Annotated in this window: 55 protein-coding genes (1 of these 55 running past the window's edge); 20 read left to right on the forward strand and 35 right to left on the reverse strand. The window is 50.6% G+C overall.

Annotation, left to right across the window (positions count from 1 at the left end):
* Positions 1 to 210: 210 nt before the first annotated feature.
* The 7 genes from CWE21_RS02980 to CWE21_RS03010 form a co-directional block, all read right to left on the reverse strand.
* Positions 211 to 2037 (reverse strand): DUF1302 domain-containing protein, encoded by a 1827-nt coding sequence (locus CWE21_RS02980; RefSeq protein WP_126832992.1) that lies wholly within the window; start codon positions 2035 to 2037, stop codon positions 211 to 213.
* Between the two features lie 199 nt (positions 2038 to 2236).
* Positions 2237 to 3055 (reverse strand): hypothetical protein, encoded by an 819-nt coding sequence (locus CWE21_RS02985; RefSeq protein WP_126832993.1) that lies wholly within the window; start codon positions 3053 to 3055, stop codon positions 2237 to 2239.
* A gap of 141 nt (positions 3056 to 3196) precedes the next feature.
* Positions 3197 to 4282: a hypothetical protein gene (locus CWE21_RS02990; protein ID WP_126832994.1), complete on the reverse strand. Its 1086-nt coding sequence runs from the start codon at positions 4280 to 4282 to the stop codon at positions 3197 to 3199.
* A gap of 164 nt (positions 4283 to 4446) precedes the next feature.
* Complete coding sequence (locus tag CWE21_RS02995; RefSeq protein ID WP_126832995.1) at positions 4447 to 5352, reverse strand: hypothetical protein; 906 nt, start codon at positions 5350 to 5352, stop codon at positions 4447 to 4449.
* A 206-nt stretch (positions 5353 to 5558) separates the two neighbouring features.
* The gene (locus CWE21_RS03000) at positions 5559 to 6539 is read right to left on the reverse strand and encodes a hypothetical protein (RefSeq protein ID WP_126832996.1); all 981 of its coding nucleotides are present in this window, start codon (positions 6537 to 6539) and stop codon (positions 5559 to 5561) included.
* A gap of 163 nt (positions 6540 to 6702) precedes the next feature.
* Positions 6703 to 7632 (reverse strand): electron transfer flavoprotein subunit alpha/FixB family protein, encoded by a 930-nt coding sequence (locus tag CWE21_RS03005; RefSeq protein WP_126832997.1) that lies wholly within the window; start codon positions 7630 to 7632, stop codon positions 6703 to 6705.
* Positions 7629 to 8378, reverse strand: coding sequence for an electron transfer flavoprotein subunit beta/FixA family protein (locus CWE21_RS03010; protein WP_126832998.1), 750 nt, complete (start codon positions 8376 to 8378; stop codon positions 7629 to 7631). Before CWE21_RS03010 ends, CWE21_RS03005 begins: the two co-directional genes overlap by 4 nt.
* Positions 8379 to 8511: 133 nt before the next feature.
* Between CWE21_RS03010 and CWE21_RS03015 the strand changes: the two genes are divergently transcribed.
* On the forward strand, positions 8512 to 8916 hold the full coding sequence (locus CWE21_RS03015) for a SufE family protein (protein WP_157982721.1): 405 nt from the start codon (positions 8512 to 8514) through the stop codon (positions 8914 to 8916).
* On the opposite strand, the gene CWE21_RS03020 is transcribed toward CWE21_RS03015, so the two are convergent.
* From CWE21_RS03020 to rppH, 11 genes are all read right to left on the reverse strand, one after another.
* Complete coding sequence (locus CWE21_RS03020) at positions 8913 to 9413, reverse strand: DUF1543 domain-containing protein (RefSeq protein ID WP_126833000.1); 501 nt, start codon at positions 9411 to 9413, stop codon at positions 8913 to 8915. The two genes, CWE21_RS03015 and CWE21_RS03020, sit on opposite strands and share 4 nt — an antisense overlap.
* 71 nt (positions 9414 to 9484) lie before the next feature.
* The gene (tcdA, locus tag CWE21_RS03025) at positions 9485 to 10267 is read right to left on the reverse strand and encodes a tRNA cyclic N6-threonylcarbamoyladenosine(37) synthase TcdA (protein ID WP_126833001.1); all 783 of its coding nucleotides are present in this window, start codon (positions 10265 to 10267) and stop codon (positions 9485 to 9487) included.
* Positions 10268 to 10287: 20 nt separating this feature from the next.
* Positions 10288 to 10605 carry a CcdB family protein gene (locus CWE21_RS03030; RefSeq protein ID WP_126833002.1) on the reverse strand — a complete coding sequence of 106 codons (318 nt, stop codon included), beginning with the start codon at positions 10603 to 10605 and terminating at the stop codon, positions 10288 to 10290.
* Positions 10605 to 10838 carry a type II toxin-antitoxin system CcdA family antitoxin gene (locus tag CWE21_RS03035; protein WP_126833003.1) on the reverse strand — a complete coding sequence of 78 codons (234 nt, stop codon included), beginning with the start codon at positions 10836 to 10838 and terminating at the stop codon, positions 10605 to 10607. The genes CWE21_RS03030 and CWE21_RS03035 overlap by 1 nt, the downstream gene beginning before the upstream one ends.
* Positions 10839 to 10889: 51 nt before the next feature.
* Positions 10890 to 12200 (reverse strand): type II toxin-antitoxin system HipA family toxin, encoded by a 1311-nt coding sequence (locus CWE21_RS03040; RefSeq protein ID WP_338068205.1) that lies wholly within the window; start codon positions 12198 to 12200, stop codon positions 10890 to 10892.
* Positions 12200 to 12544, reverse strand: coding sequence for a helix-turn-helix transcriptional regulator (locus CWE21_RS03045; protein ID WP_126833005.1), 345 nt, complete (start codon positions 12542 to 12544; stop codon positions 12200 to 12202). The genes CWE21_RS03040 and CWE21_RS03045 overlap by 1 nt, the downstream gene beginning before the upstream one ends.
* A gap of 441 nt (positions 12545 to 12985) precedes the next feature.
* Entirely contained in the window at positions 12986 to 13837 is an 852-nt protein-coding gene (locus CWE21_RS03050; RefSeq protein WP_126833006.1) for a thymidylate synthase, read from the reverse strand.
* A complete protein-coding gene (lgt, locus tag CWE21_RS03055; RefSeq protein ID WP_126833007.1) occupies positions 13834 to 14655 on the reverse strand; it encodes a prolipoprotein diacylglyceryl transferase in 822 nt (273 codons plus the stop codon). The genes CWE21_RS03050 and lgt overlap by 4 nt, the downstream gene beginning before the upstream one ends.
* Positions 14656 to 14658: 3 nt before the next feature.
* Positions 14659 to 15450: a sulfite exporter TauE/SafE family protein gene (locus tag CWE21_RS03060; protein WP_126833008.1), complete on the reverse strand. Its 792-nt coding sequence runs from the start codon at positions 15448 to 15450 to the stop codon at positions 14659 to 14661.
* A 34-nt stretch (positions 15451 to 15484) separates the two neighbouring features.
* Positions 15485 to 17758, reverse strand: coding sequence for a phosphoenolpyruvate--protein phosphotransferase (gene ptsP, locus CWE21_RS03065; RefSeq protein ID WP_126833009.1), 2274 nt, complete (start codon positions 17756 to 17758; stop codon positions 15485 to 15487).
* A 1-nt stretch (position 17759) separates the two neighbouring features.
* Positions 17760 to 18293 carry an RNA pyrophosphohydrolase gene (gene rppH / locus CWE21_RS03070; RefSeq protein ID WP_126833010.1) on the reverse strand — a complete coding sequence of 178 codons (534 nt, stop codon included), beginning with the start codon at positions 18291 to 18293 and terminating at the stop codon, positions 17760 to 17762.
* Positions 18294 to 18382: 89 nt separating this feature from the next.
* Between rppH and mutH the strand changes: the two genes are divergently transcribed.
* The 8 genes from mutH to CWE21_RS03110 all read left to right on the forward strand — a co-directional run bounded on the left by mutH (position 18383) and on the right by CWE21_RS03110 (position 25823).
* On the forward strand, positions 18383 to 19039 hold the full coding sequence (gene mutH / locus CWE21_RS03075; protein ID WP_126833011.1) for a DNA mismatch repair endonuclease MutH: 657 nt from the start codon (positions 18383 to 18385) through the stop codon (positions 19037 to 19039).
* Positions 19040 to 19154: 115 nt separating this feature from the next.
* Complete coding sequence (locus CWE21_RS03080) at positions 19155 to 19847, forward strand: DUF2982 domain-containing protein (RefSeq protein ID WP_126833012.1); 693 nt, start codon at positions 19155 to 19157, stop codon at positions 19845 to 19847.
* Between the two features lie 74 nt (positions 19848 to 19921).
* Complete coding sequence (locus CWE21_RS03085; protein WP_126833013.1) at positions 19922 to 20344, forward strand: ATP-dependent zinc protease family protein; 423 nt, start codon at positions 19922 to 19924, stop codon at positions 20342 to 20344.
* Positions 20341 to 21246 (forward strand): 30S ribosomal protein S6--L-glutamate ligase, encoded by a 906-nt coding sequence (rimK, locus tag CWE21_RS03090; protein ID WP_126833014.1) that lies wholly within the window; start codon positions 20341 to 20343, stop codon positions 21244 to 21246. Before CWE21_RS03085 ends, rimK begins: the two co-directional genes overlap by 4 nt.
* 3 nt (positions 21247 to 21249) lie before the next feature.
* Entirely contained in the window at positions 21250 to 22275 is a 1026-nt protein-coding gene (locus CWE21_RS03095; RefSeq protein WP_198675050.1) for a succinylglutamate desuccinylase/aspartoacylase family protein, read from the forward strand.
* Positions 22276 to 23343 carry a class I SAM-dependent methyltransferase gene (locus tag CWE21_RS03100; RefSeq protein ID WP_126833015.1) on the forward strand — a complete coding sequence of 356 codons (1068 nt, stop codon included), beginning with the start codon at positions 22276 to 22278 and terminating at the stop codon, positions 23341 to 23343.
* Positions 23340 to 24950 carry a sensor histidine kinase gene (locus CWE21_RS03105; protein WP_126833016.1) on the forward strand — a complete coding sequence of 537 codons (1611 nt, stop codon included), beginning with the start codon at positions 23340 to 23342 and terminating at the stop codon, positions 24948 to 24950. Before CWE21_RS03100 ends, CWE21_RS03105 begins: the two co-directional genes overlap by 4 nt.
* A gap of 117 nt (positions 24951 to 25067) precedes the next feature.
* Positions 25068 to 25823, forward strand: coding sequence for a response regulator (locus tag CWE21_RS03110; protein ID WP_420821122.1), 756 nt, complete (start codon positions 25068 to 25070; stop codon positions 25821 to 25823).
* Here CWE21_RS03110 and CWE21_RS03115 read toward each other — a convergent pair.
* Entirely contained in the window at positions 25803 to 26141 is a 339-nt protein-coding gene (locus tag CWE21_RS03115; RefSeq protein WP_126833018.1) for an Hpt domain-containing protein, read from the reverse strand. The genes CWE21_RS03110 and CWE21_RS03115 overlap by 21 nt on opposite strands.
* A 171-nt stretch (positions 26142 to 26312) precedes the next feature.
* On the opposite strand from CWE21_RS03115, the gene folE2 reads away from it, so the two are divergent.
* From folE2 to CWE21_RS03140, 5 genes are all read left to right on the forward strand, one after another.
* Positions 26313 to 27251, forward strand: coding sequence for a GTP cyclohydrolase FolE2 (folE2, locus tag CWE21_RS03120; RefSeq protein ID WP_241970208.1), 939 nt, complete (start codon positions 26313 to 26315; stop codon positions 27249 to 27251).
* A 76-nt stretch (positions 27252 to 27327) separates the two neighbouring features.
* Complete coding sequence (locus CWE21_RS03125; RefSeq protein ID WP_126833019.1) at positions 27328 to 28341, forward strand: adenosine kinase; 1014 nt, start codon at positions 27328 to 27330, stop codon at positions 28339 to 28341.
* A 115-nt stretch (positions 28342 to 28456) separates the two neighbouring features.
* On the forward strand, positions 28457 to 29821 hold the full coding sequence (gene ahcY / locus CWE21_RS03130; protein ID WP_126833020.1) for an adenosylhomocysteinase: 1365 nt from the start codon (positions 28457 to 28459) through the stop codon (positions 29819 to 29821).
* A gap of 17 nt (positions 29822 to 29838) precedes the next feature.
* The gene (locus CWE21_RS03135) at positions 29839 to 30420 is read left to right on the forward strand and encodes a GNAT family N-acetyltransferase (RefSeq protein WP_126833021.1); all 582 of its coding nucleotides are present in this window, start codon (positions 29839 to 29841) and stop codon (positions 30418 to 30420) included.
* Between the two features lie 12 nt (positions 30421 to 30432).
* On the forward strand, positions 30433 to 31773 hold the full coding sequence (locus CWE21_RS03140; RefSeq protein WP_126833022.1) for an NAD(P)/FAD-dependent oxidoreductase: 1341 nt from the start codon (positions 30433 to 30435) through the stop codon (positions 31771 to 31773).
* 7 nt (positions 31774 to 31780) lie between these two features.
* Here the strand turns inward: CWE21_RS03140 and CWE21_RS03145 are convergent, their stop codons facing one another.
* The 11 genes from CWE21_RS03145 to mdh form a co-directional block, all read right to left on the reverse strand.
* Positions 31781 to 32929, reverse strand: a complete 1149-nt coding sequence (locus CWE21_RS03145; protein ID WP_126833023.1) for an ABC transporter permease — start codon at positions 32927 to 32929, stop codon at positions 31781 to 31783.
* Positions 32926 to 33660, reverse strand: coding sequence for an ABC transporter ATP-binding protein (locus CWE21_RS03150; RefSeq protein ID WP_126833024.1), 735 nt, complete (start codon positions 33658 to 33660; stop codon positions 32926 to 32928). The genes CWE21_RS03145 and CWE21_RS03150 overlap by 4 nt, the downstream gene beginning before the upstream one ends.
* Positions 33661 to 33670: 10 nt before the next feature.
* On the reverse strand, positions 33671 to 35146 hold the full coding sequence (locus CWE21_RS03155; RefSeq protein ID WP_126833025.1) for an alpha/beta hydrolase: 1476 nt from the start codon (positions 35144 to 35146) through the stop codon (positions 33671 to 33673).
* Between the two features lie 101 nt (positions 35147 to 35247).
* The gene (locus CWE21_RS03160) at positions 35248 to 35649 is read right to left on the reverse strand and encodes a DUF3718 domain-containing protein (protein WP_126833026.1); all 402 of its coding nucleotides are present in this window, start codon (positions 35647 to 35649) and stop codon (positions 35248 to 35250) included.
* 123 nt (positions 35650 to 35772) lie between these two features.
* Positions 35773 to 36282 (reverse strand): type 3 dihydrofolate reductase, encoded by a 510-nt coding sequence (gene folA, locus CWE21_RS03165; protein WP_126833027.1) that lies wholly within the window; start codon positions 36280 to 36282, stop codon positions 35773 to 35775.
* A 101-nt stretch (positions 36283 to 36383) separates the two neighbouring features.
* Entirely contained in the window at positions 36384 to 37550 is a 1167-nt protein-coding gene (gene cgtA, locus CWE21_RS03170; protein ID WP_126833028.1) for an Obg family GTPase CgtA, read from the reverse strand.
* Between the two features lie 81 nt (positions 37551 to 37631).
* Entirely contained in the window at positions 37632 to 37889 is a 258-nt protein-coding gene (gene rpmA / locus CWE21_RS03175; protein WP_126771528.1) for a 50S ribosomal protein L27, read from the reverse strand.
* A 17-nt stretch (positions 37890 to 37906) separates the two neighbouring features.
* Positions 37907 to 38218, reverse strand: a complete 312-nt coding sequence (rplU, locus tag CWE21_RS03180) for a 50S ribosomal protein L21 (RefSeq protein WP_126833029.1) — start codon at positions 38216 to 38218, stop codon at positions 37907 to 37909.
* Between the two features lie 179 nt (positions 38219 to 38397).
* Complete coding sequence (gene ispB, locus CWE21_RS03185; RefSeq protein WP_126833030.1) at positions 38398 to 39369, reverse strand: octaprenyl diphosphate synthase; 972 nt, start codon at positions 39367 to 39369, stop codon at positions 38398 to 38400.
* Positions 39370 to 39378: 9 nt separating this feature from the next.
* Positions 39379 to 39960 (reverse strand): rhombosortase, encoded by a 582-nt coding sequence (rrtA, locus tag CWE21_RS03190; protein ID WP_126833031.1) that lies wholly within the window; start codon positions 39958 to 39960, stop codon positions 39379 to 39381.
* Between the two features lie 104 nt (positions 39961 to 40064).
* Positions 40065 to 40997 carry a malate dehydrogenase gene (gene mdh / locus CWE21_RS03195; RefSeq protein ID WP_126833032.1) on the reverse strand — a complete coding sequence of 311 codons (933 nt, stop codon included), beginning with the start codon at positions 40995 to 40997 and terminating at the stop codon, positions 40065 to 40067.
* Between the two features lie 167 nt (positions 40998 to 41164).
* Here mdh and argR point away from each other — a divergent pair, with 167 nt between their 5' ends.
* Positions 41165 to 41632 (forward strand): transcriptional regulator ArgR, encoded by a 468-nt coding sequence (gene argR, locus CWE21_RS03200; RefSeq protein ID WP_126833033.1) that lies wholly within the window; start codon positions 41165 to 41167, stop codon positions 41630 to 41632.
* Between the two features lie 80 nt (positions 41633 to 41712).
* Here the strand turns inward: argR and CWE21_RS03205 are convergent, their stop codons facing one another.
* Positions 41713 to 42630 carry a Dyp-type peroxidase gene (locus CWE21_RS03205; protein ID WP_126833034.1) on the reverse strand — a complete coding sequence of 306 codons (918 nt, stop codon included), beginning with the start codon at positions 42628 to 42630 and terminating at the stop codon, positions 41713 to 41715.
* A 164-nt stretch (positions 42631 to 42794) separates the two neighbouring features.
* Between CWE21_RS03205 and CWE21_RS03210 the strand changes: the two genes are divergently transcribed.
* Complete coding sequence (locus tag CWE21_RS03210; RefSeq protein WP_241970209.1) at positions 42795 to 44582, forward strand: DUF885 domain-containing protein; 1788 nt, start codon at positions 42795 to 42797, stop codon at positions 44580 to 44582.
* 103 nt (positions 44583 to 44685) lie between these two features.
* Here the strand turns inward: CWE21_RS03210 and CWE21_RS03215 are convergent, their stop codons facing one another.
* Positions 44686 to 45063, reverse strand: a complete 378-nt coding sequence (locus CWE21_RS03215) for a DUF4870 domain-containing protein (RefSeq protein WP_126833035.1) — start codon at positions 45061 to 45063, stop codon at positions 44686 to 44688.
* Positions 45064 to 45181: 118 nt separating this feature from the next.
* Here CWE21_RS03215 and CWE21_RS03220 point away from each other — a divergent pair, with 118 nt between their 5' ends.
* On the forward strand, positions 45182 to 46096 hold the full coding sequence (locus tag CWE21_RS03220) for an ATP-grasp domain-containing protein (protein ID WP_126833036.1): 915 nt from the start codon (positions 45182 to 45184) through the stop codon (positions 46094 to 46096).
* 156 nt (positions 46097 to 46252) lie between these two features.
* On the opposite strand, the gene acnB is transcribed toward CWE21_RS03220, so the two are convergent.
* On the reverse strand, positions 46253 to 48841 hold the full coding sequence (acnB, locus tag CWE21_RS03225) for a bifunctional aconitate hydratase 2/2-methylisocitrate dehydratase (RefSeq protein WP_126833037.1): 2589 nt from the start codon (positions 48839 to 48841) through the stop codon (positions 46253 to 46255).
* Positions 48842 to 49171: 330 nt separating this feature from the next.
* Here acnB and CWE21_RS03230 point away from each other — a divergent pair, with 330 nt between their 5' ends.
* Positions 49172 to 49567, forward strand: coding sequence for a hypothetical protein (locus CWE21_RS03230; RefSeq protein ID WP_126833038.1), 396 nt, complete (start codon positions 49172 to 49174; stop codon positions 49565 to 49567).
* Here CWE21_RS03230 and CWE21_RS03235 read toward each other — a convergent pair.
* Positions 49545 to 50453 carry a LysR family transcriptional regulator gene (locus tag CWE21_RS03235; protein WP_126833039.1) on the reverse strand — a complete coding sequence of 303 codons (909 nt, stop codon included), beginning with the start codon at positions 50451 to 50453 and terminating at the stop codon, positions 49545 to 49547. The two genes, CWE21_RS03230 and CWE21_RS03235, sit on opposite strands and share 23 nt — an antisense overlap.
* 208 nt (positions 50454 to 50661) lie before the next feature.
* Here CWE21_RS03235 and CWE21_RS03240 point away from each other — a divergent pair, with 208 nt between their 5' ends.
* Together CWE21_RS03240 and CWE21_RS03245 are read left to right on the forward strand one after the other, a co-directional pair.
* Positions 50662 to 51741, forward strand: a complete 1080-nt coding sequence (locus tag CWE21_RS03240) for an efflux RND transporter periplasmic adaptor subunit (RefSeq protein WP_126833040.1) — start codon at positions 50662 to 50664, stop codon at positions 51739 to 51741.
* Positions 51741 to 54824, forward strand: coding sequence for an efflux RND transporter permease subunit (locus CWE21_RS03245; protein ID WP_126833041.1), 3084 nt, complete (start codon positions 51741 to 51743; stop codon positions 54822 to 54824). The genes CWE21_RS03240 and CWE21_RS03245 overlap by 1 nt, the downstream gene beginning before the upstream one ends.
* Here the strand turns inward: CWE21_RS03245 and CWE21_RS03250 are convergent.
* Positions 54821 to 57671, reverse strand: partial view of an efflux RND transporter permease subunit gene (locus tag CWE21_RS03250; RefSeq protein WP_126833042.1) — the 3' portion only. The gene runs 269 nt beyond the window's last position; the window shows 2851 of its 3120 coding nt (coding positions 270-3120); the start codon falls outside the window, past its right edge; its stop codon occupies positions 54821 to 54823. The two genes, CWE21_RS03245 and CWE21_RS03250, sit on opposite strands and share 4 nt — an antisense overlap.

The following is a 57671-nucleotide window of genomic DNA, read 5'->3' on the forward strand; positions in this document are numbered from 1 at the left end:
ATCTTTTGCCAAATCTAGTCCGATTCTGGTTACAATACTCACCTGTGTCTCCTCCAGCATGTAAATGATCACGTATCATTTTGGCACATTGCGATGCCGTATTGTTGGAGGAGACCATTACATCGGGCTACGCGCTTTTTACGCAAGTCATGTTCGGTGAATGGCATAAAAAAACCCGCCGAAGCGGGTTTTTACAGGTCTTTGTCAAATTTAGAAGCTGTAGCTGAAACTTACAGCAGCAAAATCGCGGTCACTTGCTGGCTCGAAATCACCGCCAGTGTTGATGTTGTAACCTACGCCAATTTTGTAAGTTGACAGGTAGTTGAAATCAACATTCAAACCGATGGTTTTACGGCCTTCAATGAAGTTACTGTTAGCTGAGTAACCTTTCACATCATGACCAAATGCCAAAGTTGGAACCATGTTCCAGCCTGAGAAGATGTTGTTGTACTCTGCCACTAAACGGGTACGGTAACCCCAAGATGACGAAGTCACGAAACCTTCACAGTTAATGTCGCCCGCAGGTGCTGGGTTACCAAGCTGCTGCTGGTCAGCAACAGTTAAGCATTTTCCGTACACCGGGTTACGGCCATAACGCTGTTCGTCGAGTCCCACCAACGAATGTACTTTGCTCGCGGCGATTTCACCGATGAACGTCACGCGACTCGCGCCTAATACGTTATCGAAGAAACGAATACCGGTTAACTGGTATTGACTGACATCGTAACGATCATAACCTTCTTGCAACTCACCTAGGTTAGTGAAGTTACCTTCACCGTCCGTCTCTAAGCGGTCACCAAAGGTGCTCGGCACGCCGGCACGAAGACCCGCAGTCAATATTTCAGTGGTGTTGATTTGCACTGGCATGTCGTTGCGGAAGCTGTATTCACCACCTACTGACCAGAGGCCGAAGTTAGTACTGAAGCTTGCCCCCATGATTTCAATATCTTCAGGGTATTGCAGCACATAGTTTGGACCGGCAATTGGATAGCCATCTGGATGACTCAATGCTGGGCTTGGCTGTTGCTGCCAGTTATACGCTGAAATAATAGGTGTTTGGCTATGATTATTCATGTAGTACAAGCCAAACTCAACGTCGAGGTCCATGTCGTAATGGCGTAACGCGAAACCGTACTGGCCGCCATCATCAGGTTCGATGTTAGGTGAACGGTCAAGATATGCACCGAACGCTACTGACTCCTGATCACTCAAGCTGCTCGATGGGTCACCAGCAACGAGCGTCGGGTTCAAAGTAATTTTGTTACAGCCAGGTCCGCCAAGAATATCAACGGTTGAGAAGAAGGTGCCACAACCATCAAGTTTGTAGCTGTCCCACTCGTATTGATAGAACATGTCGAGACTGGTTGCGTCGGTCAAACCTAAGTTGATGTTGACCATGCCTACTGGCAATAACGCTTCTTTAATTTCAACACCCGGTCGGCGAATCGCATTCACATCGACAGGGTTGATTGCGTTAATACCGTTGAAGATAAAGGTACTCTCACCCCAGCTCAGCACTTGGCGACCTACGCGCAAGTTGACTGGCATGTCACCTAAATCGAAATAGGCATAAGCGAAAGCATCAAGTAACTCAAAGCCTGAACCAGTCGAGAAATCGTCAAGACCATCGTTGTCGAGGGTTACATTTGGATAGTAGTTGGTTGCGGTATGGCCGTGTGCCACTTCTTGATTCTTGATGACATCGTCGTACCAATATTTGAAACGTACGAAGGCACCGTAGTCGCCACCGTCGATGCTCAGGTCATGAACGCCTTTGACTACTGACGATACCATATCGCCTTTGTCATAGTTCAGGTTACCGTCATCGGCAACGCCTGATTGACCTTGGCCACCGGCCATGTTGCCTGGGTGAATGACGCGAAGATCTTGGTCTTCCATCCGCCACGCGGCACCGTATGAAATAATGGAGTCAAACTTAACGCGGAAATCACCCACTTCAAATTCTGCGGCGTGAGCCCCGGCACTTCCTGCGAATGCAAGCGCTACCGCGGTAGCGAGAGGTAATTTTTTAAGCATAGTTGTTCTTCTTTTCATGTTAGCCACCTAATCCCATTAGGATGTTATAGGGTCAATCATGTCCGATGAGTTACAAATATGCAAGTGCTCTCTAACGAAAAATCCACTCGTTAATCGGGAGCTCTCGCAATGCAAAGCTCAGAAAAGAGAGGTTAAATAAAAAAGCGAGGCCATCGCCCCGCTTCTTCTACTTACGAATTCACTTACTTGCTTGAAAGGCTTGGCGTAAAGCGTTCGCTTCATGAACCGAAATGCTGCCCTGTTTTCGCCACTGCTGAATAAGCTTCATTGCGCAGCTACTTGAGGTGTCGCACGCAGCTTGCACTGCTTCAAGGCTAAAGTCCTCGACACCATAGGACACACTTGTCGCATATCCCTGAACGATGCCTTGGTAGCCCTCGCCGGTTTGATTGTTCACCGATTGGTCATAGTACAAGAACGCATAGTTATAAGAACCCGTTGCTAACACCGGATAACCGCTGGTATCTGCGAATAAGTTTGCGATTGACGCTGCAGCGCCCATGCCGACGCCACGAGAGACCAAATCGGCACCAAGACTGATCTCGCGGTCAACAAAGCGGTCTTCGCCACCGGAAATAAGAGCCCAGAAAGCGGTGCCGCTTGGATAATTATTTGCCGAAGCTCCATAAGCGAAAACAGAGTACAGTTCTAAATAACTCGCAAGTGCGAATTCGTCCGCTGTGACACTTTCACTGTAAAGCACTTCACCCGCTGCTGTTGAGATTTGCATAGTCAGCGCACGGGTTGCGTTCAAATACTCCTCTGCGACACCAAAAACGACGGTCGACTCTGCCAATGATGCGTCCTCAACCACCGTGGCCTCAAAAACAAGCGGCTCAGCGAGCGGACCTTGGAACTCTCCTAACTGAGGGAGGCTTGAAAATAGCAGCTCACCTTTAATTGTAATGGTTTCTTCGGCAGCTGCGCTTACCGATAACGTGAGCAAAGAAGTAACGCATAGCGTTTGCAGTACGCTAGTTAAAAATGAGCGATTCATGAAATGTTCCCTTTGTTGTTCCCCAAGCAATCGATAACGAATGCACTTTCAACATAAGAGATAATTTTGAAATTCACAATACAACATTAAAAAAAAGGGAGCCGAAGCCCCCTTTTCAGGAATTGTCTCACTCTTGAGAACTCAGTTATCACCCTCATAAAGCGGATTTTCACCGCCCACTGAGCCCTCTTTATACAGTGGGTTGTCGGCAACTGAAGTAGCTGCTCGATAGAGTGCATCACGTAACATACGCGCCTCAGCATAGCTAATAATGCCATCAGCTACGAGTTCATATGAGACGGCTTTTTCGCAGCTAGATGGGCCGCGACGCACAGAGCGAATACCTCGTACCGGCTCCTCTTCCACATGGCAAGCTGCATAGCGATCCATGATGCTACAGCCGGATTCATCAACGATATTCGGAACGCCCGTATCAATCGAGGCAAACTCAACACTTTCATTTAGAATCGTTGGTGAACACACATCAAGCGCGTCAGGAACCCCGTCGCCGTCAGCGTCAAGGTCAATGTACTGAATGAAAGTTGCTATACCGTAGAAGCCACTTTCTTGCTGTTCTTGCTCCTCCTCACTAAAGGGCGAGAATAGCAGGTATTGGAACGGATAAAATGTCTCACCTTCAATGAGTAGTGGATAACCACTTAAGTCGGCAAACAATTCTCCAGTAAACTCTTCTGGCGCCTCTTCAGGCATTGGAAAGTCCGGCTCCATACCACCGAACAACGCTGACAGAATGCCTAAACTTACGACGCGACCATAATCCATAGATTCTTGTGGCGGTGCCGCTATCCACATCATATTGTCGAAGTCGAAGAAAATCTCGCTTTCCCCAGGGATGGCATAGGTTGCAGAACCGCCCTCTAAACCCGTACTACCGGTTACCGGAGGATTAAACGAATCCGTGAAGAGCAAAGTCTCATTGCCGTCATAAATCTCAAAAGTAATCGAGAGGACGCTATCGATATACACGCCGCCGCCAACCGGACCTTCATTGCTATCAGGTTCTGCGTCAGTGTTCTCGACCACCACCGCGCGGAACATAAGTGGGAACGAAGGCTCATCCTCAAGGCCTTGCCAAAACGGCATATGATCGACATCCATGATCTCACCCGTTATTTCAACCGCTTGCTCCTGCGCATTGACTTGATATGGCAGCAACATCGTCAGAGCGACAAGCAGCCCTGTAACCCCAAGATTTTTAAAACTCATACACACCCCTCTTTTAAAAATAATTATTTTGTTGTGTCATTTAAGTTAGCGCAATTCCACACGATTGCTAGTTAACAAAGCTCATAATTACTTGTTATGAGCAGCTTTTTTGTTGGACAAATAAAAAAGCCCGCACAAGGCGGGCTTAGAAACATCCGAAAAGATTAGCGAAGACCGCTACTGGTAGATGATTCATAAAGCGCTTCACGTAAAGCGCGCGCTTCAGCGTAGCTAATCACCCCATCGGCAACTAGGTCATACGACACCGCTTTTTCACAGCTTGATGGGCCGCTGCGCACTGAGCGAATACCGCGACGTGGAGCTTCCTGCTCTTCAGCTTCACATGCAGCATAATGATCGGTGATGGAGCAACCACTGTCGTCCATATGGTTGGTTACACCCGAATCGTACCAACCGTCAAACAACACTGTCTCATCCATGATCGATACTGGGCAGGCGTCAACATTGTTCGGATAACCATCTTCATCGTCGTCTGGATAGATGGTGTTCACACTTAAGAGAGAACCATACGCATCATCATGCGCATAAGGTGAGTAAAGGTCTAAATGACTAGAAAATTGCGCTTGCGTTGGCTCTGCTAGAAGCATTGGCTCTGGTGAAAACGAGCTGAATAAACCTCCTACAGGCGCACTGAACGAAATACTGAAGTGACCATCGCCACCTGCAATCTCAAAGTTAAAAGAAATATACTCATTATTCGTGTCTGCATAGTAAGTAAGAGATGAATAAGGGGCACTTTCATAAGAACTGTCAAATGGCTGCTCGACTTCAACACCTTGAGAATCGAAAAAGACTAAATCTAATGTTTGCAGATAACCATTACTCGAGTGATTGATTGAAGTGCTCGATGAAGATGACGGTGTAACTGTGTCGTCAACGCCTAGGGTAATTTGAAATTCAGTAATATCTTTACCGCTTAGAGCTTCATACACACCACTAACTTGACCCGAAAATTCAATAGTACGAGTCACCTCTTGAGCTTCTGCGGTGCTGGACAGTGCCAACATACTCAAAACCGCAGATGCGTAAGCTATATTTTTTTTAATCATTGTTGTTCTCCATAATTCGTTTGTTGCAGCAAACCTAAGGCGATTAACACGTTATTAATGCGCCAACTATGACTATAGCCTTGCTCGTAATTTTGACAATAAAAATGTGACGAAACATAACAAATTAATGAATACCTCAATAACTTATTGTTAGTTCTCGCACAAAAACGCCCGCACGAGGCGGGCTTGGTATTACACTAAGTTTTTTATTGTGGACCACTGCTGGTCGATGATTCATATAAGGCGTTGCGCAACATACGTGCTTCTGAATAACTGAGCACACCATCAGCAACCAAGTCATACGACACCGCTTTTTCACAGCTCGATGGACCACTACGAACTGAGCGAATACCGCGACGTGGTGCTTCCTGCTCTTCTGCCGCACACGCTGCATAGTGATCCATCACCGAACAGCCGCTGTCGTCTACATAATTGGTTACGCCAGAATCGTACCAACCGTCAAACAATACTGTTTCGTCAAGAATTGATGCCTCGCAAGCATCAACTTCATTAGCAATGCCATCACCGTCATCATCTACGCCAATATATCTTACGTTTAATGCGACACCTTCAAAGGTAAACGGAGTCCAATTCAGGTCACCTGCATACTGGAATGGATAAGAAGTAATGCCTGTATCGACAAAGTGGTAAGGAGTCGTTGTTGCGAAAAGGGGGCCACTTATTGACGGTAGTTGGCTCGTTCGGCTTCGAAAGTAGTTCTGGCCGAGTACATATTCGGAGCGGAGTTGATCCATAGTTTGAGTTTCAGTATCAATGATTCCCCAAATCGCAGACTCAATTGGCTGGTTGCTTGCGCTATCAAAAAATAGTGCAACTGTATCGTTGATCATGTGGTCAGGTGACGATGTGCTTTGCGAATCACTGAAAATGAGACCACCCTGCGCGTCGTATAACTCGAAAGTTAGGGTAATGGTGACATTTTCATAAGCAATCCCGTCGTTCCAGAACCCTGCATAGGGTGATGGCGACGTGATATCTTCGGTTATCGATGCGACAAAATCCAAGGGCTCCTGCAGTGGGCCTTCAAACTGCTCCAACATTGGGTGTTGAATATAGTTCAGCTCGCCCTCGATAATTAAGGTATGTTCTTGCGTTTGTTGAGCTATTGCTGTGCCGCAACTACTCAGCAATATAAGTCCAGACACAAGTGGAATTATAGTTTTCATCTGACGTCATCCTTTAGTTGTTTTTTTAAGCAACTAAAGCGTAGCAGGCAGTTCATCATTGCCTATATGTATAATCATCGGCGGTCTTGTTATTATTTTGTATCTGCCACAAAAAAGCCCGCAACAAAGTGCGGGCTTTCAGAAGAGCATTTAGTTACGAAAATTACAGCGCTTGCTCTAACTCCGGCAGCACATCAAACAAGTCAGCGACTAAGCCATAGTCAGCAACTTGGAAGATAGGCGCTTCTTCGTCTTTGTTGATAGCAACAATGACTTTTGAGTCTTTCATACCGGCCAAGTGTTGGATGGCACCGCTGATGCCCACTGCGATGTACAGTTCAGGCGCAACGATTTTACCGGTTTGACCTACTTGCATGTCGTTCGGGACAAAGCCAGCGTCGACTGCGGCGCGCGATGCACCTACGGCAGCGCCAAGTTTGTCTGCAACTTTTTCAAGCAAGTGGAAGTTCTCGCCGTTTTGCATACCACGACCACCCGAGATAACAACGCTCGCAGCAGTCAAATCAGGACGCTCAGACTCGGCCAGCTCTTCACCGACGAACTCTGATTTGTCGTTATCGATGACAGTATCAACTGCTTCAACCGACGCGTTACCACCTTCGGCAGCAACCGCATCAAAAGCTGTTGCACGCACAGTAATAACTTTAATTGCGTCTTCCGACTGCACGGTCGCAATGGCGTTACCGGCATAAATCGGACGCTTGAAAGTGTCTGCACTCTCGACAGCGATGATGTCTGACACTTGCGCGACGTCTAACAGGGCCGCGACGCGTGGCATAAAGTTCTTACCAGTCGTGGTCGCGGGAGCCAAGATGTGACCGTAGTCTTTACCTAGCTCAGCAACTAGGGTGCCGAGATTCTCCGCCAAGAAGTGCCCGTAAGCAGCATTATCCGCCAGACGTACTTTGTTCACGCCTTCCGCTTTAGCGACTTCGTCCGCTACTGCTTGGCAGCCTTCGCCGGCCACCAATACATCAATGTCACCACCAATGGCTTTGGCAGCAGCTAAGGTCTTCAGCGTAGCTGGGTTTAATTCTTTGTTGTCGTGTTCGGCAATGACTAAAATACTCATAGGACTTTTGCCTCGTTTTTCAATTTGTCGACCAATTCCGCAACGTCTGCAACCTTCACACCTGCGCTGCGTTCCGCTGGTGGCTCAACTTTCAATAACTTCACCGTGCGGCTTACGTTCACACCCAATTCATCTGCGGTGGTCACGTCGAGCGGCTTACGCTTAGCTTTCATGATGTTTGGCAATGATGCATAGCGCGGCTCGTTCAAACGCAAGTCGGTGGTGACGATAGCTGGTAATTGTAGCTTCACGGTTTGCAAACCGCCGTCAACTTCACGGGTAACGTTGACGCTGCCTTCAGCCATATCGACTTTTGAAGCGAACGTACCTTGCGGCATACCCGTTAAGGCGCCCAGCATCTGACCCGTTTGGTTGTTGTCCGAGTCGATGGCTTGCTTACCAAGAATCACCAATTGCGGCTCTTCTTTTTCGACCACGCCTTTTAAGATCTTGGCTACCGCCAATGAGTCTGGCATGTCGTCGGTTTCGACTTGAATCGCTCGATCGGCACCCAGGGCCAAAGCGGTACGTAGTTGCTCTTGAACCGCCTTCGGACCAATGGACACTACGACGACTTCGTCGGCAATACCTTTTTCTTTCAGTCGGACTGCTTCCTCAACTGCGATTTCACAGAACGGGTTCAGGGCCATTTTTACGTTGGCCAGATCAACGTCAGATTGGTCAGCTTTAACGCGTACCTTTACGTTGTAATCAATGACGCGTTTGACCGCCACTAATATCTTCATGTTGTCGTTCCTGTTACGTTATTTGAATTCAGGTTTAAGCTTAGACCGCCCAAGATTAACATTTTTCACTGCAGAAATGGTACTATTGCCCGCTCTTTTCCGCTGATCTCGAGCATTTTCATTGGAGTTTTTTGTGTACGGCAAACTTAGCGAAAGCGATCTCGCGCAGTTACAATTGCTGGCGCAGCAACAGCCGCAACGGCTTAAGTTTCTGATCCAGCTGGCGGCCACCTTGCCAATCATGCCGCACGCGTTGAAAACATCTGAAAATGAAGTTCACGGCTGCGAAGCGCAGGTTTGGTTAGTTGCAGAGTGGCGCGAGGATTTGCTTGAGCTACAACTCGACTCTGCCTCGCGCGTTGTGAAAGGACTACTCGCACTCATTTATCAAGCGCTTAATGGTGCGACGCCTGCGCAAGTTGCAGCCTTTCAGCTCGACGCACTGCTTGCTGCGTTAGGTCTCGATGACATGGTCAGCACGTCGCGTCGCAACGGCCTGCGCGCCGTGGTTACAGCGATTCAGAGCAAGCGCTTTTAAGCGATGACCTCGTAACCCGACCAGTCGGGTACCAACGGCTGTTCTATGCCGTCTTTCACTAGGTGCACGTGCCAGCCTTCAAGTAAATCGACATTCAAGCAATTGTCAACGTCGTATAAATCATCTTTGTGTTGCTCGACGCTGTCGGTCAGCAGACGCTGGTAGCCGACACGTTTGGCTTCGTCGGCAGACTTTGCGACAACCAACGTGAAGTCATGAAATTCGGCGAGGCGCCCTGGATAATAACCACCGAAATTCACGAACCAGAGTTTTTCGGCTTGGGTGCTGGGCTCTTGCTTGAGTTCAATCCGATAACCGTCAACATGATGCAGGTGTACGTAGCTATCGAGGTGGAGGCCCTTGAGTGTGCCATACCAGTATTTGCGCAGCGCTGGATAGCAGGCTTCAACATTCTCGCCGGCAACAAAGCGCACGTCGTGAACTTCGATGTTGGCGTGCGGTGCGGACCCACCGATGTAGAACATATACAGTTTCATATAAACCTCGTAGCCCGTAGTTCTACTACGGGTTTGATCTGACGTTTCCGCCATGGTTGTAGTGTTGGCGCTCACCCCGCAGTAGAACTGCGGGCTACTTTTTCGAGTAGCAAGGCGACGGCGTGCATGGCGAAGGTGCAGGTGACCGGCATCGCCGCACCAAAACCTGTGGCACAATCCATGCGCATGCTTCCAGCGCCGGGCTTCGCGTGCGACCACTCGCCGTCACTTTGTGGATAGCGCAATTGCTCCGTCGAGTACACCGCTTTAATGCCAAAGCTCCGTGCAGGGTTGCGCGAAAAATTATAGTCGCGACGCAGCATGGAACGAACTTTTGCAAGCAGTGGATCTTGTGTTGCCTTGGCTAAGTCTGTCGACGTCACTTTACCTGGGTCGACTTGGCCTCCAGCACCACCGCAGGTAACAAGAGGAACTTTGCGACGTTTACACCAGGCAATCAGCGCGGCTTTTACTTGCACACTATCGATGGCATCCAAGACCGCCGTTACCGGTTCACCTAAATACTCATCCAAATTCTCACGCGCTAAGAAGTCGTCAATCACACGGACTTGGCAATCGGGGTTAATGTCACGCACCCGCTGAGCTAAAACTTCAGTCTTCAACTGCCCTACGGTACTGGTCATGGCCGGTAATTGTCGGTTGATATTGGTTACACAAACGTCATCCAAATCGATAAGCGTGAGACCGCCAACACCGGAACGCGCCAGCGCCTCAACCGCCCACGAACCTACGCCACCAAGACCAACCACGGCAACATGATGCTGATTGAACTGCGTTGCGGCCTTGCCGCCGTACACCCGTTCTATTCCTGAAAATCGTTCTTTAGTTGTCATACCGTGAATTTTACCACGCTCTAGCAACCTGTAATAAGAAAATCGAGCGCATTCAGCAGCTCATATCGCTGCTCTTGCAGTGACGCAATAGATGACAGGTTAGTCTGCATCGGAATACTCGCCAGTTGATGCGTCATCAATACATACCGCTCACCGTTGACGTCGACTTCTGGGCAAAGTACTTGCAACGGCGCATGATGCAGCTCGTCTCGAGCAACGAGGGGCGCTACTACTCGAGTCGACAAATCGGCAATTATTTCGGCTTGTAGATCGACAAAATAAGGATAGCTTTTATTGGTATTAGGATCGGGGTTCGCGTAGACGTCAAACTGTGCCATTAAAATACTCTATACTTCGTCGCAAAAAGGCCATTACGCTCGGCAAATGCGTTGGCCTCACGCACGGCTTCTTGGTTTTCTTGCTGCCAACGCAACTGCTTTTGTTTACGAACCTCTACTTCCAACGCCGCCTCAAAGGTTGCAGACAAATTAATCTTCAATGCTTTTGCCTCATGCAATAAAGGTTCGCTCACACTCAAATTGGTTGGCTTTTTTGGGGGGGAATAGTTCATAACGACACCTAGTAATTTATACGCATTGATTATGCGCATAAGTTGAGAAAACTACAAGTCGAGGCGTTGCTGTTTGCGAATGAGCTCAATGAGCATTGGCGGTACGTCGTGTTCGGCTGCGAGGTGTGGCCACTGACTCACCGCTTCCAAAGTTTCATCAATCATGTTGTCGAGCTTATGACGACTAAAAAGTGGACTCACACGCTCAAGAGTATAGATATCCTCGCGGGTAAAGTTCTCGCGTTTACCATTAAGCTGCATCCAATGCTGATTGACCCACTTGCTATCCGGTTTGTAGCTGTAAGCAACATCGTAAGCGGGGGCCAACTGCCAACGGTTTTCACGCAACTGGAAGGCAAAGTTTTTGGCATGGTCATCGTGGTTGCGCGCAACGATATTAAAAATCATACGGCGCATAATTTGTTCAGCCTCAGGAGCCTTCAATCCCAACTGACGTGCGACCGCAAAGAGTTCACTGTAAGAAAAGCTACCGCGCTGTTTGTAATCAACGTGGGCGAGGCCGTTTAATGTTTGCGTATGGATTTTGCTATTACCATCACGGTCAAAGCGCTGGGTGAGAAAGTGCCGACGCTCACCTTCCGGTAGTAAAAAGCATGGCATCATGTCGATACCACATTGCTGCGCCAGCAAGTAGTAGACATACTCCATCGCGCCATAACCCTGCGGGTCACCAAAGGTTTCGTGGCCGCTACTGCGCTCCACAACACCATCAAACTTCATCAAAAAATGAGTGAATCCCTCCGGCACATCCGTTTGCCCCGAACAGACCTCGGTAAAGTCATCATTAAACGCCAATACTGCTTTAGGCCGCGCGCCACCGGCACTGGTGCCAACCGACAATAGCGCCAACATTGCTTCACGGTCGGAACTGCCATCTACTGGGAGTTCTTGGTGGAAATCAGCACGTTGATCGAGTACTTCCTGCGCGATGGCTGTCAACTCACTGATATTGACCTGCTGCAACGCTTCAAAGCCGCGCACCCGCGCGGCTGGTCGGTATTCTAACGCCCCCATACCACGTTTACCGGTATACTGCAGTCGTTGTAACGGCGAAATATCACTTGGCTGCATCCCGCGATTAGCAACCCATGCGTTGAGCACGGCGTTGCCAAAATCATCGGGTAGCGAGTCGGCCACTAAACCAGGGAGGCCATGAAAGGTCTTAGGGTTCAACTCCGGAAAGCTGTAAATTCGTTGAGCAAGCGGCATGGTTAGCGGCGCTAATTCAATTCCAGAGCGGCGGAACTCGGGCGTATACTCAAAAGCGCCCACGCCCTGTTCGCTGTCGAAACTTAATGCGCCGACTTCGTGGTCGTCATACCAGACACTAATGACTTCCATCACCATTCGTCATCTTCCTCACGCTGCGTGTCATGCTCAGAACTGCCGCGACTGCCGGTCGCGCGTTCTCGCTTTTTGCCTTCCAGCTTGCGTAGCTGCAGAGGCGACAATTGTGGCTTAGGTAAAAAGCTATTCAGTTGCTCAGCAAGTCCCAGCGCCAATAACAAGGCGACAAAATTTTCGAGCTGCGCCTGCCCCTTCTCAGCGTTCATCACAATAGTACGGCTCACGCCGGCCTGTTTTGCTAACTCGGCTTGCGTGATGTTGGCGTTCAATCGAGCTTGCTTGAGGCGTTGGCCTAGTTCTTCCGCAAGCGCCGCTGGAGATAAATGATTTAGCTGCATGTTCGATGTTCGCTATTTGATGTTCGCTGTTCGATGTTCGATGTTCGATGTTCGACGTTCGATGTTCGATGTTCGATGTTCGATGTTCGATGTTCGATGTTCGATGTTCGATGTTCGATGTTCGATGTTCGATGTTCGATGTTCGATGTTCGACAAAGTTAGTGTAAACAATATATAACTTTATGAACACTTTACGCCATTAAGTTTGCTTTATCTGACTTTAAATTTAGCCTATAAGACAGATAAGTCAATAAATTTAAAGTTTAATATATTTAACCTTAAGCATATACAGCATTTTTAAGTATTAAAAATAAGACATTATCATCTATGGCGAAAAAATCTGTTTTTTAACAAACAGCGAACAGCGAATAGCAAACAACGCCTTTCATTTTATCGAACAGCGAATAGCGAACAGCAAACAACGCTTTTCGCTTTTCTCCGTTACACGCTGAAGGGGTAGTTGATTGGATCGTGATGTCGGTAATTGTGCACCTTGAAGTCATCCAACGTCACCCATGTTTCTAAATCTTCTAGCGACTTAATATCTGGATTGATTTCAAGCTGTGGTGCAGGAAAGGGCTCGCGCTTCAACTGAACGTCACGCATGAGTTCTAGCTGATCTTCGTAAATGTGAGCGTTCACTATCTTGTGGTAGGCCTTGCCAGGCTTGTGGCCCGTAATTTGTGCCATCAGCGCCAAAAACGCAAAGACTTGCACTTGGTTGAAGTTCAACCCTAGGGGTACGTCACAGGAGCGCTGGTAACTGGTCAAATACAAGGTGTCACCCAGTAACGAGAAGTTGTGCGTATGCATGCAGGGGCGCAAACATCCCATGTGGAATTCGCCAGGATTATAGAAACTCATGATTTCGCCGCGGTCATCGATGCCACGACTCAAGTTATCGACAATTTTCCGTAGTTGGTCAACAAAGCCTCCGTCAGGTTTGGCCCAGCTTCGTCCTTGCACACCATAGACGCGGCCCATGTCGTCTTCACCTTTGCGGTGGGGATTTGCGAGCCAAGCTTCGTTCAGATTGGCGTTGGCGTCCCAAGTTTTGGCCCCAAGTTTACGAAAGTCTGCGGCGCTGTCGTAACCGCGGATGTAGCCAAGAAATTCAGCGATGGCAGCCTTCCAAAAGCTTTTACGTGTGGTAATCAAAGGAAATTGATTACCGGCGACGTCGTATTCAAGATCAGCATTAATGACGGTAAGGCAACGCTTGCCAGTTCGTTCGTTTGCAACCCACACACCTTCATCGACAATGCGCTGACAGAGTTCGAGGTACTGCTTCATGCTTTGTCTCCTGCGGATACTTTGTTAAACCGATAGGCCCAGGCCATTAATACAACGCCCAGCAGAATCATCGGTGCTGAGAGCCACTGCCCCATCGACCACCCGAAGTACAGCAGCCCCAAGTGCGCGTCAGGCTCGCGGAAGTATTCGATGAAGAATCGCGCAGCGCCATAGCCAATTAAGAATAAACCGCTTATCGCACCCATCGGGCGCGATCTACGACTGAATAATGCCAGCACGACGAATAACAATAAGCCTTCGAGTGCGGCTTGATAAAGCTGCGAGGGATGGCGTGGATCTGGCCCGACAGCAGGAAAGATCATTGCCCAAGGCACGTCCGTAGTACGCCCCCACAATTCACCATTGATAAAATTACCGATACGTCCAAAACCGAGGCCCATCGGCACCAACGGCGCAACGAAATCACCAATTTGCAAGAATCTTAGCTGCGTACGCCAAGCAAAAATGGCGAGCACAGTAATAACGCCAAGCAGGCCGCCGTGGAACGACATACCGCCGCTACTCATGTCAAATAAGTACAGTGGATTCGCAATAAAATACTCGAACTGATAAAACAACACATAGCCGATACGGCCACCGAGAATCACGCCCATGAAAGACCAAAACAGCAAGTCGCTAAAACGCTTTTCGGTCCAGCCTTGTTGCGCATAATGTGGCATATTGGTTTGGCGCTTGCCCCAGTAATAGGCAAAGGCGAGTCCAAGCAGGTACATTAAGCCATACCAACGCAGTGCCAACGGACCAATACTAAAAATAACCGGGTCGATGCTCGGGTGCATCATGAACTCAGTTTGCATGCTTTATCCTATAAATAATTCGAGAGACACCAGCACCAAAAACGCGGCAAAGCCTTGTTGCAGACGCTTCACTGGAATGCGTTGGGTGAGCGCAGCGCCCAACGGCGCACAGAGCACCGAGGCAATCGAAATGCCAAGCCATGCGGGCCCGTGCACATAACCTAATAAGCCTTCGTTCGATTCCATTTGCTGACCGAGCACAATAAAGGCCAAAACGGCGCTCACGCCAATACTTAAACTTCCTACAGAAGATACCGCAATCGCTTGCCGAATGGGAACCCTTAAGCGTTGTAAAAGTGGTACGGTTAACGACCCACCGCCAATACCGACAAGCGCCGATAGGCTGCCGACCATGGCGCTGATCAGTGCCATTAAACGCTTCGAAACACCGGTGATCGGTTCACCGGTACGTTGTGGCACCAACATCCGTATCGACAGCGCTAACAGCACAAGTGAAAAGATACGTTGCAGCCATTCAGGCTTTAACTGGGTCGCGAGCCAGGCGCCGAAAATAGCGCCCACCATCAAACCGGGAATTAACCGGCGTACCCAAAACCAACTGATTTGACCATGGCGATAATGAGAGCGGGCGGAGCTGAAGGTGGTCATGACAATGGTTGCCAAACTCGTCGCTACCGCCATTTGCACCACAAGTTCAGGGGGAACGCCGAGCACCGGCAGTAAATAAATCAATAAGGGAACAATGACCAGACCGCCACCAATGCCCAGCATGCCGGCCAATAGACCCGCAATCACGCCTCCGGCTAAACACCATAACCAGCCTGTGATGAGCACTGTGACTCCTTATGTGGGAAAAGTTGCGTACGTTCTAACCGCCAGCTCGGACAAAGCCGCCTAGTCCGGCTTCTTCTAAGGTCATTGTCACGATTTGACGAACTTCTTGGGCTGAGCGCGCCTGCAGTGCGCGCTCCAACATCGTCGTTAGATCTGCCGCCTTGATGTGACGAATTATCCAACGAATTCTATCAATATTGTAGCTGTTCATGCTCAGGGTGCGATAGCCCATTGCAATCAACAATAGCGCACCGCCTGGCTCACCTGCTAGCTCACCACACACCGAAACGGGCTTATCTAACTCATTGGCGCGCTCGATAATTTGCTTCAATGCGTGCAAGACCGCTGGATGAAAGGCATCGTACAAACTTGCGACACGCTGGTTATTGCGATCCACGGCCAACAAATATTGCGTCAGGTCATTGGTACCGACCGAGAAGAAGTCTACTTTATCAACAATGGTGTGCAGGTGATACACCATCGCCGGCACCTCGATCATGACGCCTAGCTTCGGTGGCACCAGCTGCTGGCGATCATGGCCATTCGATTCTTCACTGACTTCATGGTAGGCCTGTTTAACCATGCGAGCGGCGTCATCGACTTCTTCCGCACTGGTGATCATCGGTAGCAAAATGTGTAGATTGTTGCGCCCTACTGCGGCTCGCATCATGGCGCGGATTTGCACCAAGAAAATCTCGGGATGGTCGAGCGTCATGCGGATCCCACGCCAGCCTAAAAACGGATTCTCTTCGTCCATTGGTAAATAAGGCAAGGGCTTGTCGCCACCGACATCGAGGGTACGCATGACCACGGTACCGGCTTTAAATTGCTCTAATACCTGACTGTAAAGTTCCACCTGCTCGTCTTCGGTCGGCAACCGCTCGTGCATCATGAACGGGATTTCAGTGCGATACAGCCCAACACTAGCGATATCCAACTCTTTCAACCAATCACGTTCGGTATTCAGGCCAACATTGAGCTGCAAAGTAACACGCTCACCGTCCTCGGTTTCTACCGGCTTACCACGCGCTTGCTCAACTTTTTGCCGCAGTTCGAGCTCTTCTTCAGCTAATTGCCGGTACTCATTTTCGACTTGCAGCGGTGGATTGATAAACAAATCACCATTGTAGCCGTCGACGATCAGCGTCTCGCCATCGAGTTCGTTCAATTCGATATCATCGGCACCCAACACCGCGGGTATGCCCATGCTGCGGGCCATAATCGCAGCATGCGAATTACCTGAGCCGCGCACGGAGACAATGCCTAAAATTTCGGTATGCGGCAGCTCGGCCAGCATCGTCGCAGTAACCTCGTGCGCTACCAGCACACATTCTGGTGGCGGCTCATGCTGCTGACGGGCACGTTCTTTTAAATGCGAAAGAATACGCTGACCGAGGTCACGTACATCACTGGCTCGCTCTCGTATGTATTCGTCGTCAAGATTTTCAAATTGGTTGACGAGATCTTCGACCACCAGTTTCAATGCAGTTTGCGCACGCCAACCATCATTGATGGTCTGCTCCACTTGTTGGCCCAAACTGGTCGAGTCGAGCATGGCATGATAGACCTCAAATATCGCCAAAGTTTCGTCGGCCACTTGGCCTTTCATACTCTCGCTTAGGTCATTTAATTCTTGCCGCGTGCGTGCTACTGCCGAACGAAAACGCCGAACTTCGTGCTCGGGCATGTCGGTCTTTTTCGGCGTTACTTCGCTCAGTCGAGCGCGCGGCTTCACCACATAGGCAGGCCCAATGGCTACCCCTGGCGCAGCCGCCAGTCCTTTAATGGTTTGTAGCCAAGGAGATTGCTTCGCCGTACGCAAAAAACCTTTCGCTTCTGCATGGGCAATGACCACCGCAAGCTGCGCGGCCAACGTCACCACAAAGGCTTCTTCGTCACGGGTAAACGCACGGTCATGCTCTTGTTGCACCGCCAACACGCCCAGCACTCGACGGCGATGGATCACCGGCGCCGCCAACATGGCGTTATAACGCTCTTCGTCGACCTCTTCGAGGCGTAAAAACTTAGGGTGCTCGCCGGCGTTGGCGATGTTCAGAGGCTCTTCACGCTGGGCGGCAAGAGATATCACACCTTCGCCAAAGGGCACATGAATGGGTTGGTCGGAGTTAACTTGTAAGCCATCGGTCGCGGCTAAATAAAACTGTTGCTGTTCGTGGTCAGCAAGATAAACAGTACAGGAGTCGGTGTGCAACGCTTCTTTCACTTGTCGCACCATGGTTTGCAGCGCCAGCTCAAAATCTGGCGCCTGATTCACAGCCTCGACAATGCGTTGCAACACTCGCAGCATACTAGCGTTTCCGTCTTGGTCCGCGCTGCTTACGTCCGCCTGATTTGCTTTGGGGTTGCGGTGTCGGCATGACTATCGGCGCAAACTCTTTCATTACGCGCCGATAAACATCCTTTTTAAACGACACGACTTGTCGCACCGGATACCAATAACTAACCCATCGCCAGTTATCAAACTCCGGATGCGAGGAGCAGTGGACGTCAACGTCCTGCTCTTGACACTTTAAGCGCAGCAAAAACCATTTCTGTTTTTGGCCAATACAAGTGGGTCGCTGTTCGCGTCGAATGAGACGTTTCGGCAAGCGGTAGCGAAACCAGTTACGACTGGTATACACAATTTCCACTTGTTCGGGTTTTAACCCTACCTCTTCGTACAGTTCCCGATACATGGCTTGCTCTGGCGTCTCGCCATCGTCAATGCCTCCTTGTGGAAACTGCCAACTATGTTGCCCAAACCGACGCGCCCAAAACACTTGTCCCTGCTCATTACAGATAATGATTCCAACGTTTGCGCGGAATCCTTCTGCGTCTATCACGCGGGCATCCTCTAAAATTCGACTTCTGGCATTGATTTTTCCATAATCGGGCCCTGAAAGAAAGTGCCATACCACGAATAAGAGGCCCAATGAGCGACTTACGCACCTTATTTAACGCCGCCAGCGACTTAGCTGGCTTGAGTTTTGCCGACTTGGCAGCACGTCATAAGATGACCGTGCCAGCTGATCTTCGCCGCCACAAAGGTTGGGTGGGGCAACTCCTCGAAACCGCATTGGGCGCGAGCGCTGGCTCGCAGGCACTGCAAGACTTTCCTGAGCTCGGTGTTGAATTGAAAACAATTCCGCTTGATGCCAATGGCAAGCCCCTCGAGACGACCTTCGTCTGCACAACCCCACTTATCGATATCGCCGGAGTGAACTGGGAAGCCAGCAACGTACGTAACAAACTACAATGTGTCTTATGGATACCGATTGACGGTCGTCGCGAAATCCCGCTGGCCGAGCGTTCGGTGGGTACTGCTTTTTTGTGGCAACCTTCGCTCGAGGAAGAAGCGCAATTGCGCCACGACTGGCAAGAACACATGGACAAGATCGCCATGGGGGAAGTCGAGAGCATCACCGCTCATCAGGGGGAGGTGTTGCAATTACGGCCCAAGGCTGCGAATAGCAGAGTGCTGACGGATGCGATAGGTCCGAACGGTCAGATGATTCAGACATTGCCGCGGGGCTTCTATTTAAAGACGTCGTTCACCGGTGCTATTATCCGCAAAACGTTCAACCTCTGAAAAAACGTTGTTTGATATTCGCTATTTGCTGTTTGTTTAAACCAAAAACATTAAACATGCGACGCTTTAAACGAACAACGAACAGCGAATATCAAACAACGCTCTTAAGGCTTTTATGAGTGAAATCCAGGTACAACCGGCGGCGCGCAAAGATGCCATCAGCTTCTGCATCGCAGGCGTAGCTATTTTCGCCGTCACTATGTTTCTTTATTTGGCGGGCTTTGCGCTGCCGAAAGCGGCGTGGGCGCTGCTTTATATCGCCAGCGCTGCGGTGTTTTTGCTGGGCATCGCTAAAATCGTTGAGCCACCCGTCAGTCTGATGATCACACCGCTGGTGATCCGTTATGAACACCGCCGCGGCAGCTGGGAGTTGAGCTGGGACAATTTACTTCGCTTCGATGTGCCTCGGACGCACCGCGGGATGGAGCTTGAGGAGTTGCCCTATATCGGCTTTCGCGTGCATGACATGGAGCCAGTGCTCGACAGTATCTCGCCACGCCTAGCAGTTTATTTGGTTAGTGAACAACGCCATTTACTGGCTGCTGCGCTACTGCGCGAGAAGCCAGAGCTCAACGATTACACGCCCTATTACGATATCCCGAATAGCTACAAAGCACCGAGCGGTAAGATGTACCGCGGGGTACAAGCTTTGTTTGCGGTACGCTGTGAGCAACTGCGTGAACTACTCGGTTATGATTTATATGTCCCCGCCAGCGCACTAGACCGGCCACTGGATGAATTTTGTCAGTGGATGCAGCAGGTTAAGCAACAACGTCCGCAGTCGGAAAGTAACAACCTCGAGCGCTGAAGCTTGCTGTTTCAGCGCTGCGCCTATATTCTTTGCACATATTTATTTCTTTTTCGCTTGGAGTGAAATAGCGCATGCAAACATTGGGTTGGCGCGAATGGGGAGCTCTCCCCGAACTCGGCATTAATGCCATTAAAATGAAAGTCGACACTGGCGCACGCACCTCGTGCTTGCACGCTTTTAAGCTTGAACCATTCAACAAAGATGGCGAAGACTGGTTGCGCATTTGGGTGCATCCAGAGCAAAACTCTGACCGTGAGCATGTCTGCGAAGCGAAAATTTATGACCAACGTGAAGTCACCGATTCTGGTGGTCACACTGAGCTGCGTTATGTCATTAAAACAAAGCTAACGATTGGCGACTTTGCTGACGCCGTCGAACTTACGTTAACCAACCGTGACAGTATGAAGTTTCGCATGTTGCTTGGCCGTCAAGCCATGCGCGGTGAGTTTTTAGTAGATCCTGACGCATCCTACCTACAAGGAGTTCTCTCATGAGGATTGCGATTCTTTCGCGCAATGCCAAGCTTTACTCTACCCGCCGTTTGGTCGAAGCCTGTGAGTCGCGCGGCCACACAGTTGATGTGCTCGACCCGCTACGTTGTTACATGAATATCAACGCACGCGAGTCTTCCATGCACATGAAAGGCCGGATTTTACCCCAATACGATGCCGTCATTCCGCGTATTGGTGCATCCATTACCTTCTTCGGTACGGCGGTGTTACGTCAATTCGAAATGATGGGCACCTACCCACTCAATGAGTCAGTCGCGATTTCACGTAGCCGCGACAAATTGCGTTCGCTGCAATTGCTGAGTCGTAAAGGTATTGGTCTGCCTATCACTGGCTTTGCTAGCCAACCGCAGGATGTTCCTGATTTGATTGATATGGTCGGTGGCGCGCCACTGGTCATAAAATTGCTCGAAGGAACCCAGGGCATTGGCGTTGTACTCGCTGAAACTCGCCAAGCGGCGGAAAGCGTGATCGAGGCCTTCATGGGGCTCAAGTCGCACATCATGGTGCAGGAATACATTAAAGAAGCAGGCGGTGCCGATATTCGCTGCTTAGTCATCGGCGACAAAGTCATTGCCGCCATGAAACGCCAAGCGAAAGCCGGCGAATTCCGCTCTAATCTACACCGCGGTGGCTCTGCGAGCTTAGTTAAACTTACTCCGGCGGAGCGAGCAACTGCGGTCAAAGCAGCCAAAACCATGGGACTGAATGTGGCCGGGGTGGATATCTTGCGCTCGAATCACGGCCCTCTCGTGATGGAAGTCAACTCATCACCGGGTCTTGAAGGCATTGAAGCCGCTACCGAGAAAGATGTGGCGAGCCAAATTGTCAGCTTTATCGAAAAAACTGCAAAAGCGCATAAAACACGCACAAAAGGGAAAGGTTAATACGTGAAAAAACCGGTTGCTTTTAAGCTTGCGGGACAGAAAATCGCGCCAGGCTCGCGGCATAGTATTAAAATCCCTGCCGCGCGCCTGTATAACGATACCCCGATGGATTTACATGCGGAGGTGTTTCACGGCACGAAGCCGGGTCCGGTACTGCTGGTATGCGCGGCGATTCACGGCGATGAACTCAATGGCATTGAAATTTGCCGCCGCTTGATCAGTCAAACCGAGCCACAAGAATTAAGCGGTACCCTTATCGTGGTGCCGGTAGTGAATGTCTTTGGCTTTATCCAACAATCGCGTTATTTACCCGATCGCCGCGACCTTAATCGCTGCTTTCCTGGGTCAGAGCGCGGGGCTTTGGGGAGTCGCCTCGCCTTTTTGTTCAATGAAACATTGGTGCAAAATGCAACGCACATTATTGACTTGCACACCGGGGCTATCCATCGCAGCAACTTACCGCAGATCCGCGTCGATACTGACAACACCGAAGCGCTCGAGATGGCGCACGCGTTTAACACGCCGGTCATTTTACATTCCAAAGAGCGCGACGGCTCGCTGCGTTCGGTTTCCTCTGAGCTCGGCATCCCACTGATTTTATACGAGGCTGGCGAAGCCTTACGTTTCGACTATGCAGCAATAAAAGCCGGCGTTATCGGCGTACAAAACGTGATGAAGAGCCTGAAAATGCTTAAAGGCCGTCGCACACGGAAAAAAGTAAAGCCGGTGGTCGCGCATCGCAGCGCATGGATCCGCAACGAACATGATGGTCTGGTGGTCCCGCAAGTCCAGCTTGGACAAACGATTCAGAAGGGCCAAGTTATCGCGCAAACGGTCAACCCCCACGGTGATGATATGCACCCACTGCGTAGCCCCTACAATGGCATCGTCATTGGCATCAGTAATATCCCGGTGGCGAATGAAGGCGAAGCCCTGTTTAACGTTGCGCAGTTCGACGAAGACGTGTTTGAGGAAGCCTCCTCAAGCGTGGATGTGTTTAGCGAAGCCTACGATGGTAAACCGATTTAAATGAGTCACTCGAAACCCCTGAGCCCGCCGTCGCAGTTATTACTCCGCCAAGCCTCGCACATCGACGGCCAGGCACTCTTAGCTGTCAACCCGCCTGATGCCGGCTGTGCTGACGAACTGGCGATCGCGAATAGCTGGCATTTACACGCGGGCTGGGCGCAACATTGGCCGACCCGCCACCATTTTGGGGCCTCTGCACCGCAAGGTGAATTCGACGGCGCCATCCTTTGGTTACCGAAAGAAAAGAAGCTCACTGAATATCTGCTAGCCAGCTTGGCTGCGCTGCTCCCCAGCGGCGCACCGGTCTGGCTGGTAGGCGAGAAACGTAGCGGTATCAAGAGTATTCACAAGACAATTGCAGCACCGTGGGGCGCGGTACAAAAAGTGGCCGACGGTAATCACTCTAGCTTGTTAGTGATGCGTTTGACTGCGCAGCAAGCCGCCATCGACTTGACCGATTTTTTAGTCACCAAAGCCTTGCCACAGCCGCCATTGGAACCACTGCAACTGGCCAGCTATCCCGGCGTTTTTGCCTACCCCGGCATTGATGCGGGCAGTGCCATGCTACTAGACCACCTGCCCCAGTTTAAAGCGGGTACACTGCTCGATTTTGCCTGTGGCCATGGCGTGCTCGGCGCCTGGCTGCAACGTCAGCAACCCGACCTCAAGGTTAGCTACCTCGATGTCAGCGCCATGGCACTTGCTGCGTGCGCTAAAACCCTAGAGTTAAACCAGTTACAAGGCGAACTGATTGCCGCCGACCGACTGTCTGCGGAGCTACCCAGCTACGATATCATCGTCAGCCATCCACCTTTCCACACTGGCCAAGCCACCGACTACAGCATTGGCCAGCAGTTCCTGCGAAACGCGCGACAGCATTTAAAGCCCAATGGTGAGTTGTGGCTTGTGGCGAATCGCTTTTTACCATGGCCTGAGTTGATTGAAGAAAGCTTTGGTCACTGTGAACGCATTGCCCAAGACAACAAGTTTGCGGTTTACTTGGCAACTCATAAAGTCACCGCCAACAAAATCACAGGCCGCAAGGCACCACGCCGGAGTCGACGATGATCACCAGTGGCTCGATTCGGCAAAGCATCACCTGGCTGGTTGTCAGCATCAGTACGTTGGTCAGTGCCTTCGCGCTACTCGCGCTGAGCTTACTGCACGTAAACGAAGTCGCCAATGCGAGTGAGCGCCGTGCGCAAGACATCGCCCAAGTGATTGCCGATGTGAGTAGTCGCTACCTGCTATTTGAGGATGCTGAAGGACTCACCTCGTATTTGCGGTTTTTCCGCTCTAGCTCCGTGGTGCAGCACATTCATATCTATCAACGGCCAAGTATCGAGAACGATCAGGAGTTACGCTACTTCACCAGTTACAATCGCGAGGGACTTGCGCCGATTCCCGTGCGCAGCGCTGAGCGAATTCGCAACTTCAATGTGGTGACCAAAGAAAACTATATCGAGGTGACGGCTCCTATTGATATTGATACTGAGCGTTTAGGTACGGTCTACATTCGTATTAGTCGCGAATTTGCGCAGCAAACGGCGTGGCGCACTTTCGCGACTTCGAGTGCGGCGCTGATTGTGGTCGCCCTATTAGCTTGGCTGTTTAGCCTCAGAGCTCGTTCAACGTTACTCCGCCCTATCGAGCAAGCGGTCGGCACCATTCAGCGCATCAGCCGCAACCGTGACTATTCAATACGTCTTCCCGAGTCGGGTCTGATTGAACTGCAGCAACTCAGTCTGTCGTTCAATACGCTTTTAGCGCGCGTCGAGCAACACCTCGAGCGTCAGCAACAAGCGGAGCGCCATGCTAATGATCTGAACGCGGAACTTGAACGACAAGTGCAGCAACGTACCAACGCCTTGCGTGACTCGAATCAAGAGTTAATGGAAACGCTCGAAAAACTACACCAGTTCCAAAAACAGTTGATTGAGAATCAAAAGATGCAGTCACTCGGTGACCTGATTGCAGGTGTTGCCCATGAAATTAATACCCCAGTTGGCTTAGTGATCACCTCGACGTCGATCTTGCAAGACAAACTCGAATTGATGCAGCAAAAGTTTGCCAGCAATACCATCACTCGCGAAGACTTTGAGCGCTTCATGGAAGCCAGTGATGACAACCTAAGTTTGATTCGCCGCAATATCGAGCGCACGGCAGACCTCATTAATCAGTTCCGCCAACTCGCTATGGATCAGTTTGTGGAAGAGACGCAAACCACGCCAGCACTTGAACTCTTGCAAACAGTTCTGCATGCGGCACGTCAACGATTCCCTAAGCTCAATGACCTTGATATTACCCTCGATTGTCCTGCAAACTTACAAATAACAACGCGGGTCGGCCCCCTCCAACATGTGCTGAAGCAACTGTTTGAAAACTCGGCATTACACGGTTTTGCCGAACGCGAAAGTGGGCAAATCGAAGTGCAAGTCGAACGCATCGACGGCAGTCACGTACAGATTCGCTATCGCGACAATGGGCATGGTATTCCAGACTCGGTTGGCCGACGCGCCTTTGACCCGTTTGTCACGAGTCGACGCCGACAGGGCTCCACTGGATTGGGGCTGCATTTGGTTTATAACCTTGTCACGCGGGCGTTAGAGGGCACTATCGAAGTGCAATCACAAGCTGGGCAATACACCGAATTTATGATTACTATTAAAGCGTAATGTAAAAACTTGTGCAGAAGCTTGCAGTAAATATACGCACTTATTAGAATCTCGTGCTACACTTCACGGTGTACACCATATTTCAACATATGTTAACGACGAACGGATCAACCCATTATGAGCGCTAGATTATTAATCGTAGAAGATGAAGTCGTCACCCGAAACACATTGACGCGCCTTTTCCAGCAAGAAGGCTATGACGTCTACGATGCTGCCGACGGCATGCAAATGCAACGTATTATGGCGCGTCAGCAAGTGGATTTAGTGATCATGGATGTCAATCTTCCAGGTAAAAGTGGTATCGAACTGGCAGAAAATTTTCGTGAAAACGAAAACGTCGGTTTAATCTTTTTAACCGGAAGAGATGCGGAAGAAGACCGCTTATTAGCCTTGGAACTCGGCGCTGACGATTACATTATCAAACCTTACAACCCGAAAGAGTTGTTGATGCGCGTACGCAACTTGTATCGCCGCATTGAAGCGCTGAAAAGCCAACAGAAAACCGTTGGCCATGACAGCGTGGTTTATGAGTTTAATGGCTGGCGTTTAGAAAGCGACAGTCGTTGCATGTTCTCGCCTGAAGGCAAAATGTTCCGCTTACCGAAAAGCGAATACCGCGCGATGGAGTTATTCCTGAGTAATCCTGGAAAAATCCTTGACCGCGAGACCTTAGTGAAGAAGATGCTCGACCGCGAGTTGCGTCCAAATGACCGTACGGTCGATGTGGCCATCCGTCGCATTCGTCGTCACTTTGAAGCGGATAGCACGTCACCGAATTTGATCACCACGATTCACGGTGAAGGCTATCGCTTTGTTGGCGAAGTGACCATCCGTCACCTCGACCAACCGTCGTTAAATTCTCCGGGCCTTTAACCAGGCCTCGATTTGGTGCTGGTGCGCGGGTAAATCTTTTTCCCATTGCACCAGCTCCTCTTCTGCTTCTTCCCAGCTCCACTGCTGTCGCTCTAACTTCTCCATGACTCGAGCGAGTTCGACCAGCCCCATAGAACGACACGCACCCTTAACGCGATGTGCCTGATTGCGCACCTCTTGTTCTTTGCGTTCTTTTACTAACCACTGCAGATGGTCCAGGTAACCACCAATATTATCGGCGAAGGTAGCATACATGTCTTGCATCCCCTCATCGCCCATGAGATCTGCGTATTGCTCAAGAAGATCTGTGTCTAGCATGATTCGCTTTCCTTGTACTGAGCCGATAAGGCCTATCGAAATTCTTTTCCCTAAAAACTGAACCTGATATGGCAAACTACCGTAATCAGGTTAAATCTTGTATACTATCGCCCCTTTTTCGGGATCTATTGTACTTTTTGTACTCAATGCAATGTTTGGAGCCGTAAACGCATGCCGACAGCTACACCAACAATGATGCCAGATATCGCCAATCAAACCAAAGCACAAACTGAAGGTGCGTTGGACTGGGTTGGCATGAGTAACATCGAAATGCCCTTGGTCGTTGGTGCGGCCAACGAACCGGAGCGCCCGGTAAGCGCGCTGGTCGACGCTTTTGTGAATCTGAAAGATCCAAAAGCAAAAGGCATCCACATGTCACGCTTGTATTTGCTGTTAGAAGACCTTTCTAACAACAACGTGCTCTCGCATCAGTCACTGAGCAAGCTACTACACGACTTTATTGATAGTCATGAAGGGCTCGCTGATCAAGCTTATGTGAAGTTTAGCTTTGATTACCACTTGCGCCGTAAAGCGCTGATCAGCAAAAAGCCTGGTTGGAAAGCCTATCCGGTCACCGTGATTGGCCGCTATGACCACGGTAAACTGTATTTACAGCTGGGTGTCGATGTCCCTTACTCGTCAACCTGTCCGTGTTCAGCAGCACTCGCGCGTCAATTGATTCAAGACGCATTCGCGGACCAGTTTGGTACCGACGCCGACGTCGATGCTGAAATGGTGCATCGCTGGTTAGGTACCACCCAAGGCATCGTGGCAACGCCTCATAGTCAGCGCTCCATCGCTGAAGTGAAAGTGGTGATGGGCGAAGAAATTTCTGAATTGCCAATTATTGCCTTAGTCGACGCCATTGAAGAAGCGCTGCAAACGCCAGTGCAAGCAGCAGTGAAACGTGAAGACGAACAAGAGTTCGCGCGCTTGAACGGCCAGAATCTTATGTTCTGCGAAGATGCCGCGCGACGCTTGCAACATGCGTTAAACCAGCACAAAGAATTTTCTGATTTCTGGGTACGTGTGAATCACTACGAGTCATTGCATGCGCACGATGCCGTAAGTATCACAACCAAAGGTGTACCTGGCGGCTTCAAGTCCTAATTTATCGACCTTCAAATCCGGCTGCTGTATACTAAGCGGCCGGATTTTTTTGTTTTAAAACCAACCCGAGTATCACATGGATTCAATTGATATCGTCGGCATCGGCAATGCGCTGGTCGACCAAGAGTTTGAAGTTACCGACCAGTTTTTAAGCCAGCATAAAATCGAGAAAGGCATGATGACCTTAATCGAAGACGCCGAGCAGGAAAAGCTCATTGCCGAACTTGCAAAGCGTGGCGAATTAAAGAAGCAATCAGGTGGCGGCTCAGCCGCTAACTCTCTCGTCGGCTTTAGCCAATTTGGTGGTAAAGCTTTTTACTGCTGTAAAGTCGCTGATGATCAAGCCGGTCAGTTTTATTGTGAAGACCTCGAAGAGGTTGGCATCACAACCAACACTGGTAACCAAAAGCATGAAGGTAAAACCGGTCGCTGCTTAGTTATGGTCACACCTGACGCCGAGCGCACCATGCGTACCTATTTAGGGATCACCGCGGACCTAAGCACCGCAGAGCTTGATGAAGATGCCATCGCACGCGCCGAATACCTTTATATTGAAGGTTATTTAGTGACTTCACCGATCGCCCGTGAAGCCATTGCACGCGCCAAAGAAGTCGCGCGCGCTAACGGGACCAAAATTGCCATGACCTGCAGTGACCCGGCGATGGTTAAGTATTTCCGCGACGGTATTGATGAAATCTTAAGTGGTGGTGTTGACGTTATGTTCTGTAACCATGAAGAGGCACGGATGTTAACGGGCACCGATGACGTACAAGCAGCGATGCAACAATTGCAACGCCACGCCAAACTGGTCGCCATCACGCTTGGCAAAGATGGTGCTCTGTTGGGCGACGGCACGCGTCAAGTCGCGGTACCAGGAATTCCGGTCAAAGCTGTCGACACCAATGGCGCAGGAGATATGTTTGCCGGCGCAATGATGTTTGGTTTAGTGCGCCGCTATCCATTATCGGCGTGTGGGTTGCTCGCGAGTCATGCGGCAGCGGCAGTGGTATCAAGTTTTGGTCCGCGTTTAAGTTTGGATCAACAGCAGCAGTTGCTCATTAAGCTCCAACACGAACCCGAATTCAGTTAAAAGACGTTGTTCGTGATTCGTACACTACGTTGTTCGTCCGCTGCGCTATTCGAAGAGTGAAACGGACGAAAAGCGAAGCGCACGAAGAGCGAAGCGCACGAAACACGAGGTTTTTATGTCAGATTACAAAGTTGCCGATATCAGTCTTGCCGACTGGGGTCGTAAAGAAATTTCCATCGCCGAATCAGAAATGCCGGCGCTCATGACCATTCGCCGCAAATACGCCGCACAGAAACCATTACAGGGTGCGCGAATCATCGGCTGTATTCACATGACCATCCAGACCGCAGTGTTGATCGAAACATTGATTGAGCTTGGCGCTGAAGTGCGTTGGTCATCGTGCAATATCTTCTCGACCCAGGATCATGCTGCGGCAGCGATGGCTGCGGCTGGCGTGCCGGTGTTTGCATGGAAAGGCGAAACTGAAGAAGAATACGAATGGTGCCTTGAGCAAACCTGTCACAAAGACGGCGAGTTGTGGGATGCCAACATGATTTTGGATGACGGCGGTGATTTGACCCTGTTGATTCATGACAAGTATCCGCAAATGCTCGACAAGGTTCACGGTATCACTGAAGAAACCACCACTGGGGTGCACCGTCTATTGGAAATGTTGAAGCACGGTACTTTGAAAGTTCCAGCTATCAACGTTAATGACTCAGTAACCAAGTCGAAGAACGACAACAAATACGGTTGCCGTCATTCACTTAACGACGCCATTAAACGTGCGACCGACCACTTACTTTCAGGTAAGAAAGCTTTGGTGATTGGCTATGGTGACGTGGGTAAAGGCTCTGCGGCAAGCTTACGCCAAGAAGGCATGATCGTACGTGTAGCCGAAATCGATCCTATCTGTGCGATGCAAGCATGCATGGACGGCTATGAAGTGGTCTCACCTTACCTCAACGGCGTGAACACCGGCGATGCAAGCGGCATCAACACAGAATTGCTGCAGATGATCGACTTGATCGTGACCACTACAGGCAACGTCAATGTCTGCGACCGCCACATGTTGGCAGCGTTAAAGTCAACGGCGGTGGTTTGTAACATCGGTCACTTTGACAACGAAATCGACACGGCTTACATGCGTAAAAACTGGCGTTGGGATGAGGTGAAGCCGCAGGTTCACAAAATCTACCGCAGCGATGACGACAACGACTATTTGTTGCTCTTGTCTGAAGGTCGCCTGGTTAACTTGGGTAACGCAACAGGCCATCCTAGCCGCATCATGGACGGTTCGTTTGCGAACCAAGTCCTAGCGCAGATTCATCTGTTTGAAGAGAAGTTTGCCGACTTGCCAGCTGACGCTAAAGCTGACAAACTGCGCGTTGAAGTTTTACCTAAACAGCTTGACGAAGAAGTCGCGCGCTATATGGTGCAGGGCTTCGGCGGTGTCATGACCCAATTGACACAAGAGCAGGCTGATTACATTCACGTAAATGTAGAAGGTCCGTTCAAGACCGACGAGTACCGCTACTAAAACGAATGGTTTAAACAATGACGCAAAAACAACCGGTAGTTACCTACCGTGAATTAACGGCCGCCGATCACGCGGCCGTTATTGAATTAGGCAACCGTGTCCACGGTGATAATTATCTCACCGAAGAGAACTTGGCAGATTATGTTGAGCGCGGCCAGTTGAATGGCGTCAACCTCAATTGGTTGGCGTTTGTCGATGGCGAGTTAGCGGGTATCCGTTTGACTTTTGCGCCAGGTAAGTGGGATATCGACGACTACTGCACACCGTCAAAGTGGCCCGTTGCCCCCGAGCAAATGTGTTATTTCAAGTGTGCCGCCGTTGCCGAAATCAGTCGTGGTTTAGGCGTCGGTCGCGGCCTTCTTGAGCGCTCTACCGCGGCTGCACAAGAGTTGGGCTGTAAAGCAGGCCTAGCGCATATTTGGATGCAAAGTCCAAATAATAGTGCATACTCTTATTTTACTCGCTGTGGCGGCGAGATGATCAACGAACATCCTGATCGTTGGTACGAGCTCTCTGTCCATGGCGGCTACCACTGCCCGGTCTGTGATGGTATTTGCCATTGCACCGCCGGCGAGATGATTTTACGTTTTGATACCTAAGAGCTAAGCCCCATGTACGACCCGCTTGTCGATGACTTTCCTGGCCCTGCACAACCGCATGTAAGAAGTTATTGGCAAGCGCAACATGGTGCGCAACTCGCGCAACTCCCGCCCACCCAAGCAGCGCTCCCCGAACATGCTGATATCATTGTCATTGGCGCGGGATACACGGGCTTAAATGCGGCTTTAGAACTCGCTGAACGCTATCAACAACATGTGGTTCTCGTCGAAGCGAATAAGCTTGGCTGGGGCTGTTCTACCCGTAACGCAGGCTTTGCGATGCCGGGCACCGGTCGACTTGGTTATGGTGATTGGGAAAAGCGCGTCGGTAGCGACGTTACGCGGGCAATTAAAGTCGAGTACGAGCGTGCTTTCGAGCGTTTAGAGCGCCATGTGGCAGCCTGCCCTGTAGGTTTACAAGCGCAACGCGGTGGCTATCTTAAGATCGCCCACAACCCGCAAGCGATTGATGGCCTACGCAGTAGTTATGAGATTCTCAAGCGATACGAACCCGCTACAAAATGGCTTGATGCGCCTGGCATTCAAGCCCGTGTTCACAGCCCACAAGCACACGCTGCCATTCACTATCCGCAAAGCTTTGGGCTCAATCCGCTGCTGCTCTTGGCGAGTGTGGCGCGGCAAGCTGCAAACGCAGGCGTTACGATTATTGAAGACGCACCAGTTAAGAAGTGGGACCAAGTTGAGCAGCTGCAACGTTTGCATACTGCCAAAGGTCGTATTTGCGCGCCCAAGGTCATTATCGCCACCAATGGTTATACCCCCAATCATTTGCACCCGAGTATCCATGGTCGCAGTCTACCAGTGCTCTCCAGTGTCATTGTCACACGCCCACTCAGTGCCGATGAAAAGATAGCTATCGGCCTGCATAGCACTGAATTGGTCATGGATACGCGAACGCTGAAATATTACTACCGCCTTTTACCAGATGGCCGTCTGCTATTTGGTGGCCGCGGTGCGATACGAGGCAAGGATGCGCATCATCCGCGCTATGCGCGTCATTTGTTAGAAGCGTTACAAGGGACTTTCCCTGCGTTAAAAGAACTCAGTCGTGAGCCGGTAGATTACTACTGGAGTGGTTGGGTTAATGTGGCGCTTGATAACTATCCGCGCATCTATAGTCCCGCCGAGGGCATCTATACCAGCATGGGTTACTGTGGTGCCGGTGTCACCTTTACCCAGCTCGCCGGCCAGCGTTTGGCAGAGCTAGCGATGGGAGAAGCGCTGCCAGCTCTGCCGTTTTACCAATCGGCTCTACCTAAATTTCCATTACCGCACTTGCGCCGTCTCGGCCAGTGGGGATTCTATCAGCTCGCGCGTTGGCGTAGCCTGTAACGCTCGATTACAGGCCAAACACCACTTTCTCGCTACTGAGCATCCGGCTAATCAGCTTCAGCAGTAGAATCGAGACCACGAAAGTTGCAAGTGCGCTCACGCCCATTGCCATCCACTGCAGGGGCTCACCTTTGATGATATCCAACAAGGCCTGGTGTTGCCCCGTTAGCGGTAGGTAGTAAAGGATTTGATGCTTAACCTTGGCAAACTCTACACCAAACACAACGAGCATCGGCGCCATCAGCAGCAACGAAATATAAGTCTGTGCTTCTTTGAAACTTTTCGCACGAAACGACACAAACAATTGCAATGCAGTGGCCAACAGCGCTAACGGTACGAGCAATAAAATAATCAGTAGGATCATCGGCCAAGCGAGAGAAATACTCATACCGATTTCGTGCAGTGGTAAAAACTTAAAGATGATCGGAATCAGAACTGCACTCAACAAGCCGCCGAACATGGCGAAGGCCGAAGCGGCAAGCGCTTTACCCCACACCAGTTGATTCGTCGTCAGCGGCTGCGATAACAGCAGCTCAAGTGAGTTGCGCTCACGCTCACCAGCACTGATGTCAATCGCCACGTTCATGCCTGAGAAAAAGACCGAAAGCAAAATAAAGATGAGTACACTCCCCATCAGAATCGCCGCTTTGGATTCTTTCGTTGCCGTATCATGCTTAACTAAATCAACGCCCTGGGTGATCCGTGGATCGATGCCACGCATCTGCAAACGTATGTAGCTTAATTGCTGGCTGTAATTTTCAACTGCCGACTCGACACGACGAATATCAGTACGCTGCTTCTGCGACGAAAAGTCAGCGGTCAAAGTGACTTTGGCTGGTTGCGCCGTGGCGATACTCTCGTCCCAGCCTTCAGCGATGGCCAAGACAATTGGCTGCTGTCCTGCCGGCCATGCTTCGTCACGCTGCACCACACCATTGCGTTCTAGATGCGCGACAAATGCTGGGGCAAATTCACTCCCTTCAATATCAATTTTGACATTACTGGTATCAGTTAACTGACTGATAAGAACATAAAACGCTACCGCCATAAGCAATGGCCCAAAGAAGGCGTACGACATCGCCGCCATCACCGAACGCTTGTCGCGTAGTGCGTCTTTAAGCTCTTTGCCGAAGACAATTTTTATGGGTGACTTCATGCCGCAATGCCCTCGTCCGTACCAATAATTTTTACAAAAGCTTCTTCCAACGCGCTTTCACCAGTTTGTTCGCAGAGTTCTGTTGGTGTGCCTTGCGCAGCAACCTTACCAGCTGCCACCACGACCACTTGATCACAGAGCGCGGCAACCTCTTGCATGACATGGCTTGAGAACAAGATGCTGGTGCCTTGGTCACGTAACTCGCGCAATAAGTCGCGTAAGATGCGCGTACTCATGACATCGAGACCACGACTTGGCTCATCCAAAATCAAATGCTTAGGACGGTGAACGATGGCCTGTGCCAGCGCAACTTTCATGCGCTGACCTTGCGAGAAACCCGTCGCGCGGCGATCGGCAATTGCATTCATGTCGAGACGCGCCAGTACTTCACTCACCGCCGCAGCACCGGCATCGCCATCGAGGCCGTGCAGCGTGGCAAAGTAGCTAATCTGTTCACGAGCGGTCAAACGCTCATAAAGACCAAATTTGTCTGGAAAGATACCTATTTTACGGCGCACTGCCAGAGGGTCTTTGTTGGCATCGACACCGTCGATAAGCGCTTCGCCACTGTCGGCTTTCAGCAGCCCATAGATGGTTCGTAAACAGGTGGTTTTACCCGCACCATTCGGTCCCAACAAACCTGTGATTTGTCCTTCCGGCGCACTAAATGTGAGGCCATCTAGAGCAGTCACTTTACCGAAGGCTTTTTGTAATGATTTTACTTCGATCATGGTGGCTCTCTTATAGTCCTTTACCGTTACTATTTAGAATGAATGGTTGTGCGCGCTGTTCGAGTAAACAGCTATCATCGAGCGCGGCAAGATCGAGATCTTTAATAAACTGCGCAGCTAAGCGATTGGCGCAGGTATGACCCACGATCGTGTGGGCACCGTTCGGTGCGATCAGATGGCGACTTTGGCTTAACGTTTCTGCCGCTAATTCGCCCCATGCAGGCGGTGTTACAGGATCAAGCTCGCCTGACAGAAGTAAAGTTGGCACCGCACTCGAAATCGGCTCAAACCAATCACTCGGGCGTTCTGCTTTAGGCCACACCGAACACATTTCGATAAAGGCATCAGCCGTGCGACTGCCGATAAAGGTGTTATTACCATCTTCAGCCAATAGCTCATCGCTCGCACGCGGCAAATCCTCGCTACACAACACGCTTAACGTTAACCCCATATAGAGTTCCGATTGCGCCATCGTCGTACCGAGTAAACCAGTCAAGGGGGTGTAATCGCCGTTCGCAGTTTGCTGAATAACATACGGCAGCATTTGGCGTGTAGTCGGGTGATAAAGCCCAACCCGCATGACTGAACTGAATCGTCCAGCGGTAATGAGAATATCTACCGGATCGTTGGTTAACGGATCACGCACCGTAAGCGGCACTGGCTCGCTTTCAAGCATGGTCATCAGCTCGGTATAAGTGCTATCGAGCTGCGGAAAAGTTTCGCTACAGGCCGCAGAGGCCGCGCAGTTGTCGAGTAACTTGGCGAACGAGCTCGCACCGTGACGACCGAATGGCCCTACCACCACCTGTACCGGTGCGAGGGCATCGAGTACCGCCGCGCGTACCGACTGAGGCGCCTCACGCAAATACACGAGGCCCGCTCGCGAACCATACGAACCACCGTATAAATTAACTTGTTCGTAACCCAGCGCCGCACGTACCGCTTCAAAATCACGGATGGCATTAACGGTATGATACTGCGTGAGATCACGATCCTGATAGTTCGCTAAGCAATCACTGGCGACCTTGGCAAGGTCAATGGCATCATCGGCTTTCACCAATTCTTCGACATGATTCAAGTCACACGCCAGAGGTGCCGACTGCCCAGTGCCACGCTGGTCAATCAAGAGAATGTCGCGCTGTTGGCGAACACTTTGGAAAATACGGTTGATCATGGCGGCAAGCTCGGTTGCTGCTTGCCCTGGGCCACCCGCTAAAATGAGTAAAGGGTCGGCCTTTTTGTTTTCACTTATCGCCGGTAAAACAGCAAAGTTAATTGCGAGCTTACGCCCTTCTGGCGCAGCATAGTTCTCCGGTACGGTTAGCGTACCGCATTCAACCCTCTCGGAAATATTTTCGAGATAGCATTGCTCACGTTGTAGCTCATACGTGCTCTGTGCCGCAGCGGCTGAAGCTTGCTCTTGCGCCAACAGTGAGGGAGAGAAGAGTCCTGCGAGGAGGAGCCAAGGCACCATGACTGTTTTCATGCATTGTTATCCATTTGTAATCAATGCATGCAGTCTAACGCTTTGCTTACCTTTTAAAAAGCCTAGAAACTGTAAATAAGTATGGCAAGAACTTTAGCGGATTAATTCTTAGCGGCGATACGTTCCTTCAGCGCCTGACCAATCGCAGTGTTGGTGTAGCCTTCGCTTGACGCCCATTCGAAATCACCTGCTTCTCGCAAGTCCTTAAGCGTGACACTACGTACAATAAACGAACCGACGTCTTGGGAATCTGTCTTCAACGCAAATTGAACCAATGATGCACCATTGCAGCGAATGCTTGTATACACATCGCGCATACGAATGCGTAACTCGCGCATCTTGTTTTGCAGACGCGTCGTGTCATTGTCGCGCACATACGCACAAAACACTAAGGCGATATCTTCAGATGCGAAGCGATACTGCACAGGTGCGGCGTTTGCAGGTAACGTTAGCATCGAAACTACCATTGCAGTGGCAAGTCCGTATGAAACGATTTTCAACATCAGAACGACCTTTATTTCCCCAAAAACAAAGTTATCCTACCCCGCCATTTCAGGGGTTACAACGGAATAAATTGTTAATGCGAGCGCTTCCATTTACCAATTCTTTACATGAAATCTGCGTAACTAACGGTCAGATAGTACCCGATCGTAAACTAACGTGCTGAAGCTATGTTCATTTTTCGCATCACTCGGGTGCTCGACTTGCTCCCTAAGCTGCCACTCGCCCGTTGCTTTGTAGTCAGGAAACCAAGTATCACCCGCAACACTCAGGTCGATCTCGGTGAGGTATAAACGCTGTGCATGCGGTAAAAATTCGTTATAAACATGCCCACCACCTATGATCATTAGCTCATCTGTTTCACCCGCAGCAGCAACCGCTTGCTCAGGACTGCTCACCCAAATCACGCCTTGTTCGTCGGTATGAGGTTGTTGATAGCGACGACTCAGCACAATGTTAAGGCGTCCAGGCAATGGGCGACCAATCGATTCGTAGGTAGCTCGCCCCATAACGACAGGCTTGCCAAGCGTGATGCGTTTGAAATGTTGAAGTTCGGCTGGTAGGTGCCAAGGCATGGCGCCACTCTTTCCGATGACACGGTCCTTGGCCATAGCTGCAATCAAAGCAATCCGCATAACACCCCCAAGTGCGTTGTTGGCTATTCGCTGTTTGCTGTTTGTTTAAACAAATAGCGAACGCAGTGAGCGTGCGAATAGCGAACAGCAAACAACGGTTTTTATTTTTGGTAAATGACTTCTACGTCGTAATCGTCGTCGTCAAAGTCATCATCATCGTCATCATCGTCGTAGCCGTCAAGCTGCTCTTGATGATACGTGTCCCATTTAAACTCAGTCGTTTGCTGCGCTTGCTCTGCTTCTTCTTCAGCACTCGGCTTCGGCAAGTGCTCAAGATAGGTCATGATCTCTTTGCACAATTGTTCCGTGCCCTTTTTGCTCAGCGCTGAGATTTTGTATACTGGGCCGTCCCAGTCCAGGGCTTCTTTGAGCTCTGCCAGACGCTCTTCAGCTTCTTCGTCCGTGAGCAAATCAACTTTATTGACAACCAACCAGCGTGGTTTTTCGGCCAATTTAGGGCTGTATTTTTCCAACTCGTTGACGATGGTAACCGCTTGCGTACTTGGATCGGTGCCGTCATACGGTGCGAGATCAACCAAGTGCAATAAGAGACCACAGCGCTCAAGGTGCTTAAGGAATTGAATACCCAAGCCAGCTCCCTCGGCGGCGCCTTCAATCAAACCAGGGATATCGGCGATAACGAAACTGGCATGTGGTACCGGACGCACGACACCAAGGTTCGGCACGAGTGTGGTAAACGGATAGTCGGCGACCTTCGGTTTCGCAGCTGAAACAGAGCGTATAAAAGTCGACTTACCGGCGTTGGGCATACCCAGCAGGCCAACATCAGCCAACAGCATCAATTCGAGTTTAAGAGTACGAACTTCCCCAGGCGTGCCATTGGTTTTTTGGCGCGGCGCACGGTTGGTGCTGCTTTTGAAGCGCGCGTTGCCAAGACCGTGAAAGCCACCTTTAGCGACCATACGGCGCATGCCATGCTTGGTTAAATCACCAAGGGTTTCTCCGGTTTCTTGATCCGTTGCGCGGGTACCTACTGGCACCTTGAGAATAATATCTTCGCCACGTTTACCGGTACAGTTTTTACCCATACCGTTCTGGCCACGCTGGGCCTTGTGGATATGTTCAAATTGGTAATCGAGCAAGGTATTTAGGTTTTCATCGGCTTCTAGATAAACGTCACCGCCATCACCACCGTCACCACCATCGGGGCCACCTTTTGGGATGTATTTTTCACGACGAAAACTGACAACGCCGTTACCACCGTCGCCCGCTTCTACGCGAATTTCTGCTTCATCTACAAACTTCATCTTAAAACCTTACCTGCTGATATTAAAAAACCCCGCCACAAAGGACGGGGTTTCTTTGTCTTGCGTTAGCGCGACTGAAACTTATTCAGTAACGATGCTAACGTATTTGCGGTTCTTAGGACCTTTCTCCGCAAAAGAAACTTTGCCGTCCGCTTTAGCGAACAAAGTGTGGTCACGACCGATACCTACGTTGTCACCAGCGTGGAAACGAGTACCACGTTGACGAACGATGATGCTACCTGCCAATACTGACTCACCACCGAAGCGCTTTACACCCAGACGTTTACTTTCTGAGTCACGACCGTTTTTGGTTGAACCACCAGCTTTTTTGTGTGCCATGTGTCGTTACTCCTTAATTAACCGTTAATACCAGTGATTTTCACTTCAGTGAACCACTGACGATGACCTTGATGTTTCATGTGGTGCTTACGACGACGGAACTTGATGATGTTCACTTTGTCGGCACGACCATGGTTGACCACTTCCGCTTTAACGGATCCACCAGAAACAAAAGGCGCGCCGATTTTCACGTCGTCACCGTTCGACAGCATTAATACTTGGTCGAACTCAACCACATCACCGGTGGCTGCTTCCAGCTTTTCCAGGCGGACGATTTGGCCTTCAGTAACACGGTGTTGCTTACCGCCACTTTGGAATACTGCGTACATAAATTTCTCCGATTCGCTCTTACGAGCACGTTTAGTTTTAAATCAGGGCGCGAATTATAAACAAACTCCCTGCGGGAGTAAAGGCCTAAAAGCGTTGTTTGCTATTCGCTGTTCGCACGCTCGCTGTGCTCGCTTTTTGTTTAAACCAACAACAAACAGCGAACATCGAGCAACGGTTTTTACGAAACACGATCTGTGGCTATGTCGGCTAGTGCGTGTAGCGCATCGCGGTACTCTGATGCCGGTAGCGCTGCTAACTGTTGTTGCGCCAGCTCCGCTTCCTTGAGCGCACGTTCACGGGTGTAATCGAGTGCGCCAGTGCGTTGCATCGCTTTCAGAATCGTCTGCAGGTGCTCACGGCCGTCGCCTTGTTCGATGGCGCCGCGAATCAGTTGTGCTTCTTCTGCGTTACCGTGCCACATCGCGTACAGTAACGGCAGCGTCGGTTTACCTTCAGCAAGGTCATCACCGGCCTGTTTACCCATGACTTCGCTGTCTGCCGTGTAATCAAGTAAGTCGTCTACCAATTGGAACGCGGTGCCAAGATGACGTCCGTAAGCTGTGAGTGCGGCTTCTACGGTGTCGCTCTCGTTGGCAAGCACGGCTCCCAGTTGGGTTGCGGCTTCGAACAATTTGCCGGTCTTGCCGTAAATGACGTCGAAATAGCTGGCCTCGGTGGTGTCGGGGTCGTTGCAGTTCATCAGCTGCAGGACTTCACCTTCAGAGATGATATTGGTCGCGTCGGCGAGGATCTTCATGACTTTCATGGAATCCAGCGTCACCATCAGTTGAAACGCGCGTGTATAAAGAAAGTCCCCTACCAATACGCTCGCCTCGTTACCAAACACAGCGTTGGCGGTTTCTTTGCCGCGACGCAATTCTGAGGCATCGACCACATCGTCGTGCAACAAAGTCGCGGTATGGATAAACTCGATAATGGTGGCTAAGGTGAGATGCCCTTGCCCTTGATACCCTGCAGCACGCGCTGCAGTCACCGCCAGTAGCGGACGCAAGCGCTTGCCACCACTATTGACAATATAGAGACCGAGCTGGTTAATAAGCGCAACATCGGACTGCAGTTCCTGCCCAATCAGCTGGTTAACACCGCGCATATCGGCAGCCATTAGCGCATTAATTTCAGATAACTTCATTCTGCTTCGCTAGCTATGGTTTAAGGTTAAGATTTTACAAAGAAAAGCGAGTAAAAGTCCAGCAACAACACCTCCCGCATGGGCGGCGAAAGCGAGTCCACTGAACTCCGGTAAGGTGAAAATGTCGTACACAACTTTACCGCATACGCCGATTAATATCAGCGCGCCAAGCCAGCGCTTTTGCAGGGTGTCGGTGAGTGCGCAATAGGCGAAAAGACCATAAAGCGTGCCCGAGAAACCGGCATAAAAACGCACTTGGGGGTCAAAATAGACTTGCGCCAAACTACTACTCAACATAATTAAAGGTACGCCGAGCCAACGTCGCCAGCCTTGTTGGTGATCGATAAAGAGCGCCCAGCAAACTAATAAGCCCAGCAGGTTTAAACCTAAGTGCTGCCAATCATGATGCACTAGCTGTCCAGTGAGCAACTGCCAAAGTTGCTCGCCGGCGACAAAGCTCTCGCGGTCGAGTTTCAGCGCTTGCAGTGTGGCTGCTGGTAGCAGCATTATCAGTGTCAACAAGAGCATCACGCTCAGTGTGGGGAACACCGCCCGCGGTTGACTGGGAATCGATAGACCGAACAGAACCATAAAGTACGAACCTTGATACTTACGACGCGCTGCTTCACTTACAAAAACGCCGGGCGCTTTGGCAGCGAACCCGGCGTCGAATGTTTATCCGTTTTGGCTTCGACTTACTTAACGAAGTCTAAACCAGTCTGGATATCACCTTTCAGTCCGTCAAGCATTGCAGCTTTGGCTTTTTCTTCAAAAGCGCTCAGCTCGCCATACGGTAAAATTTCTTCGATACCGTTTTTACCTAAACGTACAGGGTGTGCGAAGAACAATGCGTCTTGGCCGTCGGTTTCAACGTAGGTGCATTCTACAACGCTGTTGTCGCCTTCGAGAGCTTTAACCAATGACAAGCAGAAACGTGCCGCTGCCTGCCCCATTGAAAGGGTCGCTGAGCCGCCGCCAGCTTTGGCTTCAACAACTTCAGTACCGGCATTTTGGATGCGGTGCGTCAACTGTTCGATTTGCTCGTCAGTGAAGCTCAAACCGGTCTGTGACAGCAATGGCAGGATGGTGGTACCGCTGTGACCGCCGATAACTGGAACTTGCACTTCTGACGGGTTCTTACCGTGGATTTCCGCAACAAAGGTTTCTGCACGGATCACGTCAAGCGTGGTCACACCGAACAGTTTGTTTTTGTTGTAAACGCCTTTTTTCTCAAGCACACGCTTGGCAATGGCAACGGTGGTGTTCACTGGGTTGGTGATGATACCGACACAAGCGTTCGGGCAGTTGTCAGCGATGGCTTCAACCAAGTTGGCAACGATGCCAGCATTGATGTTGAACAGGTCAGAACGGTCCATGCCAGGCTTACGTGGAACGCCTGCAGGGATCAACACAATGTCAGCGCCAACCAATGCTGGAGCTAAGTCATCTTTACCGTAGCCTTTCACGTCTACGGCAGTTGGGATGTGGCTGAGATCAACAGCAACACCTGGTACTACCGGCGCTACGTCGTACAGCGCCAACTCAGATCCAGCAGGTAATTGGGTTTTCAAAAGTAATGATAGTGCTTGGCCGATTCCGCCAGCTGCACCTAAAACTGCAACTTTCATCTCAGACTCCATCCAGTTGTTGGGTTGGGGAAAATTTTGGTGCCGAAAGACTACTGCAAAACCGCCGAAATTACAACCAAGAAGGCGCTAGCTAGGCGTTTTGGCACAAGTGCGATAGACTGTCCTTTTGGTCGTGAAAGAAGAAAAATAAGAGGCAGCAGCGGAACATGGCAAGTGCGAAATCAGATGCAATGATCGAAACCTTTAAAGGCTTACTCAAAGAAGAGCGCTACGGCTCGCAAAGCGAGATTGTAGAAGCGATGAAGGCTCGTGGCCACGATAATATAAGTCAGTCAAAGGTCTCCCGTTTGCTGTCAAAGTACGGTGCGGTTCGCACCCGCAATGCACGACAAGAAATGGTCTATTGCTTGCCGGCCGAGCTTGGCATTCCTTCGACACGCGCACCATTATCCCAGCTTGTTTTAGATATTCAGCATAATGATGTAATGGTGATTATTCGCACGTCGCCGGGTGCGGCACAACTGATTGCGCGCTTGCTGGACTCGGTCGGGAAAAAAGAAGGCGTGCTCGGTACTATCGCTGGTGATGACACTATTTTTATCGCGCCGGTGAAGGTTTCCGATATTGATTTTACCCTGCAAAAAGTGCGCGAGTTGTTTGAGAGCGTTACGTAGCCCGTGGTTCTACCACGGGTCCAACCTGACATTTCAAAGATGTGCGTTCAATTCGACATACCCCGTGGTAGAACCACGGGCTACAGCTTGTTTAAAAAGTCGATAGAAGGGACGAAATAGGCGGCGTTAGTGACAGCTTCGGTGTAGTCCAGAAGCGGGTCATAATCACCGTTATCGTCTTCGTAGTAGCGCTGCTTCAGCCAGCGCACCACATCAAGCGGTCGAGCGGTAAAGTACATAGCAAGTAAGCCCTGCTCCCGCATGTCACCCCACGGCATATTCTGCCGCAGCATTTGTAACGGCTGTTCTTTGTCGTCCTGCATTTTGGCTTTCTGCGCATGAGTGACCATGTGCAAACCTGCCTCACTGATTTTTTCGCCCGTTAATTTCTTGCGGCCGATGACAAATTCTTGCATCTCTTGCGTCATTTGCTCCCAACGCCGCAGGTCATGGCGGAATTTCTGCACGAACAAATAACTGCCGTTAGCGAAATCCGCGTCATCGTCGGCATGAATTAACGCCAGTTGCCTGCGTCGAATCCCGCGTGGGTTTTCAGGAGCATCGATAAAGCCGGTAAGGTCGCGACCGTCCATAAAGCGAAAGGTAGGGACCTGCTCGGTTAGCTCAACATCGTGCCCGAGCCACTCAAGGATGGCGCGGGCGCTGTGGTAGTTCACATCAAAACGATCAGAGCGCAGGGTCAGCAGCAAATCAACAGGTTCGCGCGGTGCTTGGCGGTCGCCATCACGGAGGTCGGGAAATTGACCGAGTTGGGGCGGCCTTTGATTGGGGTAGAGAATGTCCCAATAATCGCTGCCGATAGCCACATAACCACTAAGTAAAGCTTCGGAAAAGCGTTCATCGAGCTCTTCAATTAGCGCTGGAATACGGGCAAGCTTACGGCGCATGTTCTCGACGTCGTCGGTCATGACGTTGAGTAACATGGTCAGGCCGTGCAAATTAGGTTCGGCGTAGATGCCTTTTTGCGCTTGTGCCATGCGTAGTCCTTTATCGTTGTTCGTTATTCGTTGTTCGTTATTCGTTATTCGTGGAATGTGGTTGCTTGGTCGCAAGATTCTTGCGCTCTCGTTTCCCTAGCATACAATGCTTGTCAGTTTAGCAAAGTTTACTCGAAAAAAATCATAAATTAAGCGGAGTTATTATGGGAGCTTCACGGCGTTTTACAACTACTTTAATGGCGGCATCATTGGCTATGGTTTTGGGCGGCTGTGCCGCGACCACGGGCTCTTCAGCGCAGTCCGACAGCGCTTCTTCGGTGCAGGTTATGAGCGAAGATGCGCGCTTTACCGAGGTCGCCACGCGGGTGTGGGAAGGCATGCAGAACCCAGTTGGCAGTGAAAACTCAGCGGCTAGCTTACCTTCGATGACTCCGGAAGCTGTCGCCGCCCGCGCCGAGCAGCAGCGCGCATGGCTCAATGAGTTGAAAGACATTGATACCGCAGCCCTATCGCGTGAAGAGTACATTAATTGGCGCATGCTCACCTATCGTCTGCAAAATGAAGTCGATGCCTACGATTTTAATGAGCATTACATGCCATTAAATGCCGAAGGTGGCTTTCATAGCTCGCTATCATTTATGGTTCGCAACACTGCGCTACGCAGTTACGAAGACTACCAAAACTATGTTGCCAAATTAGGTACCATTCCCCGCTACATGACCGAGCAAACGGCTTGGTTAGAGCGTGGCTTGGCTGAAGGGTATACCCAACCACGCGCATCGATGGTTGGCTTTGAAGACAGCATTGCTGCATTTATTGTGCAGGCTCCAGAAGAAAGTGTTTTCTATGAGCCTTTGCGTTCACAACCTAATTTTATCACCGACGCACAGTGGGCTGAATTACAAGCACAGGCTGCAGCGGTCATCGACGAGCAAGTCATTCCCGCTTATCAGAGCTATTTCGACTTTATGGTGATGGAGTACTTGCCTAATTGCCGCGAAACCATTGGCGCCTCATTTTTGCCAAACGGTGATGCCTATTATCAGAATCGTATCGAGCACTTTACGACGTTGGCGTTAACGCCAGAAGAGATCCACGAGCGCGGGTTAACTGAAGTCGCACGTATTCGTAATGAAATGATGCAGGTGATTGAGTCAACAGGATTTGAAGGTGACTTTGATGCCTTTGTTGAGTTTTTACGGACCGACCCTCGGTTTTATCCCGAAACAGCGGAAGAGCTACTTAAAGAAGCTTCCTATATTTCGAAGCGCATGGACGGCGAATTGCCGAAGTTCTTTAAATTATTGCCGCGCCAGCCTTATGGCGTTGCACCAGTGCCCGCGGAAATTGCACCGAAGTACACCACTGGCCGTTACGCCGGCACCTCGCGTGACGACCGCGCCAGTTTTTATTGGGTGAACACCTATGCGTTGGACCGTCGTCCGCTGTATCAATTGGAAGCTTTGACCTTGCACGAGGCTGTTCCAGGCCATCACTTGCAAAATGCTCTAGCGCGCGAAATGGAGGGCGTTCCTTCTTATCGCCAACGCACCTACATCTCCGCCTTCGGTGAAGGCTGGGGCTTGTATTCAGAGTGGCTGGGGCTTGAAGCCGGTTTCTACCAGGACCCGTACAGCAACTTCGGCCGCTTGAGCTATGAAATGTGGCGCGCCGCACGCTTAGTCGTCGACACCGGCATGCATTCAATGGGCTGGAGTCGTGAGAAAGCCATGGACTTTATGGCCTCAAACACTGCTCTGAGCTTGCACAACGTACGTACCGAAATCGACCGCTACATCACCTGGCCTGGACAAGCCCTGTCGTATAAGTTGGGTGAAATGCTGATCCGCTCACTGCGTCGTGAAGCCGAAGAAACCTTGGGTGGCAAGTTTGACCTGCGTGAGTTCCACTACCAAGTATTGAAGAACGGCAGCATCCCGCTCGACGTCCTCGAAACAGAAATCCGCAACTGGATCGACTCGCAACTCTAACCCCGGGGGGCAGACGCCCCCCTTTTTTGACTAGCATGAGAGAGGGCAGCCCTCCCTCATGCTAGCTTCTAGGCCTTGCGGGGCTTGGGGGTTATAGCAATTGTTAAACGTTGAAGAACTTGATGGTTAGCGGGTAATTTTGGATGACACCGTCGTTAGCTCGTATCGCACCCACGATAGCAAACACGATATGGCAAATAGCCAGAGCAATGAGGATGAAGATACCAATAACCACGAAAGTTAAGATGGCCCCGATAATTCCCCATATAAACGCTGAAATAATCCAGTTAAAGACAACCTTACCGTGAGCATCGATATAAGCACTTTCGTCTTTTTTGATAAGCCACATGACCAACGGTGCAATAAAACCGGCAAACGGAATGATGTAGCCCAAGAATTGTGAAAGGTGCAGCAACATAGCAAAAGTACGTTCGTCTTTGCTCGGTCCGGTAATAACAGTTGTTTCCTGTACGTTTTCCATTTTCTAGTTCCTTTTATTTATTTTATTTAGATCATTATTTTATCGATGCTTTTGGTTGCTAGCTTTTAATTCTATGCCTAGCATAGGCTATTAACTAACAACTTGTATCAGCAAAACTATGCCTGCTCAACCCACGATTTTTTGCAACCGCGCGCGCAGAATTGTCGATGCTGCTTTTATTAAAGTAGCAGGCAAGTTGTTATTTTTCTCTCACCTGCGCCCTTTTAGTTATTGGGATAATTATTATGGCGAGCATCCAGAAATCACCGAAGCTTTTTTTCGCCTACTTCATTATCCGACCCTACAGAAATACGACAACAAAGGTTTTATCGCAAGTAAAATCAACTCCTTAAATATAAGTGATTTATTTCCAGCAAGTTTCACGTCGGTATCCGATGCACTAGACTCCCCAAACGCTACGAATAAAATCTGGTTTATTAAGCCGACCTGTTCTACCAGTGGGAAAGGGATTCAATGTTTAACTGCGCAGGAACTTGTTGAATTCCAATTGCCTCCTCATCACATCATTCAGGAACAAGTAGCTGGCATAGAATTAATTAATGCGCATAAATACACCGCTCGAGCGTACGTGCTGATTTATGACAAGCGCGTTTTTCTATTTGACGACGGCTTCGTAATGATTCACAGCGTGCCCTACTCTGAAAATGCAACGGACTTTGCAGTTCAAGTTGATCATAGCGGTTATACAGAAGTCGGCAGCGCGATAAAAATGATGCGCACGGCTGAATTACCCAACTTCGAATTAAAATTGGCCCAGCTCAAACAAAAGATAAGCTTATTAAAACCTGTTCTAAGCGAGCTTATTGCTGCCAGTTCAACCCGTGAGTACGGATTATTAGGGATTGATCTGCTGTTCGATAAACACCACAATCCAACACTTATTGAAATTAATTCAAAAGCAAATTTCGTTCACACTGACACCATCAATTATTCTCTCAATATCCCCTTTTTCGCTGCTGTTATCGGCACGCTCTACACCCATATAAAAGATCCACGATTGATCGAGATTTAACGTACACCACTCGCCGCTAATATCCCTAGGGCAGAGGTCGGCCCGCAAATAGGAGCATGAGGGAGGGCTGCCCTCTCTAATGCAAGCATAAAAAAAGCGCGACGGTGAGGTCGCGCTTTATGCTTAAAGAGATATAAATATATCAATTGCGATATATTATGCCACTTCGATGGTCGGAATAATGTTCTGCTTCGCAGCATCTTCCGCGGCACGGAAGTCCGCCATTTGGTCGAAGTTTAAGTACTTATAAACCTCGCCAGCCATGGCGTTGATGTCAGCTGCGTATTCCATGTACTCCGCTGGCGTTGGCAATTTGCCTAAGATAGCGCCCACCGCTGCGAGTTCGGCAGAGGTCAGGTAAACATTTGCGCCATCGCCCAAGCGGTTCGGGAAGTTACGCGTTGAGGTCGACAACACGGTCGCACCTGGTTCAACACGGGCTTGGTTACCCATACACAGTGAACAACCTGGCATTTCGGTGCGCACGCCGTTGTTAGCGTAGATGTTGTAGTAACCTTCTTCACGCAGTTGTGCTTCGTCCATCTTGGTCGGTGGTGCAATCCACAGACGCGTGTTTAACGGATCAGAGTTCTTCTCGAGCAACTTACCCGCCGCACGGAAGTGACCGATGTTGGTCATGCACGAGCCGATGAAGACTTCGTCAACTTTGTCGCCAGCAACTTCGCTTAAGAACTTCGCGTCGTCTGGATCGTTCGGGCAGCAAACGATTGGCTCTTTGATTTCAGCCAAGTCGATTTCAATGACTTCTGCATATTCTGCATCAGCATCAGCACGCATCAACGATGGGTTGGCTAACCACTCTTCCATCTTACGGGCACGGCGCTCAAGGGTACGCACGTCACCGTAGCCTTCGTTGATCATCCAACGCAGCATGGTGATGTTCGAGCGTAGGTATTCAGCCACTGACTCTTCAGAAAGGTTAATCGTACAACCCGCAGCAGAACGCTCAGCTGAGGCGTCAGAAAGCTCAAACGCTTGTTCAACGGTCAGGTGATCAAGACCTTCGATTTCCAAGATACGACCTGAGAACGCGTTTTTCTTGCCGCGCTTTTCAACGGTCAACAAGCCTTGCTTAATCGCAAACGCAGGAATCGCGTGAACCAAATCACGTAAGGTGATGCCCGGCTGCATTTCGCCTTTAAAGCGCACAAGTACCGATTCAGGCATATCCAATGGCATAACGCCAGTGGCAGCTGCGAAAGCAACCAAGCCTGAACCCGCTGGGAATGAGATACCTAATGGGAAACGCGTGTGCGAGTCACCGCCAGTACCGACAGTGTCTGGCAGCAACATACGGTTCAACCAGCTGTGGATGATACCGTCGCCTGGACGCAGCGATACACCGCCACGGTTCATGATGAAATCAGGCAGCGTGTGCTGAGTATCGATGTCCACTGGCTTCGGATACGCAGCCGTGTGACAGAATGACTGCATGGTCAAATCGGCAGTGAAGCCCAAGCATGCCAAGTCTTTCAACTCGTCACGGGTCATTGGACCGGTGGTATCTTGCGAGCCCACAGTCGTCATCTTCGGTTCACAGTAAGTCCCTGGACGCACGCCTTCCATACCACAAGCTTTACCTACCATCTTCTGTGCCAAGGTATAACCCTTGCCAGAATCAGCCGGTTGCTCAGGCTTAAGGAACAAGTCCGATGGACCCATGCCCAGAGCTTCACGTGCTTTTTCAGTCAAACCACGACCGATGATCAAGTTGATACGACCGCCCGCACGCACTTCGTCAAGAATGACGCGTGACGCGTAGTCGTACTCAGCAATCACTTCGCCCGCTTCGTTTTCGATTTTGCCTTCATATGGGAAGATTGTGATCACATCGCCCATGTTCATTTTTTCGACGTCAGCTTCAAACACCAACGCACCAGCGTCTTTCATGGTATTGAAGAAGATTGGCGCAACCTTACCACCAATACAGATGCCGCCAGCACGCTTGTTTGGTGTACCTGGCATGTCTTCACCGATGTACCACAACACAGAGTTGGTCGCTGATTTACGTGAAGAACCGGTACCGACAACGTCACCTACAAATGCAACTGGGTGACCCTTCTCTTTTAGTTCTTCAATTTGCTTCGCTGCGTCAGTCACGCCTTCGCGCGGCATTTTGTACATGGCTTTTGCGTGCAAAGGAATATCTGGGCGCGACCATGCGTCTGGCGCAGGCGACAAGTCGTCAGTGTTGGTTTCGCCAGTTACCTTGAATACGCTGGCTTTGATTTGCTCTGGCATTTCATTGCGGCTCGTGAACCACTCACCAGCAGCCCATGATTCCACAACTTCTTTCGCCAACGCATTGCCGGCTTTCATTTTTTCTTCCACATCGTGGAAGGCGTCGAACATGAGCAAGGTGTGCTTCAGTTCGTAGGCAGCTAATTCACCTAGTTCAGCGTCATCAAGCAGCTCAACCAAGGTCACGATGTTGTAACCACCGTGCATGTTACCTAGCAATTTCACAGCGTCTTGCTTGCTAATCACTGGGCTTGATGCTTCGCCTTTGACGATGGCAGATAAGAAACCAGCTTTAACATAAGCAGCTTCATCAACACCTGGCGGTACACGCTCAGACAACAACTCAACCAAGAAAGCTTCTTCGCCAGCTGGTGGGTTCTTCAATAATTCTACGAGATCAGCGACTTGCTCTGGAGTTAATGGCTTCGGTGGGATGCCTTCAGCAGCGCGCTCTTCAACATGCTTACGATAGTCTTGCAGCACAGATTACCTCTACTTTGCTATGCGGATGAAATTAGGGGTGAAAATTTTGGGCGCAATTATAGGGGTTTTGCGGGCTAATTAAAATTCATACAGCGACATAAAACCTAATCTTTAGCATAAACAGCATGAATAAGAGCGTTGTTTGATGTTCGATGTTCGATGTTCGATGTTCGCTGTTGGTTTAAACAAAGAACAAACAGCGAATAGCAAACATCGTTTTTCGTGTTTTTACATCTGCTTACAGTTGGTGACGAAAAAATATATAGCTGACATAAACCTTTTACGTCTTAGAGCTATCTTAATATACAGGTCGAACGGGGGGACCTAACTATGAAAACACGCACCAACAAAGTAGTAAAAACCTTATGTACCACAGCTTTAGTGCTTGGCTTTAGCGCCAGCGCAATGGCTAACTCAATCACGCAAGACGATAGCGCACGGCAACCTGCTGTGCAGGCACAGCAAGTTTATAAGTACACCTATAAGGTAGAAAACTTCGCTGGCAGCATCGCGCAAGATATTCAATTGGCGCAGCAAGACATTATGTCGGACATGCTGGTAAGCCGTGATGCCGATATCGCTGCGGCGCTCGCGCGAACTGGCGCAGAACTGCAAGGCTACGCACTATTTGCGAGTGTCGGTGGTAGCAACCCATCTGCAGCAACATGGGATGTCGAAGCCGTCATTACCCTATTGCCGAGCTTTAAAGCGCGCGCTTACCTTTAAGTGCGTTGCCACTAAAGTGACGCCAGATAAGCTCTTCCGCGGGACCAGCGATACGTTCCGCGGAGCGCACAAGGTGAACCTCGAGGTTCACGTGGGTCATAAAACCAGGAATATCGATGCGCTCGAGCGCATGCCGTTGTAATGCATCGCCAACAAGGTCGCTTGGAATAATGCCCCAGCCCATGCCTGCCAGCAGCAATTCGCGCTGGGTAATTGAGTCATTCACGCGAATACGCTGCTGACCTGGCATGCGCATGATCTTGTCCAAATCGATACCAATATCTTGATCTTGTGGTATCAACATCGGCAGCTCCAACAAATCTTGTCGCTGCAAACGATTCAATGCTAAACCCTCCAGCAGCATCGGTGAACAAACCACCAATAGCTCAAATGGGCGCACGCGCACCGTTTCAAAGTCACCATGCTGGCGAAAGATTGGTAACCATGGGCACAATGCCAGCTCAGCCTCACCTTCACGAATACGCCGCAAAGCCCGCAATTGTGAGTCGCCACTCAGCAGCAGCTCGGTCGCTGGGTAGGAATTCTGCACTTGCTTAATGGCGGCAAAAAGCACTGACGGTGCACAGGTATAGTCGTAGGTAAGCCGTAATTGAGGCTCGGCCCCGGTTTGCAGCTGCGAGGCCAGAGAATGAAGGCGCTGCTGTTGTTTTACCACCTCGCGCGCTTGACGCAAAAACTGCCGCCCCTGCGGCGACAAGTTCAAGCGATAACCGCTACGGTCAAACAGCGGAAAGCCGACATCTTCCTCGAGATTCTTCAATGCCATGCTGATCGCTGCCTGGGTCCGATGCATGCGCTCAGATACGCCCTGCACCGAGCCGGTCTCGGCGAGCAGCACTAGCATTTCTAACTGACTTAATTTCATGGTAATCCCGAAAAGGCGTTGTTTGCTATTCGCTGTTTGTTGTTTGTTTAAACAAAAAGCGAACGAAGTGAGCGTGCAAACATCAAATAGCAAACAACGCTTTCTAAACTTTTCTTATCTTCTTTTTAATTTTTATTCAGTGTTACTTTACATTTTAAGCGACTAAACTAACAAGCATTAAATCGCATGACCGATGCAGGGGAAGTTCATGGTTCGAAACTTAGTCCTACTTTTTAGCTTGTGCACGTTAGCCGCATGCAGCGAGGCACCAGCGCAGCAAGAACGCGAAGAGGTGGTGCAGCCAGTAAAGCTGTACACGGTAGGTAGCGCCAGCAATGAGCGTTTTCGCGAATTTCCGGCGGTGATTGAGGCTGCGCAAGTTGCGCAGGTTGCATTTCGGGTGGCCGGTGAGATAACTCAATTTCCGGGGCAGCCTGGCGTGCAGGTACAACAGGGTGATTTAATAGCGAAGCTCGATCCGAAGGACTACCAGCTCGTGGTCGATCAAGCTCAGGCACGCTTTGAATTAGCCAACGCACAGTATCAGCGCACCAAGAACCTCGTTGATGAAGGAGTGATTTCGCCGCAGCAATTCGATGAGGTGAAAGCCAACCTTGAGGTGTCGCGTGCCAATCTAGAAACGGCCAAAGCCAATCTTAACTACACCGAGCTGCGTGCTCCTTTTGCCGGCACTATTGCCCATGTTTTCGTCGAAAACTTCGAAACCGTGCAACCCCAACGGCCTATTGCGACCTTGCAAATGGATGAAGCCATCGACATAAGTATTAATGTGCCAGAGCAACTATTTGCTCGTGTGCAGCGCCGCACTGACTACCAACCGGAGGTGCGCTTTACCGCGCAGCCGGAAAAAGTTTATCGCGCGCAGCTAAAAGAATGGGATTCCACCGCTGACCCAGCAACCAATACCTACAAAGTCGTGTTCACCATGCCGACGCCGCAAGACTTTAACGTGCTCCCCGGCATGTCCGCATCTGTTCGTGTCGACTCAGGTGCGGTTTCCAACAAGCCTGCCGACGGTGTCTACGTGCCTACCAGTGCAGTATTTTCGGCTACCACCGAAACCCCTGAAGCTGAGCCGCGGGTTTGGGTCTTTGACCCAGAGAGCCAGCAAGTTAGCCAACGACAAGTAAGCACCGGCAGTGTCACCGGTGAGGCAATTGAAATTACCGCCGGTCTGCGCGCCGGCGAGCAGGTGGTCGTGGCGGGTGTCCATGCCTTGCGTGACGGGCAAAAAGTTCGCCCTTGGGTGAAGGAGCGCGGTCTGTAATGGATATCGCACGCTTTAGTATACGTCGCAGCACTACCAGTTGGATGTTGCTTATTCTGCTGTTTGTCGGCGGTGTGTTAGCACTTACTAGCATTGGCCGACTCGAAGACCCAGAATTCACCCTCAAAAAGGCCATGGTCATCACGACCTACCCGGGCGCCACTGCGCAACAAGTGGAAGAAGAGGTCACCTATCGCCTTGAGAACGCCATTCAAGAGCTCGGTGACATTGACCATGTAAGTTCAATCTCGAAACCGGGCTTAAGCCAAATTACGGTGGACATGAAAACGACGCTGCGTGCCGATGATATGCCGCAGATCTGGGATGAGCTTCGCCGTAAGGTAAATGACGTAAGCCGGCGCCTGCCCCCTGGTGCTGGGCAGCCCATGGTGCGCGATGATTTCGCCGACGTTTACGGCATTATGCTTGCTATTACCGGAGAGGGCTACAGCTATGAAGACATCAAAGATTACACTGATTTTCTGCGTCGTGAGTTAGTGCTGGTTGACGGTGTTGGCAAAGTCACTGTTGCGGGTGAGCAACAAGAGCAAGTCATCGTCGAGATATCCCGTACCAAGCTGGCGAACTTTGGCATCGCACCACAGCAAGTCGTGAACTTGTTGCAAACACAGAATGCCGTCAGTGATGCGGGCCGCGTATTGAGTGGTAGCGAGCGAATTCGTTTACACACCACCGGTGAGTTTGCCGAAGTAGCCGACCTCGCTAACTTGATGATTAGTAATCCCGGAGCCAACGAACGTATACTCTTGAAAGACGTGGCCACGGTGAAACGCGATTATCAAGAAATCCCCAGCCACCTCGTGCGCTTCAATGGGGAAGACTCATTATGGCTCGGAATTTCGTTTACCTCTGACGTTAACGTGGTCGAGGTCGGCCAACGCGTCGAGCAACGACTCAGTGAGCTCAAGTATGCACAGCCCGCCGGCATGGAGTGGCGCTACATTTATAATCAGCCCGCCGAGGTTGATGAATCAGTGCAGAACTTCTTACTCAACTTGGCCGAAGCGGTTGCTATCGTCGTTATTGCCCTGCTTTTAACCATGGGCTTACGCAGCGGCGTACTGATCGGTGGTGTGTTGCTGATCACTGTACTCGGCAGCTTTATCTTCATGTATCTCATGGATATCCAGCTGCAGCGCGTATCGCTCGGCGCCTTAATTATTGCTCTTGGTATGCTGGTGGATAACGCTATTGTCATAGCGGAAGGCATGCTGGTCGGTGTACGACGCGGTTTGTCGCGCATCCAAGCCGCCAGCGTTATTGTGCAACAAAATATCTGGCCGCTATTGGGTGCCACCGCCGTTGCCGTTATTGCCTTCGCGCCTATCGGTTTGTCGAAAGACGCCAGTGGTGAATATGCCAATTCGCTGTTTTGGGTGCTGTTTATTTCGCTGTTTTTGAGCTGGTTTACCGCCATCACACTGACGCCCTTTTTAGGTAATATTTTGTATCGCCGTGATGCCCGCGCACGCAGCGCCAAGGAACAGCCGGAAGATGACGACCATGTTTATCAGCATTGGGTTTTCCGTGGCTACCGCCGCTTTTTAAATGTGTTCCTGAAATGGCGTAAGTTGACCATGGTGGGCATGCTGACCCTGCTCGTCCTCGCGGGTGTCGGTTTTACCACGATCAAGCAATCGTTCTTTCCGCCATCAACCACGCCGATGCTGTTTGTCGATGTCTGGTACCCGCAAGGCACCGATATTCGCGCCACTGCGGCGCAAGTGACCGAGCTCGAAGACTACCTTAAAAAAGAACATCCGGAGCTTACCTATGTCGCCAGTACCATTGGTCAAGGTGCGCCGCGGTTTACCCTGACCTATATGGTTGAAAAGTCCTATGAAAGCTATGCTCAGCTGATATTGCGTGCCGATAACAATGAGCAACTGCGGCAAATCGACAGAGATCTCACCGCCTATTTGCAACAACAGCAGCCCGATGTGCAATTCAAAATGAAACCGGTTGAAATGGGGCCGTCACAGACAGCGAAAATAGAGGCGCGCTTTAGTGGCCCTGATCCTGAGGTACTGCATCAATTGGCGGCAGAGGCTGAAGCAATTATGCGCAAAGACGCCGGCATTTATAATCTGCGCAACGACTGGCGCCAGCGCACCAAAGTGTTACAGCCTGAATTCAACGAAGCCGCCGCACGCCGTTTGGGCGTCACCAAGGCGGATGTCAACGATGTCTTGAAGCGTAATTTCAGTGGCCAAACCGTTGGGGTTTTCCGCGATGGCACGGAGCTTCTTCCTATAGTGGTACAAGCGCCGCTTGAAGAACGTCGCGAGATTGCCGATTGGCATGAATTACAAGTTTATTCACAAGCTCTGCAGCGTTCGATTCCTCTCGCGCAAGTGGTTAACGACATGCAACTGGTCGCTGAAGACCACCTGATCTTGCGCCGCGACCGTAAGCGTACCCTCACGGTCATGGCTGACCATGATATTTTTGGCGAAGAGACCGCTGCCATGGTGCTTGAGCGTATCCGTCCGGACATTGAAGCAATTCCCCTGCCGACCGGCTACGCCCTCGAATGGGGCGGTGAGTTTGAGGCCTCGAAAAAGGCTACCAGCGCTATCTTCCAAGCGCTGCCCTTTGCCTTTGTAGTGATGTTCGTTATTACCGTATTGCTGTTCAGTTCGATTCGCCAAGCCGGTGTACTGTGGACTACGGTGCCATTGAGCGTGATCGGGGTAACCCTAGGTCTAGCGCTGACCGGTCAACCGTTTGGCTTTATGGCGCTGCTTGGTTTCTTAAGCCTCAGCGGCATGTTGATTAAAAATGGCGTGGTGTTGTTGGAACAGATCCGCGTTGAATTAGCCGCGGGTAAGCCTGCCTTACAGGCGCTTGAAGACGCTGCGGTCAGCCGGGTACGACCGGTAATGATGGCAGCGGTCACCACCATTGTCGGGATGATACCGCTGCTGTTTGATGACTTCTTCGTCAGTATGGCCGTGGTTATTATGTTCGGCCTCGGCTTTGCTACCTTGCTAACCCTGGTGGTGGTACCGGTGATGTACGCGCTGGTGATGCGCGTACCTCACACGACGACCGAAAACTAGTCCTTCAATTGCCGGCGGTGCCATAAGTAATAGACCGCCGGTAACACGAACAAGGACAGCAACGGCGCTAATATCATGCCGCCAATCATCGGTGCGGCGATGCGTTGCATTACCTCACTACCCGTACCATGCGTCAACATAATCGGTAGTAAGCCAGCGACGATAGTGATCACCGTCATGGCCTTCGGACGCACACGTAGTACCGCACCTTCTTCAATGGCATCGTAAAGCTGTGCATGATTGCGCTCCTTGCGCGCATGCCACGCGTTGTTGAGATAGAGCAACATCACCACGCCGAACTCCGCTGCAACCCCAGCAAGAGCAATCATGCCCACGCCGACCGCAATCGATAGATTGTAGCCAAGCCACCAGAGGAACCACAGGCTACCGGTAAGAGCGAGCGGCAACGTCGCCATGATGAGTAGCGCTTGTTTAAAGGAGCGGAAGGTCAGGTAAAGTAATACCAGAATCACCGCAAGCGTGGCCGGAACGACTTGTTGCAACTTCGCTTTCACCCGTTGCATCGACTCGTATTGCCCTGACCATGACAATGAGTAACGCGCGGGTAACTCATAGTCGGCCAGTGCTGGCTCCGCGGCGGCAATCACGTCACCCACTGGGGTATTGGCGTCAACATCGATGAACACCCATCCCGTTGGACGCGCATTCTCACTACGGATCATGGCAGGACCATCGGTCACATTCACATCCGCAACCTGTTCCAAGGTCACCCAAGCGCCATTGGCGCTCATTAGCGGTAGCTGTTTGATCCGCTCAACATGATCACGTAACTCACGCGGATACCGTAAGGTGATCGGATAACGTTCCGTCCCTTCGATGGTCTCGGCAATCTGCGCGCCACCAATGGCGAACTGGATCAAACGTTGAATGCTTGCTTGATCAATGCCATAACGCGCTGCTTCCGCCAGACGCGGGCGAATTTCCAAATAGCGTCCTGCTGCTGGGCGCTCAGCGAATACCGATGCGACGCCAGGAATGTCCGCCAAGCGCTCTTCTAAGTCACTGCCTATGCGCTGGATTTCACTCAACTCTGGACCCGCAATTTTTAGCCCCAGCGGCGTCTTTAACCCTGTCGATAGCATGTCGATACGGGTCTTGATCGGCTGCACCCAAGCATTGGTGATGCCCGGTACATTCACTGTGGCATCAAGCTCCGCAATGATGTCTTGCAAGGTCACACCTTCTCGCCACTCACTCTCAGGCTTAAGCTGAATCGTGGTTTCAAGCATAGTCAGCGGCGCTGGGTCCGTCGCCGTATCCGCACGACCGGTTTTGCCGAACACGCGCTCGACTTCAGGCACCTGCTTGATTAGGCGGTCGGTACGTTGCAACAGTTCAGACACAGCGCCAGGGCTGATACCTGGCATCGTGGTCGGCATGTATAGCAAGTCACCCTCTTGCATGGTCGGCATAAACTCACTGCCCATTTTGCTCAGAGGATAGTAACCACTTACTGTCACTAAAACAGCGATAACTACCACTGTTTTTGGCATCTTCAAGACGCCATGTAGAAACGGGCGATAGAGCCAAATCAGCACACGAGTGATGGGATTACGCTCTTCGCTAATAATCTTGCCGCGCACGAAATAGCCCATTAACACCGGTACTAAGGTGATGGCTAGTAACGCTGCTGCAGCCATCGCGAAGGTTTTGGTATAAGCCAATGGCGAAAACAGACGACCTTCTTGGGCCTCAAGTGAGAACACCGGCACAAAGCTGAGAGTGATAATCAGCAAGGACAAGAACAGCGCAGGACCCACTTCAATCGTGGCGTTCCGAATCAAACGCCAATGCTCCGCGCCTTTCGCTTCTTGTCCATATTCTTCACGATAGTACTGCAAATGCTTGTGCGCGTTTTCCACCATCACGATGGCAGCATCAACAAGCGCCCCGATGGCAATCGCGATACCACCTAAACTCATAATGTTGGCGTTGATCCCTAGCCAGCGCATGACAATAAAACTCATCAACACCGCTAACGGCAGCGTGATGATGACAACCAGCGCCGAGCGCACGTGTAGCAAGAACAAAACAATCACTAAGCCAACAAAAACCATCTCTTCGATGAGTTTGGTGGTGAGATTGTCCACCGCGCGATGGATAAGAGCCGAGCGGTCATAGGTGGGTACGATTTCGACCCCTGCAGGCAAACCTTGCTGCAGTGTTTTGAGCTTATCGCGCACACGTTCAATGGTCGCAAGAGCATTCTCGCCATGGCGCATCACTACGATACCGCCGACGACTTCACCCTCGCCGTCGAGTTCGGCGATACCACGGCGACTCTCAGGACCACGACGCACGGTGGCGACATCGGCTAAGGTAATGGCATTGCCAGCGCTGCTCCGCACGGGTAACGGCAGCTCCTTTAAATCGTCAAGCGACTGGATATAGCCTGTGCCACGCACCATGTACTCAGCTTCTGCCATCTCAACAATGCCGCCACCGACTTCTTGGTTAGCGCTCGTGATAGTACTGCGCACTTGCTCAAGCGTTAGGCCATAGGTTTGCAACCGATAAGGGTCGACCACCACTTGATAGGCTTGCACCATACCTCCGACAGTGGCGACTTCGGCCACCCCGGCGACACTTTGCAGCTCTTGCTTTAAGAACCAATCTTGTAGACTTGTCAGCTCACCGAGATGCCGCTCACCGGAACGGTCCACCAGGGCATACTGAAATACCCAACCCACACCGCTGGCATCAGGTCCTAAACGTGGCGTCACGCCAGCAGGCAAACGTTCAGCGGCTTGATTTAAATACTCCAAGACACGACTGCGGGCCCAATAAATGTCGGTGCCTTCCTCGAATAAGATATACAGATACGAG

The organism is Pseudidiomarina aquimaris, assembly GCF_003987395.1.
GTDB lineage: Bacteria > Pseudomonadota > Gammaproteobacteria > Enterobacterales > Alteromonadaceae > Pseudidiomarina > Pseudidiomarina aquimaris.

Excerpts from the sequence above, each read along its gene's own strand:
- CWE21_RS03085 (WP_126833013.1), top strand. The coding sequence starts at position 19,922 with ATGCAAACATTGGGTTGGCGCGAATGGGGAGCTCTCCCCGAACTCGGC.
- CWE21_RS03245 (WP_126833041.1), top strand. The coding sequence starts at position 51,741 with ATGGATATCGCACGCTTTAGTATACGTCGCAGCACTACCAGTTGGATG.
- folE2 (WP_241970208.1), top strand. The coding sequence starts at position 26,313 with ATGCCGACAGCTACACCAACAATGATGCCAGATATCGCCAATCAAACC.
- folA (WP_126833027.1), bottom strand. The coding sequence starts at position 36,282 with ATGCGGATTGCTTTGATTGCAGCTATGGCCAAGGACCGTGTCATCGGA.
- ispB (WP_126833030.1), bottom strand. The coding sequence starts at position 39,369 with ATGAAGTTATCTGAAATTAATGCGCTAATGGCTGCCGATATGCGCGGT.
- mutH (WP_126833011.1), top strand. The coding sequence starts at position 18,383 with ATGAGCGACTTACGCACCTTATTTAACGCCGCCAGCGACTTAGCTGGC.
- lgt (WP_126833007.1), bottom strand. The coding sequence starts at position 14,655 with ATGCAAACTGAGTTCATGATGCACCCGAGCATCGACCCGGTTATTTTT.
- CWE21_RS03005 (WP_126832997.1), bottom strand. The coding sequence starts at position 7,632 with ATGAGTATTTTAGTCATTGCCGAACACGACAACAAAGAATTAAACCCA.
- argR (WP_126833033.1), top strand. The coding sequence starts at position 41,165 with ATGGCAAGTGCGAAATCAGATGCAATGATCGAAACCTTTAAAGGCTTA.
- CWE21_RS03000 (WP_126832996.1), bottom strand. The coding sequence starts at position 6,539 with ATGAAAACTATAATTCCACTTGTGTCTGGACTTATATTGCTGAGTAGT.
- rplU (WP_126833029.1), bottom strand. The coding sequence starts at position 38,218 with ATGTACGCAGTATTCCAAAGTGGCGGTAAGCAACACCGTGTTACTGAA.
- ahcY (WP_126833020.1), top strand. The coding sequence starts at position 28,457 with ATGTCAGATTACAAAGTTGCCGATATCAGTCTTGCCGACTGGGGTCGT.
- CWE21_RS02980 (WP_126832992.1), bottom strand. The coding sequence starts at position 2,037 with ATGCTTAAAAAATTACCTCTCGCTACCGCGGTAGCGCTTGCATTCGCA.
- CWE21_RS03135 (WP_126833021.1), top strand. The coding sequence starts at position 29,839 with ATGACGCAAAAACAACCGGTAGTTACCTACCGTGAATTAACGGCCGCC.
- mdh (WP_126833032.1), bottom strand. The coding sequence starts at position 40,997 with ATGAAAGTTGCAGTTTTAGGTGCAGCTGGCGGAATCGGCCAAGCACTA.
- CWE21_RS03035 (WP_126833003.1), bottom strand. The coding sequence starts at position 10,838 with ATGAACTATTCCCCCCCAAAAAAGCCAACCAATTTGAGTGTGAGCGAA.
- CWE21_RS03160 (WP_126833026.1), bottom strand. The coding sequence starts at position 35,649 with ATGTTGAAAATCGTTTCATACGGACTTGCCACTGCAATGGTAGTTTCG.
- CWE21_RS03045 (WP_126833005.1), bottom strand. The coding sequence starts at position 12,544 with ATGCAGCTAAATCATTTATCTCCAGCGGCGCTTGCGGAAGAACTAGGC.
- CWE21_RS03110 (WP_420821122.1), top strand. The coding sequence starts at position 25,068 with ATGAGCGCTAGATTATTAATCGTAGAAGATGAAGTCGTCACCCGAAAC.
- CWE21_RS02985 (WP_126832993.1), bottom strand. The coding sequence starts at position 3,055 with ATGAATCGCTCATTTTTAACTAGCGTACTGCAAACGCTATGCGTTACT.
- CWE21_RS03235 (WP_126833039.1), bottom strand. The coding sequence starts at position 50,453 with ATGAAATTAAGTCAGTTAGAAATGCTAGTGCTGCTCGCCGAGACCGGC.
- CWE21_RS03050 (WP_126833006.1), bottom strand. The coding sequence starts at position 13,837 with ATGAAGCAGTACCTCGAACTCTGTCAGCGCATTGTCGATGAAGGTGTG.
- CWE21_RS03140 (WP_126833022.1), top strand. The coding sequence starts at position 30,433 with ATGTACGACCCGCTTGTCGATGACTTTCCTGGCCCTGCACAACCGCAT.
- CWE21_RS02995 (WP_126832995.1), bottom strand. The coding sequence starts at position 5,352 with ATGATTAAAAAAAATATAGCTTACGCATCTGCGGTTTTGAGTATGTTG.
- CWE21_RS03240 (WP_126833040.1), top strand. The coding sequence starts at position 50,662 with ATGGTTCGAAACTTAGTCCTACTTTTTAGCTTGTGCACGTTAGCCGCA.
- CWE21_RS03145 (WP_126833023.1), bottom strand. The coding sequence starts at position 32,929 with ATGAAGTCACCCATAAAAATTGTCTTCGGCAAAGAGCTTAAAGACGCA.
- rimK (WP_126833014.1), top strand. The coding sequence starts at position 20,341 with ATGAGGATTGCGATTCTTTCGCGCAATGCCAAGCTTTACTCTACCCGC.
- CWE21_RS03155 (WP_126833025.1), bottom strand. The coding sequence starts at position 35,146 with ATGAAAACAGTCATGGTGCCTTGGCTCCTCCTCGCAGGACTCTTCTCT.
- CWE21_RS02990 (WP_126832994.1), bottom strand. The coding sequence starts at position 4,282 with ATGAGTTTTAAAAATCTTGGGGTTACAGGGCTGCTTGTCGCTCTGACG.
- CWE21_RS03020 (WP_126833000.1), bottom strand. The coding sequence starts at position 9,413 with ATGAAACTGTATATGTTCTACATCGGTGGGTCCGCACCGCACGCCAAC.
- CWE21_RS03205 (WP_126833034.1), bottom strand. The coding sequence starts at position 42,630 with ATGGCACAAGCGCAAAAAGGCATCTACGCCGAACCTAATTTGCACGGC.
- CWE21_RS03040 (WP_338068205.1), bottom strand. The coding sequence starts at position 12,200 with ATGGAAGTCATTAGTGTCTGGTATGACGACCACGAAGTCGGCGCATTA.
- CWE21_RS03115 (WP_126833018.1), bottom strand. The coding sequence starts at position 26,141 with ATGCTAGACACAGATCTTCTTGAGCAATACGCAGATCTCATGGGCGAT.
- ptsP (WP_126833009.1), bottom strand. The coding sequence starts at position 17,758 with ATGCTGCGAGTGTTGCAACGCATTGTCGAGGCTGTGAATCAGGCGCCA.
- tcdA (WP_126833001.1), bottom strand. The coding sequence starts at position 10,267 with ATGACAACTAAAGAACGATTTTCAGGAATAGAACGGGTGTACGGCGGC.
- CWE21_RS03220 (WP_126833036.1), top strand. The coding sequence starts at position 45,182 with ATGCCTGCTCAACCCACGATTTTTTGCAACCGCGCGCGCAGAATTGTC.
- CWE21_RS03030 (WP_126833002.1), bottom strand. The coding sequence starts at position 10,605 with ATGGCACAGTTTGACGTCTACGCGAACCCCGATCCTAATACCAATAAA.
- CWE21_RS03230 (WP_126833038.1), top strand. The coding sequence starts at position 49,172 with ATGAAAACACGCACCAACAAAGTAGTAAAAACCTTATGTACCACAGCT.
- cgtA (WP_126833028.1), bottom strand. The coding sequence starts at position 37,550 with ATGAAGTTTGTAGATGAAGCAGAAATTCGCGTAGAAGCGGGCGACGGT.
- CWE21_RS03125 (WP_126833019.1), top strand. The coding sequence starts at position 27,328 with ATGGATTCAATTGATATCGTCGGCATCGGCAATGCGCTGGTCGACCAA.
- CWE21_RS03105 (WP_126833016.1), top strand. The coding sequence starts at position 23,340 with ATGATCACCAGTGGCTCGATTCGGCAAAGCATCACCTGGCTGGTTGTC.
- rrtA (WP_126833031.1), bottom strand. The coding sequence starts at position 39,960 with ATGGTTCTGTTCGGTCTATCGATTCCCAGTCAACCGCGGGCGGTGTTC.
- CWE21_RS03080 (WP_126833012.1), top strand. The coding sequence starts at position 19,155 with ATGAGTGAAATCCAGGTACAACCGGCGGCGCGCAAAGATGCCATCAGC.
- rpmA (WP_126771528.1), bottom strand. The coding sequence starts at position 37,889 with ATGGCACACAAAAAAGCTGGTGGTTCAACCAAAAACGGTCGTGACTCA.
- CWE21_RS03210 (WP_241970209.1), top strand. The coding sequence starts at position 42,795 with ATGGGAGCTTCACGGCGTTTTACAACTACTTTAATGGCGGCATCATTG.
- CWE21_RS03150 (WP_126833024.1), bottom strand. The coding sequence starts at position 33,660 with ATGATCGAAGTAAAATCATTACAAAAAGCCTTCGGTAAAGTGACTGCT.
- CWE21_RS03100 (WP_126833015.1), top strand. The coding sequence starts at position 22,276 with ATGAGTCACTCGAAACCCCTGAGCCCGCCGTCGCAGTTATTACTCCGC.
- CWE21_RS03010 (WP_126832998.1), bottom strand. The coding sequence starts at position 8,378 with ATGAAGATATTAGTGGCGGTCAAACGCGTCATTGATTACAACGTAAAG.
- CWE21_RS03215 (WP_126833035.1), bottom strand. The coding sequence starts at position 45,063 with ATGGAAAACGTACAGGAAACAACTGTTATTACCGGACCGAGCAAAGAC.